This window comes from Nevskia sp. (assembly GCF_051860985.1).
Classification (GTDB): Bacteria; Pseudomonadota; Gammaproteobacteria; order Nevskiales; family Nevskiaceae; genus Nevskia.
This window is the reverse complement of record NZ_JBIMKV010000024.1, coordinates 1-50,087: the sequence shown is the minus strand read 5'-3', so window position 1 is coordinate 50,087 and position 50,087 is coordinate 1. Positions and strand designations below refer to the sequence as shown.

The window sequence follows — 50,087 nt, the reverse complement described above, 5'->3', positions numbered from 1 at the left end:
AATCGCCAGCTCGGCGGCTTCATACGAAATTCGCAACCCGTGACTCCACTGGGCGCGGGTTATTCAGAGATTCCCTAGGCCTGGTGACAGAGGTTTGGACATCGCGCGCAGTCGACCCATACGAAGTTGGCGTTCGCATCGATCTCGACGAACTGAAGGCGCAGCGCAACTTCCGCGTGGCGCGGCAGACCCGCCCCAAGGCCGACCACACCGCGCACGGCACCGAAATCGTCATCTCCAAGCTGAAGCCGGAGCAGCGCGCCTGGCTGGCGCGTGGTCAGAACACAACGGCGATGCGCAAGCATCTCGCCAAGGCCTACTCCGCCTTGCTATCGCCGGAGAGCGGTGGTGCCGTTTTCCGACTTGAACTCAATGGCACCCGAATTCAAGCGCGGCGGCATTGCACTTGGAGCGCCGAGCGTCATGTCGAAACCAGCAACGGCACGGTTCACGCCGTCGAGCGCTTCAACGTGGCGCTGCCCGCGCGCCGCTACTGCGCCGCCTGCATGCAGACATTGTCTGATGGCGAGACCGCGTGCCCCACGGGCAGCAGCTCCTGCCGGGTGGCCGCCGTCGAGCGGCGCGTGCGCGGCTGGGTAGGAATTCAGCGCTACCTGCACGACACCGATTTCGGCCTCGACATCATTCGCAACGGCCGCAAGATCGAGCTGGGCATCAAGGATCTGTTCGAGTGGCGCGAAGGCGAAAGCTCCGAGATCGAGTACCCGACCGACGATCAACGCAAACGCGGCCGGTTCGTTGGCGAGATCCATCTCGACCACTGCCGCGTGAGCTACACGAAGGATCGCTTCGAGCGCGACGATCCGGCGTGGGACGAAATGGTGCGCCTGGTACGTGGCGACGGTCCGCTGCAACCACTCAAGGCCAAGACGCTTGGTTATGGCGTCAACAACAGCCCGTTGTTCCGCCTGTTTCAGGCCTTCCGACGCACGTCACCGCAGGGGAAGAACGGCCTGTGGTCACGCATTCTCGTGGTGAAGGACAACGAGCGCGCGACCGAAATGGCGGCCTTGTTCGAGAACAACGAGCCGGACTACCTTGGCGATGACCGATGGTGGCAGCTTGTCGAGGAACAAGACGCGACGGTGCTCGGCGCTCCGTCCCCGACCACGCCGGGTGGCGCGCCCACTCCTGCGCCCGGAGACATTCCCCCTGGTTTCCTCGATGACGATGCCGGCGGCGGCACGGCGCCGCCCACTCCGCCGACCGGCGCGACCGTTTCGCCACCACCGCCCGCCCCGGCGCCCGTGCCGGAGCGCAGGCCGATCTTCGAGTTGACCCGGAAATACGTTCACCCGACCTATCGGGTCGAGTACGACGTACAGGGCTTCGCGGTCGATCCGCGCGATCCGGGTCTGGGCGCCGGCCATCCCTGGGCCTTGCCGCTTGTCGATGTCGCGACGCGCACTTATGCGTTCCTGACCAACACGGCGCATGACCTGTACCGCTCGACCACGATGACGCCCCTCGACGCGTTGCTGATCGAGTTGTCGCATCGCACGATGGACTTCCTGCGGCAGACGGCGCCGGACGTGACCTTTGCGTCGATTCTGGCGGACTTTCGCCGTGAGTATTGCGCCGACTCACGCCTTGACGCCGGCGAAATCATCGTCGAGGCGACCAACACGCTGGCGCAGATCGCGGCGTCGCTGCAAGGCAAGGTCGCGACCGGCGAGGGGACCGCGCTGCACGATGCATTGAGCGCGGCCGCCCGTGAAGCTATCGGCCGCAGGATGGTCGCGCGCGGAGTGGCCGCGCCGCGCGACGCGATCGCCTCGGGTGCGTTCCTAAACTACGCTGACCCACAAACGATCCGCGACTTCTTCCTTGCACATCCGGAACTGTTTCTCGACGGCAAGTACTGGGACGACCCATATGCTGCGCTTGACTATGGTTCGGCCGAGGTGAGCGACGAGGCGCGCCGCGCCGTGCGCGCGCGCTATGACGGCTATCTCGCGGATGCCGTATGGCTGGCGAGCCAGTCCCCGATGGACCTTGAAAGAACCGGGCGCGACGCCCTGATCAGGGCAAGCCTGTCCTTGAAGCTCCTCCGTCCCGACACAGCGGAGTGAGATGGAGACGTTCCTCGACACGCGACGGCTGCTGAACGGACCATGGCAAGCATTCGAGCGCGATGTCGCCCGGCTGCTAGTGGCGAACGGGTTCGAGGATGTGCGCGTGGTGGGCGGCAGCGGGGATAAGGGCGCCGATGTGCTGGGCGTCAAGGCTGGCGAGCTTTGGGTTGTCCAGTGCAAGTTCGTGTCGAATCAATATCCGACGCCCGACGCCGTCGATGAGGTTGTCGAGGCGGCGCGCTTCTACGAGGCGGACCGCATGGTCGTTGCGGCGTCGCGAGCCTTCGGGCCGGCGACGTTCGCCGCCGTCAAGAAGTGGGCCGCGTTGGGGATCAAGGTCGAACTACTGTCCGCGGCGACGCTCATCGAGATGGCGCGTCGATCGCCGGAATATCCACGCGCGCGGCGCGAGCTCCGGCCCTATCAGACTGAAGCGGCCGAGCAGTTCACGGGGGCGCTACGCGAAACGGGTAAGGGGCAGGTAGTCCTGGCGACTGGCCTCGGCAAGACCGTGGTCATGGCGGAGGTGGTTTCCCAGCTCTACCGCGAGGAAGCGATCCCGGAAGGCAAAGTTCTGGTGATGGCCGGCACGCGCGAGCTGGTTGATCAGCTTCAGCGGTCCTTTTGGGACCAGCTGCCGAAGTCGGTCTCGACGCATCGTCTGATGGGCGGTGAAGCGCCATCGTATTGGGATGGCATCACCTTCGCGACGGTGCAAAGCGTGATGTCCCGCCTCGATGATCTGCCGCGCTTTGGGCTGGTCCTTGTAGACGAGGCCCACCATGTTGGCTCCGAAAGCTTCCAGACCGTCGTTAAGGCTCTTAACGCGCCGATGCTTGGCGGCGTGACCGCGACCCCGTGGCGTGGCGACGGCTACGACATCGACCAAATTCTCGGCCAACCCGTCGTGCGTATGGGCATCGCCGAGGGTCTGCGTAAAGGCTTTCTGTGCGAGGCGGACTACCGCTTGCTGGCCGACAACGTGGACTGGGAGTTCGTGCGCGAGCGCTCCGTCCACAACTATTCCCTGCAGCAGCTGAACCGAAAGCTGCTCATTCCGACTCGGGACGAGGAAGCCGCCAAGATCATCCGCGAGTCATTCACGGCCGAGCGACGACGTGCTGGCGTTGTCTTCTGCTCCACGGTGGTTCACGCGCGCGCCTTTGCCGCCATGCTGCGTCTGTTCGGTTTACGCGCCGAGGCCATCACCGGCGACATGGAGCTGCGGACGCGCGATAAAACAATGGCGGCATTCCGGCGCGGCAATCTCGACATCGTGACCACGCGCGACTTGTTCAACGAGGGCGTGGACGTGCCTGACGTTGACATGATCGCGTTCATGCGCGTGACCCACAGCCGTCGCATCTTTGTCCAGCAACTTGGCCGCGGGCTTCGCTTGAGCCCGGGGAAAGACAAGGTGGTGGTGCTGGACTTCGTGAGTGATCTGAGGCGCATCGCCGAGGTCATTGAGCTGGAGCGCGCCGCCAAGGGCGAGCTCGAGACGCTGCGCATGGGCGGCCGCCTCGTGCAGTTCCGCGACATCGGCGCGAGCAGCTTCATGATGGATTGGATGAAGGATCAGGCGGACCTGTTCAATCGGGAGGGCGATCCGACGCTGGAACTGCCTGAGTTCGACTTTCCGCTGACCAGCGCACGAGGGAACGTCCAATGAAGCTGCCGGACGACGTGCGCGACCGCATCCGCGACATGCTTTGGGAGCGCGCCAACGACTTGGGCTGGTCAGGGCTGCCCGACGTCGAGCGATCGCGGTACTACGAACAATGGACCCGCGAAACGGCGATCGGTGGGATGCTTAGCCATTACATGGACCCGCGCAAGGTCCGCGTGTACATCAAGGATTCCCTGCTGAAGCCCTACGAGCGCGCCCGCGTGTCCGACACGGAGCAGGACATCCTCTCGGTCCTAGATATTGACCCCACTCGTGAAGTCGTGCATCGCTACATCAAACCGCACGGCCTCCGCTTCATCGATGGTGAGCTCATCGCCTGGGGCAAGAGCCGGGACTGGAAGCTGATCTTGATGGCGATGTACGAGCGAACCGCGCTCAATCATGGCACCTCGGCCTTTGGCACAGTGTTGCTGGAAAGCGGCAACACGGCGGACGACAGCACGCGCCTCTTGGTGCGGGGCGCGGCCGAGCGACTGGGCATAGCGCGGGTTGAATGGATCGACTGACGCGAGCTCGAGCGGATATCAATGAAAACAGCATTCGTTGGCTGGTACGCGAAGTCGCCCGAGCAACTCAGTGCCCTGTGGGACGCCGCGTTGATCGTCCCCGACACGAACATCCTTCTGCACCTGCTGCGTCACTCCGCCGAGGTGCGAGGCCAGCTCATGGACGTGTTCGAGCGCAAGAAGGCATCACTGTGGATTCCGTATCAGGTGGGGATCGAGTTTCAGCGTCGCCGACTGGACGTTCAGCAGCACGCGCTCGATGCCTACGACCGCCTCGGATCCGACCTGACCAAGTTCATTAATCAGGCGAAGGATGGCATCAATCAATATCGCGCGCACCCGGTGATCGACATCGAGCGGGAGCTTTCCGCGCTCGACGTGTTCCAGCGCGATTTCCAGCAGCGCATCGCTGCGGCCAAGGCCCGGCACTCCGCGGAAGAATTCAACGCGAGCTTCGCCAAGGTGACCGAGCTGTTCGAGGGCAAGGTGGGCGGGAAGCCCTCGGCCGAGCGCATCGCGGCGATTTTCAAGGATGGCAACGATCGGTACGCGAAGAAAGTCCCGCCCGGCTTCGAGGACACGAAGAAGGCGGCTGAGGGGGGGGATAAATTCGGCGATCTGGTGATCTGGATGGAGATGATCGAGAAGGCCAAGGTGGACAAGCGGCCGATCATCTTCGTCACCGACGACGGGAAGTCGGATTGGTGGCACATCCACCGCGGAAAGAAGATCGGTCCACACCCCGCGTTGATCGAGGAATTCCTGGCTACGACCGGGCAGGAGTTTCACATCTATGAGCTGCTCCAGTTCCTTCGCTACGCGGCCGGTACGGGATCGCAGATTAAGGAAGCATCCGTCCAGAAGATCGCCGACTCCATCTCTGCGGAGTCGGAGACCGAGTCGCCTAGCTCCGCAGCGGAGCGAGCCAAGTCACAACGCGCCCTGCGGACCGAGCTGCGCAGCAAGGAAACCGAACTTGATGGATTGATCAGATCGCTGATTGACCTTCCACCTGAGCCTCAGCAGCAGGCAACATCTGGAGACGAGACGAAGGCAGCGCTCAAGGCGCGGATCGGTGAGCTGACCCAGTTGGTGAATGCGATCCGTGAACGGCTGACCGACATCGAGGGTGACTCGTCGGCATGATTGGGCGCGTCCCGGCGCACGCAGCCAGACGCGCTGCGTCGTCGGCGCCTTGCTGGCAAACCGAGCGGCGATTTGGCGCAGTCTGGCGCAGGAGTAAGACCCCGGCCTGCAATGACACCAATATCTCGAAGTGCTACCCCAGTGGCCGGTGCCGGTGCGCCGGCGTCCCATAGTGGCGATGTCCGCCGATCCTGCCGGCGCTAGGCGTGCACTATGTTCGCCCTAAAGCCATTTACCTGGGCTACTCGGGCCTCCGACACACCAGGCTGCGGGCACTCCGCCAGAACCTGTTGCCTCAGCGCAGTTAGGGCCGCCGAACCTTCTTTAGCGTCGCGTATATTGCTGCAGATCGAAAGTTGAGCCAGCGGGGGGTGCGGACAAAACTCGGACGGGTTAAGCAGTGATTGCCAAGCTACTCCGGTAATGCACCGGACTTCGGTAGCGCAATTGCTCTCCTAGGCGAGGTTGCGTCCAACTACCCTGTTATAGAGGGCCGTCATGATGTGCCTAAGTAAACCAATTGTCCGGCGTATTTGCTGTAAACCAATTGCCTCAAAATCAATGGCTTAATTGGTGTACTGCGCACCGGCAACCGGCGACTCGACGAATGGTGGGCCCCCCCGGACTTGAACCGAGAACCAAGGGATTATGAGTCCCCTGCTCTAACCGATTGAGCTAGAGGCCCGCGTCGACGGCGGCGGCGTGCAACGTATTGTGCCAGCGTCGGACGGGCGATCAGGGAGCATTGGCGGGATCAGGCGGCACTGCGTTGATCCGGGCGTGGCGGGCGGCGCGGCGGGTCTGGCCGGGGCCGTGGCCGTGGACTTTCTTGAAGGCGCGGCGGAACGCGGCTTCGGTCTGGTAGCCGAGCTGCTCGGCGATCGTCGCGGCGCTGTGTCGGGGATCGCCGAGCAGGCGCCGGGCTTCGGTCATGCGCCACTCGGTCAGGTACTGGTACGGGCTGACGCCGAGCACCGCGTGGAAATGCTGGGCGAACGCGGTGCGCGACTGGTGCGCCAGGGCCGCCAGCGCGGCGACGGTCCAGGCGCGGCCGGGCTCGAGGTGCAGGGCTTCGAGCACACGGGCCAGGCGGGGATCGACCAGTGCGGCGATCAGGCCGCGCCGCTCCGGGCTGGCGGCAATGTGCTGGCGCAGCGCCATGACGAACAGCGCGTCGGCCAGCTTGTCGAGCACCAGCTGGCGACCGAACGAGGCGTGCCGCGCCTCGTGCGCCATCAGCCGGGCGAGATGGCGGAACTGCGGCTGGCTGTCGTCGTGGCGCACGACGATCCACGCGGGCAGCGCGTCGAGCACCGGGTTGCGGCGGCCGCTGGCGAACTCGAACTCGCCGCACAGGATCGCGGTGCGGCGCTGCGCCGCCGGGCTGTCGTCGGCCTCGCAGTCCGGCGGGCTGCGCAGCGTGTGGGCGGCGCCGTGCGGGAACATCACCAGATCGCCGGCCTGCAGTTCGATGGCGCCGCCGCCCTGCGGCAGGTCGACCACGCAGACGCCTTCGTCGATCAGGTGGAAGGTGCCGATCGGCGTCGCCGGTTCAGGCTCGATGAAGCGGCCGCAGTACTGGGGGTTGTCGCTGATGCGGGCGCGCAGCGCATGGGCGCCGAGCACGGCGGCGAACGCGGTTTCGGCGGAGCGATCGAGCATGGGCTGGGCGATCTTCGACAGCAGCGGGGCGGCACGGCGCGCCGCTGCACCGTACAGGAAATGGCGGCGCCGGCGCTTGTCGGCCCCGCAGCGACGGCCGGCGGGTAGCGCCGCGAATCCGCTGCCGCCGCCGTGCCGTAAGCGCATTTGCGGTTTGGCATCCATTACAGTTTCCGCCACGCGCCGCTGCGGCGCTGCTACCCGATCGAGGATCAAGACTGATGAGCATCAACAAGAAGCCGCTGACCGTGGTGCTGGGCACCGCGATGGCCCTGACCGGCGCCGCCGCCCATGCCGGCAGCCTGTTCCAGGTCAGCGACCTCGGCGCCGGCTACATGGTGGCGGCGGCCGGTGACGACAAGAAAGCCGAACACAAGTGCGGTGAAGGCAAGTGCGGCGGCGAGAAGAAGACCGACGACAAGAAGACCGAGCACAAGTGCGGCGAAGGCAAGTGCGGCGGCACGCCGAAGCCGAACTGAGCGCGTCGCGCTGATGGGCGCAGCGGCCGGCCCGGCAGCGGCGCTGCCCGCTGCGGTGCAGGGCGCCGGTCTGGGCCTGCGGCGCGAGCTGCTGGCGCCGCTGGCGACGGTCGAACCCGGAGCGATCGGGTTTCTCGAGGTCGCCCCGGAGAACTGGATGGCGATCGGTGGCCGGCTCGGCAAGCAGTTCCGGGCCTTCACCGAGCGCTTCCCGTTCGCCTGCCACGGCCTGAGCCTGTCGCTCGGCGGCCCGGCGCCGCTGGACGAGGGGCTGGTCCGGGCGATCGGCCATTTCCTCGATCGCCACGGCATTGCCGATTACAGCGAGCACCTGAGCTGGTGCAGCGACGACGGCCACCTGTACGACCTGGCGCCGATCCCGTTCACCGACGAAGCGGTGCGCCATGTGGCTGCCCGCATCGTGCGCGTGCAGGACATTCTCGAGCGGCGCATCGCCGTCGAGAACGTCAGCTATTACGCCGCCCCCGGCGCGCAGCTCAGCGAGCTGGCGTTCATCAACGCGGTGGTGGCGGAAGCGGGCTGCGACCTGCTGCTCGACGTCAACAACATCCACGTCAACAGCATCAACCACGGCTACGACGCCGCCGCCTTCCTCGACGGCCTGCCGCTCGATCGCGTGCGCTATCTGCACGTGGCCGGCCATTACATCGAGGCACCGGACCTGCGCATCGACAGCCACGGGGCGGATGTCATCGCGCCGGTCTGGGCGCTGCTGGCGCAGGCCTATGCCCGCTGCGGGCCGCTGCCGACGCTGCTGGAGCGCGATTTCAACATTCCGCCGCTCGCCGACCTGCTGGCGGAAATCGCGCAGATCCGCCGCCTGCAGGCAGAGGCCGCAACACCCGGTGCGATCGCCCGTGGCTGAGGCCGATCACCGGCAGGCGCTGCAGGCCGCGTTCGCCGCCCGTCTGCGCGATCCCGGTGCGCATCCGCTGCCGGCCGGCATCGACGACCGGCGCATGGCGGTCTACCGCGAGCTGTTTTTCGGCAACCTGCTGGGCCTGCTCGGCAATGCCTTCCCGGTGCTGCGGCGGCTGCACGACGACACCGCCTGGACCGCGCTGGTCGGCGATTTCTTCCGCAGCCATCGCGCCCGCACGCCGCTGTTCCACCGGCTGCCGGAAGAGTTCGTCGACTGGCTCACCGACGTGCGCCCGCCCGCCCCCGGCGATCTGCCGTTCCTCGCACAGCTGGCGCACTACGAATGGGTGGAGCTGGCCCTGTCCACCGCCGAAGATCCGCCGCCGGAAACCTTGCAGGTGCACCCGCAGGCCAGCCTGCTGGACGTGCCGCCAAGGCTTTCGCCGCTGTCGTGGACGCTGGCCTATGACTGGCCAGTGCATCGCATCGGCCCCGATTTCATCCCGACCGCGCCAAGCGGCCAGCAGACCTGTCTGGTGGTCTACCGCGATGCCCAGGACGAGGTGCGTTTCCTGGAGATCAACGCCGTGACCGCGCGCCTGCTGACCCTGGCCGACGAGCAGCCGGAAGCCACCGGCGCCGATCTGCTGGTCCAGATCGCCGAGGAGCTGGAACATCCGGACGTCGACGAAGTGCTCGCCGCCGGCGCCGAGATCCTCGACCAGCTGCGCGCGCGCGGCATCCTGCTCGGCAGCCGTCGCTGCTAGCCGATTCGCCGCCGCCGCATGCGGCACCATAGGCATCCCTCCGATTCGCGATGCCGATCCCGATGCCCCGCTACCGCAGCCTGTTCCTCAGCCACGGCGCGCCGACGCTCGCCATCAGCCAGCACCCGGCCAACGCCTTCCTGCGCGCGCTCGGCCAGACGCTGGACAAGCCGAAAGCGGTGATCGTGGTGTCGCCGCACTGGATGACGCGCGGCTTCCCGGTGAAGCAGGCCGATCGCTACCAGGCCTGGCACGACTTCAACGGCTTCCCGGCCGAGCTTTACCAGCTGCAGTACCCGGCCGGTGGCGACGCGGCGCTGGCCGACCGCGTGCAGGCCGCGATCGGCGCGGCCGGCCTGCCGACGGCCCGCGACAGCCAGCCGCAGATCGACCACGGCGTCTGGGTGCCGCTGCTGCTGATGTGGCCGGCGGCCGATGTGCCGCTGGTGCAGGTGTCGATTTCCACCGGCGACGCCGCCGCTCACTGGGCGCTGGGCGAGGCGCTGAAGCCGCTGCTCGATGCCGACGACGGCCTGCTGCTGATCGGCAGCGGCAGTCTGGTGCACAACCTGCGCGAGATCGAACCGGAATACGCGCCGGCGCCTGAGTGGTCGCGCGCCTTCGATGGCTGGATCAGCGCGCGGCTGCACGATGCCGATCGCGCAGCGCTGCTCGACTATCGCCGCCAGGCGCCGAACGCCGCCCGCGCGCATCCGACCGATGACCACCTGATGCCGCTGTTCACTGCCGCAGCCGGCGGCGGCGGCCCGGCGAACAAGCTGCACGAAAGCTTTTCCTACGGCGGGCTCAGCATGTCGGCGTACGGCTGGCCGGCCACCGCCGCCGGCTGACCGCCGATCGGCGTGCCGGGCGCCCTGAACAGCGCGCGGGCAGGCGGGTCGGGAACTTTCACCCCGCTGCCACGGGTCGCATGCCCATGCCTTGCCGCTGTCCGCCAGACCTGCGCTGCCACCACACGCCGCCGCCATCCGCCGCGCGGGCGCTGGCCGCGCTGCTGGTCGCCGCCCAGATCGGCGGCTGCGCGGCCACTGCGCCCGGCGTCGATGACCCGGCCGCCGGCACCGGCCTGCGCCTCAAGGCCGACAGCGCGCTGCAGCGCCGGGTGATCGATCGCGACCCGCTGCTCGACGGCGCCGTGCAGTACGCGGCGCCCGCGCAATGGCTGAACTACGACGCCCGCTACTCGTTGCAGCCGGTGCTGCCGGCGCAGGCCTCGGACGGCGTGCGGCGCGACATCGCCGTGGCGCCGACGCAGCTGCTGGGCAGCGAAAGCCTGCGCCAGAACCTGCGCCTGGCGCTGCCGTTCCTGCTCGACCAGCCGCTGCGGCTGGAGGCCGAAGACCAGTACCGCGGCCTGCTCGGCGCGCAGGCCCCCACCGTGAGCCGCAGCGCGCAGCTGCAATGGGCGCCGGCACCGGTGGCGCTGGGCCTGCGTTGGACAGCCGACGACGGCATCGCCGCCAGCACGCCGCTGCAATGCCAGCTCGATGGCTCGGTGGAACTGCCGGCCGCGCTGCTGACCGGCCGCGATGGCGATGCGCTGCGCTTCGCCGGCCGAGGCTGCCGGGCGCAGTCGGCCGAGCGCGGCCTGCCGGAAGCGCTGTCGGTGGCCAGCTATTCGGCCCGCTGGCAACGCCGGCAGCGCAACGCCGACAGCAGCCTGCACCTGCTGATGATCGAGCCGGCCGCGCATCCGCAGTTCGCCGACAGCCACACGGCACCCGGCTACGAACTGGGCCTCAGCCGCGCCCAGCGCTGGCAGCGCTGGACGGCGCAGTCCAGCGTGGCGCTGCGCCACACCGGCAGCAGCCTGACCAGCAGCCCCGGCAGCGGCCTTGCCGGCACAGCCGAACGCGGCGAGCCGCTGGACTGGAGCGCCAAGGCGACCCTGCGCACCGAGCTGCCGCAGGCCACGGTATCGGCCAGCTACCAGCGCGCCGCCGACCCGCTGTGGTTCCTGCCGGGCATGGCGGCGATCGGCAACAGCTTCGAATTCGGCTTAGGCCTTGATCGCTGGATCGCCCGCCAGCTGACGATGCCGAACGTCGGCCTCGGCATGGTCTGGCGGCGCAGCGACAGCACGCGCGCCGGCCTGCCGGCCGACCAGTCGCTGATCTGGACCTTCACGCTGCAGCACTGACGCGCTGCGGACCGGGGCCATCGCCCTGCCGCGCCGCGATCTCCCGGCAGACGTCGGCAGGCGCCGGCAGACCCTGCGATACAATCGCCGCCCCGCCAGTTCCCCGCGCCTTCCTCAGGCTGCCTGCTGCCATGACCGCTGTTTCCGAATCCACCGGCGCGCTTGCCGAAGCCGCCGCGCTGCGCCGTACCTTCGCGATCATTTCGCACCCCGACGCCGGCAAGACCACGCTGACCGAAAAGCTGCTGCTGTTCGGCGGCGCGATCCAGCTGGCCGGCACCGTCAAGGGCCGCAAGGCGACGCGCCACGCGACGTCCGACTGGATGGCGCTGGAACAGCAGCGCGGCATCTCGATCACCACCTCGGTGATGCAGTTCCCGTACAACGGCAAGATCGTCAACCTGCTCGACACGCCGGGTCACGAGGACTTCAGCGAAGACACCTATCGCACGCTGACGGCGGTCGACTCGGCGCTGATGGTCATCGACGCCGCCAAGGGCGTGGAGCCGCGCACCATCAAGCTGATGGAGGTCTGCCGGCTGCGCGACACGCCGATCATCACCTTCATCAACAAGTTCGACCGCTTCGGCCGGCCGCCGCTGGAACTGCTCGATGAAGTCGAGAAGGTGCTCGGCCTGGCCTGCACGCCGATCACCTGGCCGCTGGGCATGGGCACCGAGTTCAAGGGCGTCTATCACCTGCTCGAAGACCGCTTCTACCTGTACAGCGGCGACAAGCACCGGGTGTCGGACATCGAGACCGTCGACGGCCTGCACGCGCCGGGTCTGGCCGAGCGTTTCGGGCCGGTGTATCAGACCCTGCTCGACGAGATTGAACTGCTGCAGATGGCCGGCACCGCGTTCAATCTTGAGGACTACCGGGCGGCGAAGCTGACGCCGGTGTTCGTCGGCTCGGCGATCAACAACTTCGGCGTCCGCGAACTGCTCAACGGCTTCGTCGACTGGGCGCCCGGCCCGCTGCCACGCGCCGCGACCATCGGCGGCGAAACGCAGGCCATCGAACCGACCCAGCCGAAGTTCAGCGGCTTCGTGTTCAAGATCCAGGCGAACATGGACCCGAAGCATCGGGATCGCGTCGCCTTCCTGCGCGTCTGCTCCGGCGTCTACAAGAAGGGCATGAACCTGCACTCGGTGCGCCTCGGCGGCCCGGTGCGCATCAACAGCGCGCTGACCTTCATGGCCAGCGACCGCGAAGCGGTGGAGGAAGCCTATCCGGGCGACATCATCGGCCTGCACAACCACGGCACCATCGCCATCGGCGATTCGTTCACCGAAGGTCAGGCGCTCAACTTCACCGGCATCCCGAACTTCGCGCCCGACCTGTTCCGCCGCGTGATCCTCAAGGACCCGCTGAAGTCCAAGCAGCTCAACAAGGGGCTGGATCAGCTCTGCGAGGAAGGCGCGACCCAGGTCTACCGGCCGATCACCAACAACGACGTGATCCTCGGCGCGGTCGGCGTGCTGCAGTTCGAAGTGGTGCAGTACCGGCTGCGTGACGAGTACTCCGTGGAGTCGATCTTCGAAGCCGCCACGGTCTCCACGGCGCGCTGGGTGTCCTGCGACGACCCCAAGAAGCTCAAGGAATTCCGCGACAAGAACGAAGTCCGCCTGGCCATCGACCACGCTGGCTATCTGGTCTATCTGGCGTCATCGAACGTCAACCTGCAGATGACCAAGGAACGCTTCCCGGATATCCGCTTCCTCGATACCCGCGAGCAGGGCGCGGCGACCGAGCGCAGCTGAGGCTCAAGGCGCGCGTCAGCTGCCGCGCACCGCCGCCTCGATCGCGGCGACGTCGATCTTCTGCATCGTCATCATCGCGGCGAAGGCCCGTTGGGCGATCTCGCCGCCAGCGGCCATCGCCTCGGTCAGCGCACGCGGGGTGATCTGCCAGGACAGGCCCCAGCGGTCCTTGCACCAGCCGCAAGCGCTTTCCGCACCGCCGTTGCCGACGATCGCGTTCCAGTAGCGATCGGTTTCGGCCTGGTCCTCGGTGGCGATCTGGAACGAGAACGCCTCGCTCTGGCGAAAGGCGCTGCCGCCGTTCAGGCCGAGGCAGGGAATGCCGCAGACGGTGAACTCCACGGTCAGCACCTGACCGGCACGGCCGCCGGGGAAATTGCTCGGCGCACGAAAGATCGGGCCGACCACGCTGTCGGGGAAAGTGCGGGCGTAGAACTCGGCGGCGGCTTCGGCGTCCTGCTCGTACCAGAGGCAGATGGTGTTTTTCGGCATCGTCGGGTTCCTGGTCTTCCGGCCGCGTGTCGGCCCGCCTGCCGATCATGGACCGCTGCCCCGGCGCTGGCGAATGCACCCGCAAATGCGCGGGCTTGCATTCGGCAGGCGCGATCGGCAGCATATCGTTCATATATAAACGACATGCGTAACAATCATGAAAGGATCCGGAAGACTGAAGCAGATCGCCGACAGCACGCCGCGCATGCAGCGGGCGCTGCCGGAGCTGCTGATGCCCGGCACGGTGATGGTCCGCCTGCTGCGGGCCACCGGATTCGGGCTCGGCAACTACTTCGAACCGGTGTTCCGGTCGCTGGGCCTGACCGAGAACACCTTCCACGTGCTGTGCCTGTTGCTGGCCAGCGAATCTGGCACCGCCTCGCCCGGCGAGCTCAGCGAAATGGTCGGCACCAGCCGCGCCAACATGACCCGGCTGCTGGAGGAACTGGTGGAGGACGGCCACGTGGCCCGCAGCATCGATCCGCGCGACGCGCGCCGCCATGTCATCTCGATCACGCCGGACGGCCGGGCCAAGGCCCTTGAAGCCGCGCCGCAGCTGCGCGAGCCGATCGAGAACGCGTTTTCCGATCTCGATGCCGAGGAATTCGCGCTGCTCGAACGGGTGCTACGCAAGCTGATCGTGTCGCTCGACAAGCCGCCGCGGTCACTGCGCGCGGCGGCCTGAGCGCCGCCCATCTTTCTTCATCGGCGGGATCGGCCACCAGCGCCGGCTCCCGCTGCCACAGGCGCGACAGACGCCTTTTGCCGCATCACGGGAGGACGTGCGATGGACGAGCAGACCAAGATTTTCTATCAGAAGCTGTCGATCTTCATGGGGCCGATCTTCGTCACGACCTTCGTGATCTTCTGGGCCTGGCTCGGCCACAACCTGCCGCCGCCGCATCCGGACTGGCCGGCACAGGCGTTCACCGATCGCTACGTCAGCCATCTGACCGAGATCCGCGTCGGCTTCCTCGTCGCGCTGATCACCATCTGCTTCTACCTGCCGTGGACCGGCTACGTGACCGCGCGGATGAAGCGCATCGAGACCGGCCCCTATCCAGTACTGGCCTACACGCAGCTGCTCGGCGGCTGCCTGACGGTGATGGTGGTGTCGATCAGCATGTGGTGCTGGGTGGTGGCCGCGCAGCGCCCGGAGCGGGCACCGGAAATGACCCAGATGCTGACCGACGCCGGCTGGCTGATGAACGACACCGTGTACATGTGCACGACCCTGCAGATGTGGGCACTGGCGCTGTGCGTGCTGCACGACAAAAAGGCGAAGGTGCCGGTGATGCCGAACTGGGCATGCTACCTGACGATCTTCTGCGGCGCCACCTTCTTCCCGGCCAGCCTGACCGCGATCCTGCGCAACGGCCCGTTCGCCTACGACGGCCTGATCGGCTTCTGGGTGCCGTACCCGGCCTGGCTGATCTGGATGTTCGTCGCCAGCTACTACCTGTTTGGCGATCTGAAGCGCCGGGTCGAGGTCGGCGAAGGCGAGGCACTGGCCGCCGAGCCGATCACCGGCGGCCTGCGCCCGGCTGCGGGTGTCGCCCGGCAGTCGATCAGCTGAGCCGTTCGATCGCCGTGCATCCGCAATCCGCAGCGGTCGCGCCGCGCATCCGGCATCTGCCCGGCGTCGAAGGCGTATGGGTGTTCGTCTATGCCGACATGGCGGTGTTCGCGCTGATGTTCGGCTGCTTCATGTGGGATCGGCATCAGGCGCCGGCGCTGTTCGAGGCCTCGCGTCAGGCGCTGAATCTGGACTTCGGCGGGATCAACACACTGATCCTGCTGAGCAGCTCGATGCTGGTGGTGCTCGGCGTCGATGCGCTGAAGCACGGCCGCGCCGCACTGGCACCGCGCTACTTCGGCAGTACCGCGGCCTGCAGCGTCGCCTTCATCGTCTCGAAGATCCTCGAATACGGGCAGAAGTTCGACGCCGGCATCGGTCTGACCAGCAATGCCTTCTTCCAGTACTACTTCATCATGACCGGGCTGCATCTCGGCCATGTCGCGGTCGGCACCGTGATCGTCGCGGTGCTGGCCGTGAAGTCACGCGGCGTGCAGGCCGGCGACAGCATCGCGCTGTACGAAGGCGGCGCCACCTACTGGCACATGGTCGACCTGCTGTGGGTCTGCATCTTCCCGCTGCTGTACCTGGTGCGCTGACACGATGAGCCGCGCTGTCCGCTCCGTGCTGGCCGTCTGGCTGCTGCTGATGGCGAGCACCGCAGCCTCGACCTGGTGGTTTGCCCAGCCGCTGTTCTCGCCGGTAGCCGGCACGCTCGCGGTGATGCTGATCGCGACGATCAAGGTGGTGCTGGTGATGTCGCACTTCATGGAACTGCGCGGCGCACCGCGCCCGTGGCAGATCGCCGGTGCGGTCTGGGTGGTCGCCGCGGCCGGCACCGTGATCGGCATCTATCTGATGTAGCGGCCCGCCCGCACGAACCAAGGCTCAGAAGCCCGGGCCGAGGCTCTTCACGAAGCGGTGCAGCCCGCGCTTCACGCGGTTGTGGAAGCCCGGATCGACGTACGGCGCCAGGGTCAGCGCGATCTGTTCCAGACCGTGGGCGATCGCCGCCGGGCTGACCCGGGCATCGACACGGTAGTGCTCGGCATGGCGCGGCCAGCCGTTCCACAGCACCCACATGTTCTCGGCCAGGTTCTTGCAGTCGGTCGCCGTCGCGCCGATCGGGCCCGGGTGGTGCTTGACCACGTTGCGGATGATCCGGTTGATCCAGTCGATGCTGGCGATCGTGAACTTGCGGTAGTCGCTTTCCAGCTCGGCATTGCCGGTGGTCAGCTCCAGCGCCGACGCCACCATGAAGCGGTAGCGCCACAGCACCAGCGCGCCGTTCGAGTAGTAGCCGACCAGCCGCTCGACATCGACGACTTCATCGGCGTCCAGCGCCAGCGTCTGGCTCAGCTCGTCGTGCAGGCGCAGCAGGATCTCGTGAACGATCGCCTGCATGTTGCCGAAGTGGTAGTACAGGTTGCCCGGACTGATCCCCAGATGCTCGGCGATCTGGGTGGTGCCGATCACGGTGCCGCGCGTGTTCATCAGCTCGATCGCGGCCTCGACGATCCGCTCCCGATTGCCGGCCGGCCGGGTCCGCGTCGGCCGTTTCGACGGCCCGGACGATTCCTGCAGCAGCACATCCGGCGTGGTCATCCGCGTCGCTTCCTTCAGTCACTGATCGCCTGTTTTCACCCAGAGCTTGACATGGCGCCAGTAATAGACGAAAACCTCTAATAGACGAATTACTCTAAACAACGTCGAACGTTGCTCGGTACCGCGCGAGGAGAACGCATGGTGGCTGGACTGGCAGGAAAGCGCGTCATTGTCACGGGCGCGGCAACCGGCATTGGCCGCGCCTGCGCGCTGCGGCTGCTCGATGCCGGCGCCCATGTGGCGCTGTGGGATCGCAATGTCGAAGCACTCGGCGACACGCTGAACGCGGTCGCCGACCGCTCCGCGACCGCACTGGCCGTGGAGGTCGATGTCAGCCGGGCCGACTCGGTCAGCGCAGCATTCAGCCGCACCGTCGCCGCGTTCGGCGGCGTCGATGCCGCCTTCAACAACGCTGGCATCGGTGCGCCCTCGCTGCCGATCGAAGCGATCGACGAGGCCGATTACGACGCCGTACTCGGCGTCAATCTGAAAGGCGTCTGGCTGTGCATGCGCGAGCAGATCCGCCACTTCAAGGCGCATGGCGGCGGCGTGATCGTCAACAACGCCTCGGTGGCCGGCCTCGTGGCGCTGGCCACGCAGGCGGCCTACTGCGCGGCCAAGCATGGTGTCATCGGGCTGACCAAAGTGGCCGCCGTCGAAGGCGCGGCCGCCGGCATCCGGGTCAATGCGATCTGCCCGGGCGCAGTGCAGACGCCGATCCTCGCCCATCTCGAAAAGGCCGGCATCGACCAGCAGGTGCTGGCCTCGATGTCACCGCAGAACCGCATCGCCGACCCGCGCGAGATCGCCGAGGTCGTGCAGTTCCTGCTGTCCGAGGCATCGAGCTTCATCACCGGTGCCGCCGTTCCCGTGGACGGTGGCTGGAGCGCGCAATGAGCAACGAGGAAGCGACGATGAGCGAGGCGGCAGTAGCCGGGGTTCCCGGCGGAGACTGGTGCGGCGCCGATCCCTTCGAAGCCGGCTTCCGGGACGATCCCTACCCGGCGCTGCACGGCCTGCGCGACCGCGATCCGGTCAACCTGACGCCGGTCGGCACCTGGCGGATCAGCCGCTATGACGACGTGGCCAAGGTGTTCCGGCAGGCCAAGACCAGCATGACGCTGTCGAACGGCGAATCGCCGAACTTCGACCCGCTCGACAAGCGCGGCAGCTTCCTCGAATTCATGCTCAACAAGGACGATCCCGAGCACCTGCGGCTGCGCCGGCTGGCGATGCTGACCCTGAATGCGAAGACCGCGCGGCTGATGGAGGACGAGGTCCGGCTGACTGTGACCGAGGCGATGGATGCCGCACTGGCGCGCGGCGGCATGGATATCGTCCCGCACATGGCGCACAACGTGCCGTCGCGGATGGTCTGCAAGATCATGGGCATCCCCGAGTGCGACCGCGAGAAGTTCAACGAATGGACGGCCGCGCGCACCAACGCCTTCTTCGCCAAGTTCCTGCCGCCCGAGGTCCAGCAGCGCACCCGCGATGCCGGCGAGGCGATGGCCGACTACTTCGAAGCGCTGCTGCCGGAGCGGCGAAAGAATCTCGGCGATGACCTGATCAGCACCATGATCCGCGCCAACGACGACGCCGATCAGCTCAGCGACGACGCGCTGGTGATCCAGGCGATCGGCATCATCATCGCCGGCTACGAGACCACGATCGGGCTGATCGGCAACGGCATGCGCGCGCTGATCGACCATCCGGCGCAGATGCAGAAGCTGCGCGAGCGGCCGGAGCTGATCGACAACGCGGTCAACGAATGCCTGCGCTACGACACCCCGATCCTGTTCAACTGGCGGGTGCTCAGCGAGCCGTTCGAGATCGGCGGCAAGACGCTGCCGGCCGATGCGGTGATCTGGCAAATGCTGGCCGCCGCCAACCGCGATCCGGCGCGCTTCGAGGACCCAGACCGCTTCGACATCGAGCGCAAGGATGTCGCCCACCAGTCCTTCGGCGGCGGCATGCACCACTGCGTCGGCAATGCACTGGCGCGCATGGAAGCCCGCCACGCCTTCGGCGCCTTCGTCGAACGCACCCGCGGCCTGCGCATCGAGAAGGGCAGGCTTGAATGGTCGCACTCGTTCTTCCGGGTGATGGCCTCGCTGCCGATCAGCTTCCACTAGATCCACCCGGGCATGCGCCCGCTCGCACGCGGCGGACGCAGCACCACCGACACTGCGAATGGAGAGAGACGAGATGAGCCAACCGACGCTTGAAACCCGCTGGCTGATGACCCTGCGCGGCAGCATTCCGCAGCCGGTGGTGGTGTCGCCGTCGCTGATGATCTTCAACGTGCTCGATGCCCGCATCGAAAGCCCGACGCTCAATGCCAAGGTGCTGGCACCGAGCGGCGACTGGGTGCAGGTGCAGGAGAACGGCAACTGGAAGCTCGACGTGCGGCTGCTGATGGAGGCCGACGACGGCGCGCCGATCTACACGCACTACAGCGGCGTGCTGCGGATGAACGAGTCGCTGGCCCAGCGCATCGCCAGCGGCGAGGAGATTCCGGGGGACCAGCTGTACTTCCGCAGCGCGCCGTACTTCCAGACGCCGTCGAAGAAGTACGCCTGGCTGAACAGCATCCTGGCGATCGGCAAGATGCGCAGCTTCGGCGGCGGCAACGTCGTCTACGACATCTTCGAAGTGCTGTGAAAACGGCGCGCGACCCGCGGGTGCTGATCATCGGCGCCGGCATGTCCGGCCTGCTGATGGCGATCAAGCTGATCGAGGCCGGGTTCCGGAATTTCCAGATCGTCGACAAGGCGCCCGAGATCGGCGGCACCTGGCGCGAGAACACCTATCCGGGCATCGGCTGCGATGTCGCCGCCCACTACTACACCTACCAGGGCGTGCCGAATCCGGACTGGAGTACGCGGCTGCCGCAAGGCGCGGAGATCCAGCAGTACCTGCTCGGCGTGGTCGAGCAGCACGACCTGCGCCGGCACATCGCCTTCAACCGCGAAGTGGCCGGCGCCGATCACGACGGCCGCAGCTGGACAGTGCGCTTCAAGGACGGCGAGGTGCAGCGCGCCGATTTCGTCGTGGCCTGCTGCGGCCTGCTGCATCACCCACGCTATCCGGACATTCCCGGCCTGAAGGACTTCCAGGGCGCGATGTTCCACTCGGCGCGCTGGGACCATTCGGTACCGCTCGATGGGAAGCGCGTCGGCGTCATCGGCACCGGCTCGACCGGCGCACAGATCATCTCCAAGCTGGCGCAGCGGCCGCTGCAACTGAAGGTGTTCCAGCGCACGCCGCAGTGGATCTTCCCGCTGCCGGATCGCCGCTATTCCGGCCTCGAGAAATCGCTGCTGCGGCTGTTCCCGTGGATTGCCCGGATTATCCACCACAGCTACCGCGTGGCTTTCGAGAACCTGTTCGCTGCAGCGGTGATCAAGCCTTGCTGGCAGCGCCGTCTGATGAGCCGGCTGTGCAAGTGGAATCTGACGAAGGTCAAGGACCCGGTCCTGCGCCAGAAGCTGACGCCGGACTTCGAGCCGCTGTGCAAGCGCCTCGTGATGAGCACCGAGTTCTATCCGGCGATCCAGCGGCCCAACGTGCAGCTGATCGTTGACGACATCGATCACATCGCGGCGCGCGGCGTGGTGACGAAAGATGGCGTGCTGCACGAGGTCGACGTGCTGGCGCTGGCTACCGGCTTCGACGCCCATGCCTATTTCCGCCCGCTGGAACTGCGCAATGCCCAGGGCCAGACCCTGAGCGAGGCCTGGAAGGACGGCCCCTACGCGCTGCGCACGGTGGCGGTGCCGGGCTTTCCGAACTTCTTCTTCACGCTCGGCCCGCAGAGCCCGATCGGCAACTTCTCGGCGATCAGCATTTCCGAAACCCAGATCCACTACATCCTGCGCTGCATCGAACTGGTCCGCAGCGGCCGCTGCCAGACACTGAGCCCGAAGGCCGAAGCCACCGACCGCTTCAACGCCTGGATCCGTTCGGCGATGCCGGACACCATCTGGGTCACCGGCTGCCGCAACTGGTACATGAGCAAGAACGGCGTGCCCTCGGCCTGGCCATTCAGCGGCGCCCGCTTCCGCCGCGAACTGCGCGAACCGGACCTTGCCGAGTTCGAGACCGCCGCCTGACCGCAACCCGAGAACCCTGATGAACAACCAGCGTGTGGTGCTGGCGAGCCGCCCGAAAGGCGCGCCCCGCCTTGAGGATTTCCGCGTCGAAACGGTGCCGGTGCCGGAGCTTCAGGACGGCGAGGTGCTGATCCGGACGCTGTACCTGTCGCTCGATCCGTACATGCGGATGCGGATGAGCGATGCCAGTTCGTATGCCGATCCGGTGCGGATCGGTGACGTCATGCACGGCGGCACGGTGGGCCGGGTGCTGGCCTCGCGGCGCGCCGGCTTCGCGGCCGGCGATCTGGTCACCGGCTACACCGGCTGGCAGAGCCTGGCCACCAGCGACGATCCGACGCTGACCCGGCTGCCGCGCGGCATGGCCCAGCCCTCGCTGGCGCTGAGCCTGCTCGGCATGCCCGGCTTCACGGCCCATTACGGCCTGCTGCAACTTGGCCAGCCGAAGCCCGGCGATACCGTGGTCGTGGCTGCGGCCACCGGCGCGGTCGGCTCGGTGGTCGGCCAGATCGCCAAGCTCAAGGGCTGCCGCGCCGTCGGCATCGCCGGCGGTGCCGACAAGTGCGCGTATGCAGTGCGCGAACTCGGCTTCGATGCCTGTCTCGACCATCAGGCACCGGGCTTCGCGGCCGATCTCGCTGCCGCCTGCCCCGGCGGCATCGACGTCTACTTCGAGAATGTCGGCGGCGACGTGCTGCGCACCGTGCTGCCGCTGCTCAAGGACTTCGCGCGGATTCCGCTGTGCGGCCTGATCGCCTGGTACAACGGCGACCGCTCGGCCCGACCGCTGCTGGCCGCCGAAGTGCTGCCGACCCTGCTGGTCAAGCGCGTGCAGATGCAGGGTTTCGTGATCATCGACCACTACGCCACCCACCATCAGGCCTTCCTGCGCGACATGCAGGGCTGGCTGGCCGACGGAAAGATGCGCTTGCGCGAGGACGTGGTCGACGGGCTTGATCAGGCTCCGGCTGCGTTCATCGGCCTGCTCGAAGGCCGCAACTTCGGCAAGGTGGTGGTACGGGTCGCCGCCGACGAGCCGGCGCGCTGAAGGCCGACACATGGTGCGGATCACCTTCATCGATGCCGACGGGACGGCGCAGCCGGTCGAGGCCACGATCGGCCAGTCGCTGATGCAGGCGGCCATCGACCACGGCGTGCGCGGCGTGGTCGCCGAATGCGGCGGCGCCAGCGTCTGCGGCACCTGCCACTGCCATATCGACGAGGCCTGGCTCGGCGCCACCGGCCCGGCCAGCGATGACGAGCAGGCGCTGATCGCCTACTCCGAGCACCTGCGCCCGAACAGCCGGCTGGGCTGCCAGGTGTCGGTCACGGCTGCGCTCGACGGTCTGGTGGTGCGGGTGCCGCCGTCGCAGCCCTGAGCTGAGCGGGCGCGCGGCCGTTACCGCGCCTTCAGCGCCTCGCCGTCGAACACCACGCCGGCCCAGCCGCTGCGCATGAAGTTGCGGATGTTGGCGTGGTCCTGCGCTTCCGGGTGCTGCAGCACATCGTCCCGGTAGTAGCGGCCGAAGCAGGCCAGGGTTTCCGCTTCGCTCAAGCCATGCAGCTTGCCGAACGCAAGGATCTTGCAGGAGCCGGCGTTCTGGCCGGCGGCGTTGCTGACCTCGCCATTGCGGAAAGCGGTCGGCGTGTAGTCGTGGTGGGCGTCGATCGCGGCGAGGGTGTCGGCGAATTCGATCTGCTCGGGCGTGGCCCGCAAACGCTGGAGAAAGGCGGTCAGCGACATGTCGGCTGGGGTGGGGAATGGCTGCGCAGTGTAGCGGCGCGGCGGTCCGGTCCGACCCTCGCACCGGACTGCTTCCGGCACGCGGCCCTCCCTTTCGGGAGGCGCGCGCGCCCGGCCGCCACGCTCTAATCCGGCCACGACAGACCGAGGCCCCTCGCCCACGAGCGAGAGCCCGCCAGCGAGGAGCCGCCGATGAGTGCACAGACCGAAAGCCAGCCCAAGTCCGCCAGCGCGGCGACCTACCGCGACCCGAAGCGCTACGCCTACCTGCTGGTGCCGTTCTGGGTGCTGTCACCGCTGCTGAGCATCTATCTGGCGATCAGCACGGGTCACGCCGCCTGGTACTGGCTGGTGATCGTGCTGACCTACCTTGTGTTCCCGGTGCTCGATTTCGACGCGCTGATCGGCCGCGACACCCGCAACCCGCCGGAGTCGCTGGTGCCGAGGCTGGAGGAGGACCGCTGGTACCGGGTGATCACCTATGTCGCCGTGCCCTGCCACTACGTCACGCTGTTCGTCGGTGCCTGGACGGTGGCGACCCAGGAGCTGTCGATGCTGTCCTACATCGCGGTGGCCTGGTCCTGCGGCCTGATGAACGGCTTCGCCGTCGCCACTGCCCACGAGCTGGGCCACAAGAAGGGTGGGCTGGAGCGCTGGCTGTCGAAGATCTGCCTGGCCACCGGCTGCTACGGCCAGTACATGATCGACCACAACCGCGGCCATCACCGCGATGTGGCCACGCCCGAGGATTCCGGCAGCGCCCGCTTCGGCGAGAACTTCTGGGGCTACATGTTCCGCCGCCAGCTGCCGCACAGCACCCTGTTCCGGCCCTGGCAGCTGGAGAAGGAGCGGCTTGCCCGCAAGGGCATGGGGCCGTGGACACTGCAGAACGAGTTCATCCAGCCGATGCTGATCAGCGCCGTCACCTACGGCGTGATTGTCGCGCTCTGGGGCTGGCCGGTGGTGCCGTACCTGATCGCGGTGGCCTTCATCGCCTACCTGTTCCTGGCGCTGGCCGATTACATTGAGCACTACGGCCTGCTGCGCGAAAAGCTGCCGGACGGCCGCTATGCCCGGGTCCGTCCAGAGCATTCGTGGAACACCGACCACGTCGCTTCGAACGTCATCTTCTGGAACGTGCAGCGGCACTCCGATCACCACGCCTGGCCGACCCGCCGCTACCAGTCGCTGCGCAGCTTCGAGCAGGTGCCGAACATGCCGACGGGCTATCCCGGCATGTTCGGCATCGCCCTGATTCCGCCGCTGTGGCGGGCGATCATGTACCCGCGGGTGCTGGCCTTCCACGGCCATGACCTGACCCGAATGAACGTCGACCCGGCGCGGCGCGAGGCCCTGATGCGCCGCTATCACCAGCCAACGGCGGTGCCGGTGGTGGTGGCAGCCGACGGTGCGGCCAGCCGCCGCCAGGGCCACGTAATCGCGGCACGGGCTGGCACCGCACCGCGCCATCAATGTCCGGGCTGCGGCTACGTCTACGACGAGGCACGCGGTGATCCTCCGCAGGGATTCGCACCGGGCACGCCGTGGCGGGCGATCCCGGCCGCATGGCAGTGCCCGGACTGCGCGGTCCGCGATAAGGTGGACTTCCTGCGCCTCTGAACCGCCGCGATCCGAGGCCCCGGTCCGCCGACGAACGCCAGCCGGAACCGCCACCGATGTCGACGCCCTGCCCGCCTGCCTCGCGCTATCTGCCTGCGGAGCGGCGGGCGCTGCCGGCCGCCTTCTTCGGCGGGCGGCGGCCGGTGGTGTCGGTCAGCGCGCCGGCCGGCTACGGGAAATCCTCGCTGCTGGCGTTCTGGCAGCACCAGCTCGCCGCCCAGGGCTGGCGGATCGTGGCGCTGACCGTGGATGCCGACGATCGCGACGGCGACCGCCTGATCATCGACCTGCTGCACGCCTTCGCGCCGGCCGATGCCCAGCGCTCGCAGATGCTGCTCGGCGGCCTCGGCGAGCAGGGCAAGCGCGCGGTGATCCTGGCGCTGCTGGCCGAGCTGTCGATCAGCACCAACCGCACGGCCCTGTTCATCGACGACATCCACGGGCTCGGCGAGGGTGTGGCCGACGCCACGCTGCGGCTGCTGATCGCCCAGCAGCCGGACACCCTGGCCCTGGTACTCAGCGGCCGCAGCAACAGCACGATGCTGGCCGCCGAGGCGCTGCTCGACGGCCGCCTGCATGCTTACGGCCCGGCCCAGCTGGCGTTCAACGACGCCGACGTCGCCGAGCTGCTGGCCCAGTACGGCCTGCCGGCGCGCCAGCCGCTGGTGCGCAGCATCATCGACCGCACCCAGGGCTGGCCGGCCGTGGTGCGCCTGCTGGCGATGACCCTGCACGGCGACGACCAGCACCAGGACGCGTTCCTCGACAGCATGGTCGAACGCCGGCAGGCGCTGACCGACTACCTCAGCGAGGTGCTGCTGGCCCGGCTGCCGCCGCGCAGCGCGCGCTTCCTGGTCGGCATTTCGCTGTTGCGCCGCTTCAACCTGCCGCTTGCCGCCGCCGTCACCGGCATGGACGACGCGGCGCGGCTACTCGACGATCTGGAACGCCGGGCGTTGCCGCTGAACGCCAGCAGCGATCCGGCGATGCCGCATGCGCTGCACCCGCTGGTACGCGACTTCCTGCTGGCGCGGCTGCGCCGCGAAGAGCCGGACTACCTGACCGAAGTGGCCGCGCGGGCACGCGCCTGGCTGGAAAGCCAGCAGCGGATCGACAGCGCGATCGATCTCAGCCTCGACATCGGCGATGTCGACGGCGCGGTCGGCCTGATCGACCGCTACGCCCGATCGGCGGCGCGCCACTACGGTCGCCACGCCACCTTCCTGTACTGGTGCAACAAGATTCCGCCGGCGCAGCTGCGCCGCTTCCCGCGCATCCAGGTGATCCGCGTCTGGTCGCTGAACGTGATCCGCCGCTACGCCGAGGCCGAACGGCTGCTGGTCGAGCTGCAGCTGCAGGCCTCCGATCCGGCGCTGCAAGCACGGGACGGCGGCATCGACGCCGAGGAGATCGACGAAATCGTCGAGCTGGAACAGTGCGTGCAGATGGTGCTCCGCGATCGCTGGATCAACCTGGCCGCGAAGGTGCGGGTCTGGCTGACGCGCTGGCCGGCGGCCGATGCCCTGCATCGCGGCATGGCCCACACGATGATCGGCTGCGGCGATCTGGCGGCCAGCGCGTTCGCCCCGGCGATCGACAGCCTCCGTCTCGGCCGGCAGCTGATGAGCGACTGCAACGCCCACTACGTCGTGGCCTGGGCGAACATGTGGCTGATCGCCGCGCTGATCAAGCAGGGCCAGTACCGCAGCGCGCTACACGAGTGCGAGGCTGCCGCCGGCCATGTCGCCGCGCAGCTGGGCGGCCAGACGCCGGCCGGGCTGATGCTGCATTCGCTGCGCGCCCTGGTCCTCTACGAACTCAACCGCCTCGACGAAGCCGGCGCAGCGCTGGAGCACGGCCTGACGGCGCTGATCGAGCAGAGTTCGGTGGACGCCATGATCACCGGCCACGTCACGCTGGCGCGGCTGCAGAACGCCCGCGGCACGCCGCTCGATGCGCTGGAGACGCTGGCCGAAGGCGAAATCCTGGGCTGGGCGCACGGGCTGCCCCGGCTGGCCATCGCCGCAGCCGCCGAGCGCACCAGCCTGCTGCTGCGGCAGGGCGAGATCGTCCAGGCCACCGAGGTCTGGCGCGATCTGAAGGAAGCGGTGCGGCAGCGCGCGCCGGGCGAAGGCGATCTGGTGCTGCGCGACAAGGATCGCCGCATCGAAGCGCGGCTGGCGCTGGCGCGCGGCGCCTGGAACCTGGCCATCGAGCTGCTCGAACCGGCGCTGGACAAGGCCGTGGCAACCGGCCAGCGCCGCAAGCAGGTCGAGCTGCTGGTGCTGCAGGCGATCGCCGCCTACAGCCTGCCGGCGCCGGAGCGGGCCCTGGCGCTGCTGCGGCGGGCGCTCGATCTAGCGATGCCGCAGGCCTATGTCCGGGTGTTCGCCGACGAAGGCGCGCCGATGCTGGCGCTGCTCGTCCGCTTCGAAGCTGCGCTGGCTGGCCCATCCCGGGGCGCGCTGCGCGAATACATGCGGCAGCTGATCGACGCCACGCGCAGCCAGGCCTCGGAGGGCGTACCGGCGGTCGACAGCGCCGGCATGCTGCAGGCGCTGACCCGCCGCGAGATGCGGATCCTGCGGCAGCTGCCGTCGAGCCTGTCGAACCGCGAACTGGCCGACGTGCTGTTCATCACCGAAGGCACGCTGAAATGGCACCTGAAGAACATTTACAGCAAGCTCGGCGTCGCCAGCCGGGTGGCGGCGATCGCCGTGAGCCGGCAGCACGGCCTGCTGGACTAGCGGCCTGAGACCACGGCCCGGACGCGCCGTCCGAATGCCGCGACAGGCGTCTGCGCTGCCCCCGGATGACCGCCGGAAATCGCAACAATGCATTGCTTTCGGCGGTGATTCTCGATGCCGACCGCGCTTCCTACGATGTGCCCTGCCAGCCGCCCTCCCTTTCCACCGGCTGCACGGAGCCACGTCATGAAACTGTATGCCCACCCGCTGTCCGGCCATTCGCACCGCGCGGTGCTGTTCCTGTCGCTGCTCGGCGCGCCGGCGGAAATCATCGAAGTCGATCTCGCCAGCGGCGCCCACAAGCAGCCCGCGTTCCTGAAGATCAACCGCTTCGGCCAGGTGCCGGTGCTGGTCGATGGCGCGACCACCATCGCCGATTCCAACGGCATCCTCGTCTATCTCGCGAAGAAGCTCGGCCGCACCGATTGGCTGCCGGAGTCGCCCGCAGAAGCCGCCGCCGTGCAGCGCTGGCTGTCGGTGGCTGCCGGGCAGATCGCCTTCGGACCGGCCGCCGCGCGGCTGATCACCGTGTTCGGTGCCAAGTTCAACGCCGAGGAAGTGATCGCCCGCGCTCACGCGGTGCTGACGCTGATCGATGGCGAACTGGCCGGGCAGCCGTGGATCACCGGCAGCCGGCCGACCATCGCCGACGTCGCGCTGTACAGCTATATCGCCCGCGCGCCGGAAGGCAATGTCGATCTCGCCGGCTATCCGCAGCTGCGCCAGTGGCTGGCGCGGATCGAGGCGCTGCCCGGTTTCGTGCCGTTCGCACGCACGCCGGTCGGGCTGGCGGCCTGAGCCGCGTTCGCAGCGCAAGGAGATCGCCATGGAAATCCTGGAGAAACCGGCCGCCGCCTCGCCCTGGCATGCCGGCGAGCTGGCCATGCAGCACAGCGTCGGCGTCGTCGAGCGGATGGCGGAGATCGGCCCGAGGGTGATCCGCGATCACCTGATCGACCAGCACCGCGCCTTCTACCCGCTGCTGCCGTTCGTGGTGCTCGGCGCGGTCGATCCCGAAGGCCGGCCGTGGGCGACGCTGCGCGCCGGCCGGCCGGGCTTCTTGCAGTCGCCCGATCCGCAGACCTTGCAGGTGGCGACGCCGCGCGATGCCGGCGATCCGGCCGAGCGCGGCATGAACGATGGCGACGGCCTCGGCCTGCTCGGCATCGACCCGCGCAACCGCCGTCGCAATCGCATGAACGGCGTGCTGCGGCGGTCGTCCGATCAGGGCTTCGAGATCGGCGTGGTGCACAGCTACGGCAACTGCCCGCAGTACATCCAGCTGCGCGAGCCGGCATTCACTCGCGAGCCGGGCACGCCGAGCCCTCAGCCGGTCCGCGTGCTGGACCGCCTCGACGACGCGGCGCGGGCGCTGATTGCGGCTGCCGATACCTTCTTCGTCGCCTCCTACCACACGCCGGCCACCGGGCCGAAGCAGGTCGACGTATCGCATCGCGGCGGCAAGGCCGGCTTCGTGCGGGTTGGCGACGACGGCGTGCTGACCGTGCCGGACTTCCCCGGCAACCTGTTCTTCAACACGCTCGGCAACCTGCACCTGAACCCGCGCGCCGGGCTGGTGTTCGTCGATTTCGCCAGCGGCGACCTGCTGCAGCTCAGTGGCACGGTCGAGATCCTGCTCGATGCGCCGGAGCTGGCGACCTTCCAGGGTGCGGAACGGCTGTGGCGGTTCACGCCGGAGCAGGTCGTTCACCGCCCGCAGGCGCTGCCGCTGCGGCTCGAATTCCAGCCCGATGGCTGGTCGCCGAACGCGCTGATGACCGGCAGCTGGGAAGCCTCGGCGCTGGCGCTGAAGGCGTTGCAGAAGGCCGGCCAGTGGCGGCCGTTCCGGGTGGCGTCGGTGACGGATGAAAGCAGCGTGATCCGCTCGCTGACCCTGGTGCCGGACGATGGCGACGGCACCGTGCCGAACCTGCCCGGCCAGCATCTGCCGATCCGCATCCGGCCAGCCGATGGCGATGCGCCGCTGTTGCGCACCTATACCTTGTCGAGCGCGCCGTCGGATGCGGCCTACCGGATCAGCGTCAAGAAGGAAGGCCGGGTGTCGTCGCGGCTGCACCAGTTGCAGATCGGCGATGTCATCGAGGCGCGGGCGCCGGCCGGCGCGTTCACCATCGACGCCGGTGATCGCCGGCCGGTGGTGATGCTGGCGGCCGGCGTCGGCATCACGCCGATGATCGCGATGCTGCGCCATCTGGTCCACGAAGGTTTCAGGCTGCGCCGCATGCGGCCGATGTGGCTGTTCCAGTCGGCGCGCAGCAAGGCCGAGCGGGCCTTCGACCATGAGATCAATGAACTGGTCGCCCGTTCCGGTGGCGCGCTGCGCGTGGTGCGGCTGCTGTCGTCGGCCGAGGGCGCGGTGGCCGGCCGCGATCACGACATCGTCGGCCCGTTCACCGTGCAGCACCTGCGCGAGCGGCTGCCGTTCGACGACTACGACTTCTACCTCTGCGGCCCGCCCGGCTACATGCAGGCCTGCTACGACGGCCTGATCGGCTTGAACATCGCCGACGCGCGCATCCACGCTGAAGCTTTCGGACCGGCCTCGCTGCAGCGGCGGGCCGATCCTGCGCTCCCGGCCGTACCGACCATGGCGGCGGCGCGCGCGCCGGTGGCGGTCACCTTCCTGCGCTCGGGCAAGGAAGCGCGCTGGATGCCGGACGGCGGCAGCCTGCTGGAACTGGCCGAAGCGCGCGGCATCGATGCGCCGTTCTCCTGCCGCGCCGGCAGCTGCGGCAGCTGCGCCACCCGCATCGTCGGCGGCCAGGTGGCGCTGACCCGTGCACCCGGCTTCGCGGTACCGCCCGGCCAGGCGCTGATCTGCTGCTCGGTGCCGGCCGCCACGGCCGATGGCGAGGTCGGCCGGCTGCAGCTGGATCTCTGATCGGCGCACCATCACCACTACCTTTTCCCGGATCAGGATCACGCGCCATGGACCGTTGGCATGCGATGAAAGTGTTCGTGCGGGTCGCCGATAGCGGCGGCTTCGCCGAGGCCGCACGCCAGCTGGACATGGGCGCGCCGGCGGTCACCCGCGCAGTGGCCGGACTCGAAACGCAGATCGGCGCCCGGCTGCTGATCCGCACCACGCGGGCGGTGAAGCTCACCGAGGCCGGCAGCCGCTACCTGCAAGATTGCCGGCGCATCCTGGCCGACATCGAGGAAGCCGAAGCCGCTGCCGCCGGCTCGTTCGTGACGCCGACCGGCACGCTGACGGTCAGCGCCTCGGTGATGTTCGGACGGATGTTCGTGCTGCCGCTGCTCGGCGAATACCTGCAGCACAATCCGGCAGTCACCGGCCGGGCGCTGCTGCTCGACCGCATCACCCATCTGGTCGATGAAGGCATCGACGTGGCCGTTCGCATCGCGCATCTGCCCGATTCCAGCCTGCGGGCGATCGGCGTCGGCCATGTGCGGCGGGTGGTCTGCGCGGCCCCTGCCTACTTCGCGCGCCACGGCGTTCCGGAGCGGCCGGAAGCGCTGGCGCAGCACACGGTGATTGCCGCGACCAGCGCCTGGACTTCGCTGGACTGGCGCTTCGGCCGCGATTCGGAAATCGGCGTCCGCGTCCATCCGAAACTGAGCTGCAATTCCAACGAAGCGGTGATCGCGGCCGCACTCGACGGCTGGGGCCTGACCCGGCTGCTGTCCTATCAGGTGGCGCCGCTGGTCGCCGACGGCCGCCTGCAGGTGGTGCTGTCGGCGTTCGAGGAGCCGCCGCTGCCGGTCCACGTCGTGCACTCCGAAGGCCGCAACGCGGCGGCCAAGGTACGGGCATTTGTCGATTTCGCGGTGGAACGGCTGCGCGCCGATCCGCTGATCAACTGACGCCGGCCGCCTTAGGGCCTGTCCAGCGGAAACAGCGCCGGCAAGCCCTGTGAGGCCGGCAGCCGCAGGCGTTCGTCGTACAGCGCGGAGGCGTCGTTGTCTTCCGGATTGATCTCGATCATCCGCGCGCCGCGCCGCCGCGCCCGCTCGGCGAAGCCAGCGGCCGGCCAGACCGCGCCGGAGGTGCCGATGCCGACGAACAGCTCGGCGTCGTCGACGAGCATCGCGGCGTGTTCGAACAGGTCCGCATCGACGGCGTCCTCGAACCAGGTGATGTCTGGCCGCAGCCAGGGCGCCGTGGCGGGTGGGCAGTGCCGGCAGCGGCGGCAGGCGAATTCGGCCGCCGCCTCGTCGACCTGCACGCCGTGCACCGGGCAGCGCAGCCGCCACAGGCTGCCGTGCAGTTCGGCGTCGACAGCAACGCCGGCCCGCTGCAGCAGGCCGTCGATGTTCTGGGTGATGACCCGGATGCCGGCGTGGCGCGCCTGCATCTGGCGGATATGGGCATGGCCGGCATGCGGCGCACAGGCCTGCACGCTGGCCCGGCGCAGCGCGTGGAAATCGAGCACCTTGACCGGATCGCGCTCGAAAGCGCGCTGGCAGGCGTAATCCTGGTAGCGGTATTCGCGCCAGATGCCGCCGGCGCCGCGATAGGTCGGCACGCCGGATTCCGCCGACAGGCCGGCGCCCGTGAACAGGACGATGCGCTGCAGCTGCAGCCAGTCGGGCACCGAAGTCACGGCGGCAGGCGGATTCGTCGGGGGCACGGCGTGACAGTCCTGGGCGCGGCCTTGCAGTCTAGCCGGCGCATCGCGCCGTGAATCGCGATGCAGCGACGGCGGTCCCGGACCGCGTTACCGCAGGCTGCAGCCACGCCCGGCAGTGTCGGCGGAGGCTCAGTTGCCGTTCAGCTTGCGGTGCTAATCTGCGCCCACTTCGACTCTGAAGCCATGGAGATTCCCCGATGTACAAGAAACTGCTGCCTGTGTTGCTGATCGCCGCTATGACTGCCTGCGGGCCGGCACCGCAGCCGCCAGCCGACACGGCAGCGGAAGCGCCAGCCGCTGCGCCGGCCGAACCGGCAGCACCGGCCGCCGCGCCGGCGCCGGCGCCGGAACCAGTGGCTGAAGCGCCGGCACCGAAACCGAAGCCGAAACCGCGTCCGGCCGCGCCGGCCCCGCAGGCGAATCTGTCGCCGCCGCCTGCGCCGCCGGCCGTTCAGGTCTGCCAGGACTGCGGCACGATCACCGCCGTGCAGGATGAACGCGTGCAGGGCGAGGCCTCGGGCCTCGGTGCGCTGGGCGGCGCGGCGGCCGGTGGTGTTGCCGGTGCCCAGTTCGGCAAGAAGTCCGGCAAGGTGCTGGCCACCATCGGCGGCGCGGTGCTCGGCGGCCTGGCCGGCCGCGAAGTCGAGAAGCGTGCTCGCGGCGAATGGGTGCACCACGTGACGGTGTCGATGGATGCCGGCGGCACGCGCACCATCACCGTGCCGCGCATGGATGGCCTGGGCGTGGGTTCGAAGGTCCGGGTGTCGAACGGCAACCTGATTCCCAACTGATCGTCGTCGCTCGCCCCGAAGCCCGGGTCGCCGCGTTTGGACGCGGCGACCCGGGCTTTTTCGTGGCCGCAGCCGTCGCTTGCCGGCGTCCATGAACCCGACTGTTCATGTTGCAGTGCAGGTCTAGGCGTCTCAGGAAAATGACGCTAGTCTCAGCCCCATCGAACACGCCGCCCCGGTGCGCGGTTCGGGTTTTCCGGCAACCGCCACGGTCCGGACGATTTTTGGGGGGAGGGTTTGAAGCGGAGATCGCAAGATCTCCGCTTTTTTGTTGGTCGCTTGAGTGGGCTGCGCGTGCTGGCCGGCCAGCGGTGATGACCGCAATCAGCGTGTCTTTTCTTCAGCCACGTTGACCACCGCAGCCACGAACTGGAACGGCTGACCGCCCAGCAAGGCGCTCATCGCTTTCGGCAGATGACGCTTGTCGACCTGGATCAGCGACACCTGGGCAAACCCCGGCGTCGCGCCGCCGGTAGCGCCCGCCCAGGTCTGCGCCATCGGGCCTTCGGCCGGCATCGTGGTGTCGATGCCCAGCGCCTGAAGCTGGGCGCTTTCCGGCAGCAACGCGCGGGCGCCGTCGACCAGGTCGGCGGTCGAGGCCCGGATGTCGATCCAGGTGTTGATGTCGTGGCGGATGAACGGCGTCGCGGCACGGCGGATCGCCGGCATCTTCAGCCCCAGCCGCAGCAGGCGGCCGACGCTGGCAGCCGGCTGGGCAAGGGTGTCCGGTCCGCTGATGGCGTCCTGCGCCTTGCGCGGTGCCGGCAGCGGCGTCAGCGCCGTCGCCAGATTGGCCTGCACGTGGGCGCGCAGGCGGAAGCGTCCGCCTTCGCCCAGCTCTTCGCTGAGCATTTCCAGCTTCAGTTTCAGCAGCGGCGCATCGGCCGTGAGGCCAGGCAGTTCGGCGCTCAGCGAAAATGAGTCCTGGCCGGCCAGATCCAGCGCCCGGCCGGCGAGGGTGTCGAGACGCTGGCCAAGCGTGCGGCGCAAGCGGTCGCGCAGGCGATTTATGATGGCAGGTGCCACGAACCGTGCTCTCTCAAGGGCTTGCTGAAGCGACATGTCGACATGCAGGAATCTTACCGCTTCGTCGTGACCGGCCGCGTCCAGGGCGTCGGCTTCCGGGTCGCCACCCGACGCAAGGCGCAGGCGCTGGGCCTGTCGGGCTGGGTGCGCAACTGCACCGACGGTTCGGTGGAAGGGCTGGTGGCCGGGCCGAGCCATGCCGCCGTCGTGAACCTGCGTGACTGGCTGCGGCGCGGCCCGCCCGGAGCCAAGGTCGAGACGCTGGAATGGCAGGCGGTCGACGTGCCGGTGGACGCCGGCGGCTTCATTGTCCGGCGCTGATCAGCGGCAGCGCCGGGCACTGGGCACGATCAGATGGTGATCGTGCGGCCGTAGATGAAGTCGAAGCTGAAGTCGCGGGTACCGACGGCCTTGCCGTCGAGATAGTCCGCCATGCGGGCAAGGCGGGCCGGGATCTTCATCAGCTTGTCCTGGCATTCGCGGCCGGCTGCGGTCAGGCCGGTCAGCGTGCCGATCTCCCAGTGCGCCAGCAGTTCCTCGACGATCGCCTGGTAGTTGCGTGGGCCGTAGATCTCGGCACGGCGCACGACGTCCGACATGTGGTCGTAGCCCGGCATGTTGTGGCCGGGCATGGCCAGCGCCGGCATCACCTTGAGCAGCGAGTACAGCGCGTTGTCGGGATCGCGGGCGAGGATGCCGCCGAAGCAGGCGCGATAGAACGCGTAATGGCGCGATTCATCGCCGGCGACGTGGGCGAGGATGCGCTGGATGCGCGGCTCGTACTTCGCGCAGATGCGGCCGGTGTTGGCGTGCGCGACCTGGGTCGCCTTCTCCTGCAGCGAGGTGTAGGCCAGCAGGCGGTACGGGTCCTGCTGCCAGTCCGGATTGAAGCCGGCCTCGATGTAGTGGTACTGCATCTTTTCCAGCGCGCCCATGTTGAAGATGCGGGCGTCACGGACGTAGTCGCGCATCGCGCAGCCGTGGCGGTCTTCCTCGGCCGTCCACAGATTGTTCCAGGTGCTCCACGGCGATTCGTTGCCGAGGTGGGTGGCGATCAGACGGTGGAAATGCGGCAGCCCTTCCTCGGTCAGCAGGTTCAGCGCCAGCGCCACGCGGATGGTGTCCGGCAGGCCACGGGCCGCTTCGCGCACCTGGGCGAGATCGGCCTCCGAAGCTTCCAGGTCATGCGCGTCGGCCGACAGCAGTTCGTTCGGAAACCACAGCTTGCGGCGCGCGAGGTGATCTTCGGTCTGCTGGCGGACGAATCCCTGCAGATCGACCATGACGGCGATCTGGTCCGGCGTGCCGAAGGTGTGACGAGGCGCTGCGCTGCCCATGATGACGGACTCCAGTGAGGCGGGTCGCGGCGCCTGCGGCACCGCAACGGGTGGAACTTCGCCCGATTATACGAACGAAGCGAAAAGCCGGATCAACGCGATCCGGCCGTCGCGCTCAACCCCGGATCAGGGTCAGGAATTCCTGGCGGGTGCGCGGATCGTCCCGGAAGCGGCCGAGCATCATCGACGTGGTCATCGACGAGTTCTGCTTTTCGACGCCGCGCATCATCGCGCACAGATGTTTCGCCTCGACGACAACCGCGACGCCCTTGGCGTCGGTCACTTCCTGCACGCAGTTGCCGATCTGCTGGGTCAGCTTTTCCTGGATCTGCAGGCGGCGGGCAAACATGTCGACGATCCGAGGGATCTTCGAAAGCCCGATCACCTTGCCATTCGGCAGGTAGGCGACGTGGGCGCGGCCGAGAAACGGCAGCAGATGGTGTTCGCACATCGAATACAGCTCGATGTCGCGGACGATGACCATCTCGTTGTTGGTAGTGGTGAAGACGGCGTCGTTGACCAGTTCGGCGAGATCCTGCCGATAGCCCTGGGTCAGGAAGTCGAACGCCTTGGCGGCGCGGTGCGGGGTGCGCAGCAAGCCTTCGCGGTTCGGGTCTTCGCCGATGGCTTCGATGATGGCCTTGAAATGCTGTTCCACGGTTGCGATTTCTCGTTTTGAAAGGAACTGTGGAACGGGCTCGGCGCGCGCGGGGCATGCGTCTCGAAAGGCCGGGTCCGGTGCAGCGGTGCGCGTTGTGGCCGGGATGGCCGTCGCGCTTTGGTGGTTCAATATCGGGATTATCCCACAGCCCTCAAGCCCCCACGGCGCATGGCTTCCGGCGACACCGTCCGACAGATTCCACTCGACCTGATCCGCCCTGGCTCGACCCAGGCGCGGCGGCGCTTTGCCGCCGATGCGCTGCGCGAGCTGTCGGAGTCGATCCGCGAGAGCGGCATCATCCAGCCGCTGGTGCTGCGTTCGATCGGCAGCGGCCCGCGCCGCGAGTACGAGCTGCTGGCGGGCGAACGCCGCTGGCGCGCCGCGCAGCTGGCCGGGCTGCACGAGGTGCCGGCGCTGATCCGCGACGATCTCGACGAGGCCGAAGCCCGCGTGCTGGGGCTGATCGAGAACCTGCAGCGCGAGTCGCTGTCACCGATCGAGACCGCCGAGGGCCTGCGCAAGCTTGGCGACGCCCATGCACTGACCCATGAAGCGATCGGCCTGCGGATCGGCAAGTCGCGCGCCTACGTGACCAACTTCCTGCGCCTGCTGGCGCTGTGCCCGCAGGTGCAGACGCTGCTGGACGACGGCGCGATCAGCCTCGGGCACGCCAAGGTGCTGGCCGGTCTGGCGGTCAGCCAGCAGCTGCGCTGGGCCGATGTCTGCGTGCGCGAGCGGCTCAGCGTGCGGGCGCTCGAACGACGGCTGGCCGGCAATGGCCATCTGGCTGCGGCGCCAGCCAAGCCGGACGACTGGCAGAAGCTGGCCGGCCGGCTGTCCGACCACCTCGGCTATCCGACCGTGTTCAAGCCCGGCAGCGGCGGTGCCGGCGAACTGCGCGTGAAGTTCCACGATCTCGACGAGCTCGACGGCCTGCTGGCGCGCATCGGCTATCGCGAAAGCTGATCCGTCTGCCCGCCAGGCCGGCCCAGCGGCGGCGAGCGCGGCGCAGACTGCGGCGCATACAATCCGGCCGCACGCCCGTACCTGCCGACATGACCGCGATCCGACACTTCCATGGCTGACCTGCTCGGGCCCTTTGCGCCGCTGCAGCTGACCGAGCGGATCAGCGTGCGGGCCAGCAATATCCGCATCGAAGTGCGCCCGGACGGCAACGTGCTGCTGGTGATCCCGAAGCGGGTGCCGCGCGCCACCGCGCACGCGTTCCTGAAAAGCCGCGAGGACTGGATCCGGCAGAAGCTGGTGGAGCTGAAATCGCGCGCAGCGAAGGTGCCGGCTCGGCGGCCGCTCCGCTGGGATGGCAGCGACACCATCCCGCTGCGTGGCCGCGAGCTGCAGCTTCGCATGGTGCTGGCCCGGATCGCGCGACCGACGCTGCGCGTCGGCGACGAACTCCAGCTGTACTGCACGACACAGGACCTGGCACGCCCCGAACTGCTGGCCAGCACGCTGCGCTCCGGCATCGCCAAGCTGGCGCGCCATGACGCCAAGCTGCTGCTGGATGTCGAAAGCGTGCGGCTCGGCGTCAGCTACCAGGGCCCGCGCATCGCCGATCAGAAATCGCTGTGGGGCAGTTGCACGCCGGACGGTCTGATCAGTCTCAACTGGCGGCTGGTGATGGCCCCGCCTGAGGCGCTGCGCTACGTGGTGGTTCACGAGCTGTGCCACCGCCGGCACCTGGATCACTCGCCGCGCTTCTGGCGGCTGGTCGAAAGACAGATGGCTGATCACGCGCACTGGCGCGGCTGGCTCCGCGAGCACGGCGCGGCACTGCACGCGGTGCTGCCGAAAGCCGGCGCCGAACCGCCGCCGGCCGGCCTGTTCGACGGCGCCCTGTAGGGTCGTTGCTGCTGCGGTTGTTTCCGCTTTCCCTGCGCGCTACTGTCGGTTCAGGCGAGGGGGAGAACACAAGAATGGCAACACTGGATTCCGTCAAGGTCCGCGATTACATGACGACCAAGCTCGTCACCTTCCATCCGGACATGGAAGTGATGCACGCCGTGCACACGCTGGTCGAGAAGGGCATTTCCGGCGCGCCGGTGGTCGATGCCAAGGGCAACCTGGTTGGCATCCTGTCGCAGCGTGATTGTCTGGAAGTAGCGCTGACCGCCGCCCAGGACAGTTGCATCGCTGGCCCGGTCGCGCAGTACATGAGCGAAAAGCCGAAGACCGTCGACCCCGACACCAACCTCACGCAGCTGGCGACGATGTTCACCACCGCGCCGTTCCGGCGTTATCCGGTGATCGAGAACGGCCAGCTGGTCGGCCAGATCTCGCGTTCCGACGTACTGCGCGCGATCAGCCAGATGTGCTGAACCCCGCTCCGGCTGCAGCGCTCCGGCGCAGCAGCCCCTGGCGCTTCAGGTGCACCAGCAGCAGGGACACCGCCGCTGGCGTGACGCCGGAAATGCGACCGGCTTGGGCGACGGTCTGCGGGCGGTGGGCGGCCAGCTTCTGGCGCACTTCGTTCGACAGCCCGAGCACGGCCGCGTAATCGAGATCGACCGGCACCGGTGCATCTTCGTAGCGCGCCGCGCGCTCGATCTCCACCTGCTGACGTTCGATATAGCCGGCGTACTTGACGCGGATCTCCACCTGCTCGGCCACCGCGTCGTCGAGTCCGGCGTCCATCAGCCCGAGCCGCTTCAGCGCGGCGACGCTGCCTTCCGGGCGGCGCAGCAGTTCGAGCGCCGACGCGCCGTTGTCGGTCGGCGCCGGACCGAACACCTCGACCATCTCGCGTGCCGCCAGCTGCGCAGGCTTCAGCCAGGTGGCCGACAATCGCGCGCTTTCGCCGTCGATGGCGTCGCGCTTCTTCTGGAACGCCTGCCAGCGCTGATCGTCGACCAGGTTCATCGCGCGGCCGACCGGTGTCAGCCGCAGGTCGGCGTTGTCTTCCCGAAGCAGCAGGCGATGCTCGGCCCGCGAGGTGAACATGCGGTAGGGCTCGGCCGTGCCGCGGGTGATCAGGTCATCGACCAGCACGCCGATGTAGGCCTCGTGTCGGGCCGGGCACCACGGTGCTTCGTCACGCGCCTTGCGGGCGGCGTTGAGGCCGGCCAGCAGGCCTTGGGCGGCGGCTTCCTCGTAGCCCGTCGTGCCGTTGATCTGGCCGGCGAAGAACAGGCCGTCGATGACCTTGGTCTCCAGGCTCGACTGCAGGTCGCGCGGATCGAAGTAGTCGTATTCGATCGCGTAGCCGGGGCGCGTGATGTGGGCACGCTCGAAACCCTTGATCGAATGCACCAGCGCTTCCTGGATGTCATAGGGCAGCGAGGTGGAAATGCCGTTCGGGTAGATCTCGTGGGTGTTCAGGCCTTCCGGTTCGATGAACACCTGGTGCGAGGTCTTGGCGGCGAAGCGGTTGACCTTGTCCTCGACGCTCGGGCAATAGCGCGGGCCGGTGCCTTCGATGACGCCGGTGAACATCGGGCTGCGATCGAAGCCGCTGCGGATGATCTCGTGGGTGCGCTCGTTGGTGTGCGTGATCCAGCACGACACCTGCGGCGGGTGTTCTTCGACCGTGCCGAGGAACGAGAACACCGGTGTCGGCGTGTCGCCCGGCTGCTCGGTGAGTCCTGCGTAGTCGATCGTGCGGCCATCGATGCGCGGCGGTGTGCCGGTCTTCAGCCGTCCGACCCGCAGCGGCAGTTCGCGCAGCCGCGCCGCCAGCGCATTGCTCGGGGCATCGCCGGCGCGGCCGCCCTGATGATGGGCAAGGCCGACGTGGATCTTGCCAGCCAGGAAGGTGCCGGCAGTCAGCACCACGGCGCGTGCGGTGAAACGCAGACCGGCGCGCGTGACCACGCCACGCACGGCGCTGCCTTCGAGGATCAGGTCATCGACTTCCTGCTGGAACAGTTTCAGGTTCTGCTGGTTTTCCAGCAGCGTGCGGACCGCAGCGCGGTACAGCATGCGATCGGCTTGGGCGCGGGTGGCACGCACGGCCGGGCCCTTCGAGGCATTGAGAATGCGGAACTGGATGCCGGCGCGATCGGCAGCCCGTGCCATCGCGCCGCCGAGCGCATCGATCTCGCGCACCAGATGGCCCTTGCCGATGCCGCCGATTGCCGGGTTGCAGGACATCGCGCCGAGCGTCTCGATGTTCTGGCTGACCAGCAAGGTGCGGGCACCGCTGCGGGCCGACGCCAGCGCGGCTTCGGTACCGGCATGACCGCCGCCGATGACGATGACATCAAACTGATTCTGGGACATGACGGCGACCACTCGACGAACTGCGCCCCTCGCGCGGGGCGAATTCTACGCCCCGCGCTCGCGCCGGCTCAGAACGGGATGCGGCCGGTCAGCATGTCCCTGAACATCACGAAGTCGCCGGCCAGGCTGTAGAACGGCGCCTTGAAGGTCGCCGGGCGATTCTTCTCGATGAAGAAATGCGCGACCCAGGCGAAGCCGTAGCCGAACAGCGGCATGAACCAGAGCGCCGCATAGCGGCCGGTGACCAGCGCGTAGATCGCGGTCAGGATCACCAGGCTGGTGCCGACGAAATGCAGGCGCCGACAGGTCCGGTTGGCGTGCTCGCCGAGGTAGTACGGATAGAACTCGCGAAAGCTCGCCGTGGGCGGCGCACCGATATCGACCTTGTTCATCCCATTGCGCTCCTTGAACGGCTCAGGCCGCTTTCGCGGCGGCGCGCCGGGCGCGGTGCATGCGCCAGGCCTTCTTGTACTCGTCGGTCAGATAGCCGACGAAGGCCCCGAACACGCCAAGCTTGAAGTTCGGCTTCAGGCCATCGGCCAGCCGCAGCAGCTGCAGGTAATACCAGCCCTGCTGGCCGAAGACGTTGATCAGGCGGAACAGGTGCACCTTGGTGGTCGGCGCGAAGATGCCCGGGCCGAGCTGCATGTTCTTCTCGTAGCGCGGCAGTTCGCGGATCGCGCCATCGAGCAGACGCTTGGCCAGATCGGTTTCGCCGCACAGCGGCCGGCCAAGGCCGACGACATCGCAGTCGCCGCTTCTAAGCGCTTCGTCCATGCCCTCGCGGGTGCGAAACCCCCCGGTGACCAGCATCGGCATCTTCGCGACCCGGCGGATCGCGGTCGCGTATTCGAGGAAGTAGGCCTCGCGCTTCCGGGTGCTTTCCAGCTGCTTCTGCGGTTCGGCCTGATCCGGGCCGCGATAGCCGGCGACATCCTTGGCCTTGCCCTCGTAGCCGAGCAGGCGTGGCTGCTCGTAGCTGCCGCCGGAGACCTCGAGCAAATCGATGCCGGCCTCGTTCAGCCATTCGACGACCTGCAGGCATTCCTCGTTGGTGAAGCCACCTTTCTGGAAATCGGCCGAGTTCAGCTTCACCGAGATCGGGAAGTCGGGCCCGACCGCCTTTCGTGTCGCCTTGATCGTTTCCAGCAGCATCCGCGCGCGATTCTGCAGGCTGCCGCCCCAGGCATCGGTGCGCAGGTTGGTGACACCGGACAGGAATGACGACAGCAGATAGCCGTGGGCGCCATGGATCTGCACGCCGGTGAAGCCGGCCTCGCGGGCGGTGGCGGCGACGCGGGCGTAGCGCTGGATGAAGTCGAGGATCTCGTCCTCTCTGAGCGCCCGCGGCTTCGCGTAGTTGGCGAGCAGCTTGAGCTGCACGGCACTCGGCGCCAGCGGCTCCATCGTCACGTACATCGGCGACTGCCGGCCGGCGTGGCTGATCTGCATCCACAGGTGATTGCCGCCGACCGTGCCGGCCTTCGCCCAGGCCTTGAGCCGCCGCATCATCTCGGCATCGGTCGGTGCCGGGTCGATGGCGACATTGCCCGGGCGTTCGAGCACCCGGCGGTCGATCTGCACGTTGCCGGTGATCAGCAGGCCGCAGCCGCCTTCCGACCACTGCCGGTACAGCACCTCGTGGCGCGAGGTCGGCCGCAGATGCTCGTCCGCCACACCTTCGGTCATCGCGCTCTTGCAGAGCCGATTCGGCAGCACCGCGCCGCAGGGAAGGACGAGAGCATCGGAAAGTTGCGGCATCTGCTGCACGGTCAATCTCCTGGCGATTCAACGCGGGTGAGCGGTCGTTCGAAATTTCTGGGCCGGTACGAAGCGCATCGGCGGCCGTGAGACTAGACGGGAGCATCGCGCTGACGCCACGGCCAACGTTCGTCAGCGGCATCGACCCGGCGAACCGAAATGGGGCGCAGCTGCTGTCGGTCCCCAATCCTGAGAATCGCGATCATCCTGGAATCGGGCAGCGCGCGGCGTGCCGCAGGCCGATTTCAGCGCCGCCGAGGCCGCCCGACGGCCTGCGGAATCGTGGCAAACGACAGATTTCGCTTGTTCTGCCGCTGCTTTCACGCCGTCGCAACGCGGCGGATATATCTTAAAGATCAATTTCTTGTGAACGACCTGAGCCGCGCGTCAAACGGCTCGATCGCCGGTGTGGTAAAAAAAATCACTTGTCAGGTACGTTTTTTGCGTAGTCGCTAACTGACTGTCGCGGAAAAGTAGATAAAAGCTGCTGTTGAATTTGAGGCATTTTTGACACGCTGCTATGTCGAAAACCGACAAGACCAAGTTTTCGGAGTTTCCGAGGGCTGATTCTCTATCAAGTGGTTTGTTTTTACTTCTGGCCGCTTTCGTATATCGTCGCGACCGGTGCTACATGAAAAGTGACGCCTAAAAGGTTGTAGGGCTTGAGATTTACAGGGCAAACGCGGTCATCGGTACAAAAGAAGGCCGAGACACGCGGGAGAAAACCCTTGCCGCACGGGTGAGTTGCACGGCTGAGCAAGGGTTACGGGGTTTATTCCAAAGCTGTCCTCCGGGGAACAACATGTTGGGTTTCAAAGCGATTCATTTCGCGACTATCGCCGCGCTCTTCGTTTTTGGCGCTGCGGAAGCAGCCACACCAAACTGCAGCAGTTCCGATATCCAGTGCATTTCCGGCGTCGATCCCGGCAGCCTGCAGACCAGCGGCACACGAGCCGCTGCTGCCGGGACGGGGCCGGGTCGCGTGATCCCGTCGAGGATTTCCGTTGATGTCGGCAGCTACCGGATCAACAACGGGGCCTTCACCTCGGCACCGGGCACCATCGCCAATGGCGACAAGGTCACGCTGCAGCTCACTGCTGCCAACGCGTATGACACCGACGTCGCCCAGACGCTGAGCATCGAAGGGCAGCCGAACCGAGTGTTCCGGGTCATCACGCGCGCGGACACCGCCGTCGTGGCGCCGCCGGAGGAGCCGACCCCCGAAACGCCCGAACCCGAGGTGGTACCCGCCCCATCGCCGGATCCGGTCACGCCGTCGCAGCCGGGCGCGACAGTGGAAGCTCCGGGCATCCGCTGGTCGCAGTACGGCAAGCTGACGCTTCCCGTGGATGAGGACGGCAAGCCGGGTGCCGATGAAATCGAGGCGGCCGATCTCGACAACTATTCATCGAAGTACTGGTACCAGCCGGCGCCCGGCCAGCTGACGCGTTCGGGTTACAACGCGACCGGTAACGAGACCGTGTTCTGGACGCCGGTCAACGGCAACGGGATCACGAAAACGGCTTCGACACCACGAACGGAGATGCGCGAGCAGAAGAATCTCGGGAAAAGTCGGGGTAACTGGGGCCTGAGCGGGACCCATATCCAGACGGGCACGGTGGCCATCACCGCCATCCCGACGCCCATCAAGTCCAGCACCAAGACCTTCATCGTCTTCGCACAGATACACAGCGTCGACAACGCGCCACCGATCAAGCTTTTCTTCCAGCGCTTGTCGAACGGCTCGACCGAAATCCTCTCCAACTACAACACCAAGCCGGCATCGGGCTCGTCAGTCAATTCGCCGGTGCGGGTACCGATGCACCTTGGCGACAAGTTCAACTACGAAATCCGGATGGTCAACGGCATCGTCACGACGTTGATCAACGGCAAAGTGCTCGACACCCAGAACCTGAACAAGGCCTGGAAAGGCGCCGAGTTCTTCTTCAAGGCCGGGAGCTACCTCGGCAACAACGACCAGACTGCGCGCGGCTACGGCGAAGTGGCGTATTCGAGCATCGAGGTCACGCACCAGTAAGTGCGCGCTTGCCTGCGGGTTCCGCGATGCGCGGCCCCCGCAGGCGGGCCTTGATGCTTCATCGCTGGCAGCCCGGACACCAGCAACTGGCCCGATTGCCGAGACGCAGGCCCTTGATCGTGCCGCCGCAGATGCGGCATGGCTGGCCCTCGCGGCCGTAGACGTAAAGGTCCTGCTGGAAGTAGCCCGATGCGCCATCGGCGCCGGCGAAATCGCGCAAGGTCGTGCCGCCCTGGGTGATCGCTTCGTTCAGCACGGCGCGGATGGCGTCGGCCAGTCGCGCGTATTCGTCCCGGCTGACCCGGCCAGCCGCGCGCGTCGGGCGGATACCGGCCCGGAACAGCGATTCAGCGGCGTAGATGTTGCCCGCGCCGACCACCACCTGGCCGTCCATCACAAAGTTCTTGACCGCGACCTTCTTGCCGCGTGAGCGGGCGTACAGATAGGCGCCGCTGAACGCGTCCGACAGCGGCTCCGGCCCCAGCGCATCGATCAGCAGGTGACCGGGTTCGTGGCGGGGCCAGGGCAGCACGGCCCCGAAGCGGCGGGGGTCGTGATAACGCAGCAGGCGGCCGTCATCGAGCAGCAGGTCAACGTGATCGTGCTTGATCACCGGATGCCCGGCATCCAGCACCAGCACCCGGCCGGTCATGCCGAGATGAACGATCAGCCGGTCACCGCCGGCCAGACTGAAGATCAGGTACTTGCCGCGACGATGCACCGCTTCTATGGTCTGGCCGCGCGCGAAATCGGCGAAGTCGGCCGGCACCGGCCAGCGCAAGCGGGCGTCACGAACGGTCACCTCGGTGATGCGCCGGCCGAGCACGTGCGGCTCGACACCGCGGCGGACGGTTTCGACTTCCGGCAGTTCAGGCATTGCGGGTGGCCTGTCGATGCGGCGGTGCCGCGGCGGCTCGCCTGCGCATCATCGCGCAGCACCGGCGGGAGCGCGCGCGGCCGACGCCGCCGGCCACGTCAGCAGCCGGTCGGCGTCGGAGGGTGACAGCTGATAGCTGATCGGCACATCGAGCCGCTGCAGGAAACGGGCGCCGGCCTTGTCGACAATCCGGAAAGCCAGCCGCTCGCCCTGGCCAAGGGTTACCGTGATGTCGGCCGCCACGTCGCCGGCGGCAGCCGTGTCGATCATCGGCGGCAGGGTCGCGACCGCGCGGACCTCATGCCAGGCGCGGACTCGCTGTTGCAGCTCCGCCTGACGGTCTGTAGACGAGGCGGGAATCGCCGTCCACGCATCCGCGGCCGCCAGGTCGCGCGACACGATCAGCCCGGGCAGCGCCAGTCGGGTGATGACGGCGTCGAACGGCAGCAGGGCCTTGTTGACCAGATCGGTGAAATCGTCATCGAAAGGCTCTGCGGGAAAGTCGTCAACCAGCTGGATGCGGGCCGCACCGGAGGCGCCGATGCGCTCGACATAGCGGCTGTGCTTCAGCGGCTCGGTCGCGCCGATGGCGATCACGGTGTCGTCGAACTGGATCGTGGCCAGCGGCGGGTCGAGGCCGAGTTCGGCGCGCTTGATGGCGGCGGGATCGAGACTGCCGCGAGTTTCGCGGGTGGCAAGCGCCAGCAGGTCGGCAATCGGCAGCAGGTCCGCAGCCAGCGCCACCGGCGCCTTCATCTGCCAGCCACTCGCGGCTTTCTCCAGCACGATGTCGGCGCCGTCCGGGTGATGCAGACGAATGCGGTGGATGGCATTCGGATCAAGCGTCGTCAGCGGCGGCTGGCGTTCGATGGCCTTGGCGATGCTGAGCTGCTCGGCGTGCTCGTCCATCGCCAGCCAGCCGAACAGGCCGGCGGCGATCAGCAGCAGCACCAGATTCAGTGTCGACAGTCTCATGGCCAGGCCTCAGCGACGGCGGCGGATCAGCCAGCGGCCGAGCCCGATGCCGAACAGCAGCAACGGAAGCCCGGCCGTGAAACCCGCGCCGTACAGCCACAGCGCCCACGGTGGCAGGTTCAGTGTCACGTCGGGCGCCCTGGGAATCTCGATGTCGATCTGTGCGTCCCGGGACGACAGCCACTGGATCAGCGTGGTGGCGAACGGGCGGTTGCCGTAGCGCGACAGCATCAGATCGGACAGGAAATCGCCATCACCGAACAGCGCCACGCGCTGCACTCGCTTCGGCTGCCCTGCGCTGGCTGGCAGCTCGCGGGTCATCGCGAGGCCGATGGTCAGCGGGCCCGGCAGATCGCCGGCGTCGGGGTCGAAGCGGACGGTGCCGTCGAGCCGGCCAGTCTCCAGCCAGGCGTTGTCGTCGGTTTCAACGATCGGCGTATAGGTCCAGCCAGCCGCCGGGATCGCCGGATCGGGGCGCAGGGCCCGCGCCAGCGGATACGACGTGATGCTCCGGAAGCTCGGGACAACGGGATTCGGCGGGTAATGGGTTGCGAAGAATTCAACCGGACTACCGGCGCCGAGCTTGGCGTAGTCGGGCAGGATCACCGTGCCGTCAAGCCACTGCACGCCCAGCAGGCGGGCAATCTCCTCGAGGCCGGGCGGGTGGTCCGGATCGGCCAGCCACAGCAGGTTTCCACCGGCTTCCAGGTATTCACGTATGCGGACGATCTCGGCATCGAGCAACGTCTGCGTCGGCGTCGCGATCACCAGCGCCGAGGCATTGTCCGGAATCTTCTGGCTGGCCACGAGATTCAGTGGCAGCACCTTCAGGCCTTTGTCGGTCAGTGCTTCCCGAAGCCGGGACAGGTCGTACTGGGTTTCCTCGATCAGCACGTCGAGGCTGCGCTCGCCATGGCCCTGGAGAAACAGCACGTAGCGCTGCTCGGCGTCGGCGAGCCGCTGCAGCGCGGCACTGATCACCGGCTCGGACATCTGGGCAATCGATTCGTGGCGGCCCTGGTATTCGAGCACCACTTCGCCGGGACGCTGCACGTTGTAGTGGCGGGTGCGGACCGGATCGCTCCCCGGATCGACGAATTCGAGGCGGACGCCCGCCTTCACGCGTTGATAGCGGGCGACGAAGGCTTCGATCTCCGGGCGCGTCTCGGCACCCGGATAGTCGAACACCAGAAAACGGATCTCGTCCGGCATCTGCGCCAATTGCTGCTGGCTGCCGGCGCTGAGGGTGTTGCGGTTGCCGGCGGTCCAGTCGAAATCGCGCTTGTGCAGGGTGGAGACGCGCGCCGCCATCAGCACGACGGCCACGATCAGCACGCCGTTGATCGCGCGCTGCAGGCGACGGCGGGTAGCGGGCTTGGGCATCGGTTCGGCCATCCGGGTTCAGCCGCGCTCGCTGTCGAGCCGCAGCACGGCCAGCCACAGGAACAACGTGGTGAACAGCAGGTAGTAGATGACATCGGCCGAACTGAAAATGCCGCGCCGCAGGTTCTCGAAATGACTGGTCAGCGCCAGATAGCCCAGAACGTCACCCGTGATGCCAGGCCGGGCGCCCAGCACCTGCATCAGCCAGAAACCGAGCAGCAGGCCGAAGCTGCCGACTGCGGCGAGGACAGGTTCGCGGGTCAGCGTCGAGACGAACAGGCCGGCAGCGGCGAAGGCCAGGGTCAGCAGCAGGAGACCCAGCAACCCGGCCGCGATCCGACCGAGATCGAGATCGCTGCCGACCAGCAGCATCAACGGCATCGCGGCAATCAGCGCCACCGTAACCAGCACGAACGAGGCAAGGCCCAGAAACTTGCCGAGCACGATGTCGACCAGCGACGCTGGCGATGCCAGCAACAGGCTCAGGCTGCCGGACCGACGTTCTTCGGCGAATACCCGCATGGTGAGCAGCGGCATCACCATCAGCAGCAGCAAGGTGGCGAAACCGTAAAGTCCGTTGCCGATGTAGTCGGCAAGCCCGGTGTAGTGCTCCTGTCGGTCAGGAGACTGGGCGTATTCCAGCAGCAGCAGCAGGAACACGACGCCGAGAATGGCCTGGACGATCGCCAGCACCGACCAGGCCAGCGGCGTTGCGAAGATGCGGCGCGTTTCGTTACGGGCGATGGCGAGGGTCACGGACATCAGGTTCGGGTGCTCTCGGCAGATGTCGACGGGGCGATGCTGTCGCCGGCGGTCAATGCCACGAAAGTGTCCTCGAGCGTGCGCCGCTCGGCATGCAGTTCGATCAGTCCCCAACCACCGAGCACGGCGGCCCGCACGACGGCGGGGCGCGGGTCCTGACCCGCAGCGACGTGAAGGCGGAACTGGTGCGTGCCGAGGACGTCGACTTCGGATACGCCATCGATGACGGCGAGTTTTTCGGGTGGGGCGTGACCGGTGAATCCGACGCGAAGGGTGGCGAAGGCGGGGCGCGACGCGCTGTCGAGATGTTCGCGGTGAACGATGCGCCCCCGGTGCATGATCACCACGCGATCACAGACCGCCTGGATTTCCGGAAGGATGTGACTCGACAGGATCACGCTGTGCTGGCTGGCGAGGTTTCGGATCAGCTTGCGGATCGCCATGATCTGAATCGGATCGAGGCCGACGGTGGGCTCGTCGAGGATCACGACGGCGGGCCTGTGAATGATGGCCTGGGCGATGCCGCAGCGCTGCTGGAAACCCTTGGACAGGTTGCCGATCAGTCGCCTCGCGCAATCGTGGAGCTCGCAAGCCGTCATCGCATCGTCGATCGCCTGTTTGCGGTGAGCACCCGGGATGCCGTGCAACTGCGCGCAGAAACGCAGGTACTCGACGATGGTCAGTTCCGGATAGATCGGCGGCAGCTCGGGCAGGTAGCCCAGGTGCCGTTTGGCCGTCGTCGGCGCGTCGGCACGGCCGACGCCGCGGATCGTGACGGAGCCCGTTGTCGGCGCGAGCAGGCCAGCGAACATCTTCAGCGTCGTCGATTTCCCCGCACCGTTCGGGCCTAGCAAGCCGAGGACCTCGCCCTGTCGAAGCTGCAGGTTCACGTCGTGAACGGCATGGCGCGCGCCGTACTGCAGACTCAATCCTTGGGCTTCGAGAAGGACGGCGGGGTCGGTCATTTACGGGTATCGGTCATGCCGTTCGAAGCGGTCTGCAATTTTTTGCGGCAAGGGAGACACGTGCTGTCGGGTTGCTTCGGTCCCGTGATTGCCGTGTAGCCGTCTCAATTGTAGAAGGCTGGTGTGCCAGACGGACGGCGCCGGAATCGGCGGTAGCTCCACCAGTACTGACCCGGCAGCATTCGGACACAGCGTTCGATGCCGGCATTCAGCGCCGTTGGCCCTTGGACCGGGTCAGCGATGGTCGGTGGTGCCTTGAGAACATGAAACCGATAACCCCGAGTCCACGGTAAGCGTTCGGCCACTACATACAGCACCGGCGCGCCGGTGCGGGCCGCAAGCTTGGTGACCAGATCCATCGTGTTGGCTGGAATGCCGAAAAGGGGCGCGAAGACCGTTCCGGTTGCTTCCGGCGGGTCATGATCGGGCAGGATGCCGACCATCTCTCCGCCCTTCAATGCGGACAGCAGGGCCTTCACGCCTCGGCTCGTGGTCGGCACCGGCGTGATGGGTGCGCCGCGGGCACGCCCCTCAAGGATCAGCCGATCTGCCAGACCTTTCTGCGGTTTGTAGAGCACGGTCAACGGAGCGACTTGCGCGCAGTAGAAGCTGGCGAGCTCCCATGCGCCCTGATGCGGCGTCAAGAGAATCACGCCTTTTCCGGCTGCCTGGGCCTGGCGGATGGTGTTCAGCTGGTCAGCGCTGGCGGCTATCCACCGCCGACGGCGAGCAATCGGCCCAAACCAGATGGCGGGCGCTTCGACGATCGCATGCGCACTGGCAACGAGACTGTCCTTCGCAATCTGCGCGCGATCCTCGGCGGACATTTCTGGCAAGCAGCGCGCCAGATGAAGCTCGGTCGTCTGCTTGAGACGTGTAGGAAGCTTCGCCAGCACAAACCCGAGAAGCGATCCCAACATTCGAATCATCGCCAACGGCAGGCAGCCGATCATGCGGATGAAGATGTTTGGGAGTGTCGTCATCGTGGGATTATGACGGCCTGATTGGGATGACGACGGAACTCAGACAACGATGATCGGCTTACTGCAGCGTGTAAAGGAAGCACGCGTCGATGTTGGGGGCGTCTGCGCTGCACAGATTGGCGTCGGATTGCTGGTGCTGGTCGGCATTCAACGCGGCGACGACGCCATCAAACGAAAGCGGTTGCTGGAGCGCTTGCTCAACTATCGCGTCTTTGAAGATGCAACCGGCCGCATGAATACCAGCCTTCGCGATATGGGGGAAGGCAGCGGTGGGCTTTTGCTCGTTCCACAATTTACACTTGCTGCCGACACACGTCAGGGAACGCGCGCCAGTTTTGCAGCTGCGGCCCCTCCCGAAGAAGCTCGCCATCATTTCGAATCCTTGCTTGCCGAAGCCTGTTTGCAATGGAAAGGAACACGGGGAGGGGTATTTGGATCGAATATGTCGGTGAGTCTGGTAAACGAAGGACCTGTGACGTTCTGGCTTGAAAGCTAAGTATTGAGTTGATCGATGTGTTTTGCTGATGTTTGAAGCGAAGTGCGGGGCAAATAAAAAACCCCGGATCGTGTTACCGATCCGGGGTTCTTCATTTGGAGCCTGGCAGTGTCCTACTCTCGCATGGTCTTG

General features: G+C 67.2%; 49 protein-coding genes and 1 tRNA gene. 32 read left to right on the top strand and 18 right to left on the bottom strand.

The window, feature by feature from the left end; all coding sequences use genetic code 11:
• The first annotated feature begins 83 nt into the window (after positions 1–83).
• The 4 genes from ACTIGJ_RS18045 to ACTIGJ_RS18030 are packed head-to-tail and all read left to right on the top strand — an operon-like array spanning position 84 to position 5,438.
• The gene (locus ACTIGJ_RS18045) at positions 84–2,093 is read left to right on the top strand and encodes an ATP-binding protein (protein ID WP_439641717.1); all 2,010 of its coding nucleotides are present in this window, start codon (positions 84–86) and stop codon (positions 2,091–2,093) included.
• Position 2,094: 1 nt separating this feature from the next.
• A complete protein-coding gene (locus ACTIGJ_RS18040) occupies positions 2,095–3,768 on the top strand; it encodes a DEAD/DEAH box helicase family protein (protein WP_439641716.1) in 1,674 nt (557 codons plus the stop codon).
• Positions 3,765–4,292, top strand: coding sequence for a hypothetical protein (locus tag ACTIGJ_RS18035; RefSeq protein WP_439641715.1), 528 nt, complete (start codon positions 3,765–3,767; stop codon positions 4,290–4,292). Before ACTIGJ_RS18040 ends, ACTIGJ_RS18035 begins: the two co-directional genes overlap by 4 nt.
• Positions 4,293–4,313: 21 nt before the next feature.
• Entirely contained in the window at positions 4,314–5,438 is a 1,125-nt protein-coding gene (locus ACTIGJ_RS18030) for a PIN-like domain-containing protein (RefSeq protein ID WP_439641714.1), read from the top strand.
• Positions 5,439–6,046: 608 nt separating this feature from the next.
• On the opposite strand, the gene ACTIGJ_RS18025 is transcribed toward ACTIGJ_RS18030, so the two are convergent.
• Both ACTIGJ_RS18025 and ACTIGJ_RS18020 read right to left on the bottom strand, forming a co-directional pair.
• Positions 6,047–6,123 (bottom strand) — tRNA-Ile (locus ACTIGJ_RS18025).
• Positions 6,124–6,173: 50 nt separating this feature from the next.
• A complete protein-coding gene (locus ACTIGJ_RS18020) occupies positions 6,174–7,247 on the bottom strand; it encodes an AraC family transcriptional regulator (RefSeq protein ID WP_439641713.1) in 1,074 nt (357 codons plus the stop codon).
• Between the two features lie 74 nt (positions 7,248–7,321).
• On the opposite strand from ACTIGJ_RS18020, the gene ACTIGJ_RS18015 reads away from it, so the two are divergent.
• The 6 genes from ACTIGJ_RS18015 (at position 7,322) to ACTIGJ_RS17990 (ending at position 13,152) form a co-directional block, all read left to right on the top strand.
• The gene (locus ACTIGJ_RS18015; RefSeq protein WP_439641712.1) at positions 7,322–7,579 is read left to right on the top strand and encodes an HvfA family oxazolone/thioamide-modified RiPP metallophore; all 258 of its coding nucleotides are present in this window, start codon (positions 7,322–7,324) and stop codon (positions 7,577–7,579) included.
• A gap of 13 nt (positions 7,580–7,592) precedes the next feature.
• A complete protein-coding gene (locus ACTIGJ_RS18010; RefSeq protein ID WP_439641711.1) occupies positions 7,593–8,465 on the top strand; it encodes an HvfB family MNIO-type RiPP peptide maturase in 873 nt (290 codons plus the stop codon).
• A complete protein-coding gene (locus tag ACTIGJ_RS18005) occupies positions 8,458–9,228 on the top strand; it encodes an HvfC family RiPP maturation protein (protein ID WP_439641710.1) in 771 nt (256 codons plus the stop codon). The genes ACTIGJ_RS18010 and ACTIGJ_RS18005 overlap by 8 nt, the downstream gene beginning before the upstream one ends.
• 50 nt (positions 9,229–9,278) lie before the next feature.
• Positions 9,279–10,079, top strand: coding sequence for a DODA-type extradiol aromatic ring-opening family dioxygenase (locus ACTIGJ_RS18000; protein WP_439641709.1), 801 nt, complete (start codon positions 9,279–9,281; stop codon positions 10,077–10,079).
• 80 nt (positions 10,080–10,159) lie between these two features.
• Positions 10,160–11,389, top strand: a complete 1,230-nt coding sequence (locus tag ACTIGJ_RS17995) for a hypothetical protein (protein ID WP_439641708.1) — start codon at positions 10,160–10,162, stop codon at positions 11,387–11,389.
• Positions 11,390–11,520: 131 nt separating this feature from the next.
• Positions 11,521–13,152: a peptide chain release factor 3 gene (locus tag ACTIGJ_RS17990; RefSeq protein WP_439641707.1), complete on the top strand. Its 1,632-nt coding sequence runs from the start codon at positions 11,521–11,523 to the stop codon at positions 13,150–13,152.
• Between the two features lie 15 nt (positions 13,153–13,167).
• Here the strand turns inward: ACTIGJ_RS17990 and ACTIGJ_RS17985 are convergent, their stop codons facing one another.
• Positions 13,168–13,644 (bottom strand): VOC family protein, encoded by a 477-nt coding sequence (locus tag ACTIGJ_RS17985; protein WP_439641706.1) that lies wholly within the window; start codon positions 13,642–13,644, stop codon positions 13,168–13,170.
• Positions 13,645–13,801: 157 nt separating this feature from the next.
• Between ACTIGJ_RS17985 and ACTIGJ_RS17980 the strand changes: the two genes are divergently transcribed.
• The 4 genes from ACTIGJ_RS17980 (at position 13,802) to ACTIGJ_RS17965 (ending at position 16,084) form a co-directional block, all read left to right on the top strand.
• Positions 13,802–14,329 carry a MarR family winged helix-turn-helix transcriptional regulator gene (locus ACTIGJ_RS17980; protein WP_439641705.1) on the top strand — a complete coding sequence of 176 codons (528 nt, stop codon included), beginning with the start codon at positions 13,802–13,804 and terminating at the stop codon, positions 14,327–14,329.
• A 102-nt stretch (positions 14,330–14,431) separates the two neighbouring features.
• Positions 14,432–15,220 (top strand): hypothetical protein, encoded by a 789-nt coding sequence (locus ACTIGJ_RS17975; RefSeq protein WP_439641704.1) that lies wholly within the window; start codon positions 14,432–14,434, stop codon positions 15,218–15,220.
• A 14-nt stretch (positions 15,221–15,234) separates the two neighbouring features.
• Positions 15,235–15,819, top strand: a complete 585-nt coding sequence (locus tag ACTIGJ_RS17970) for a cytochrome c oxidase subunit 3 (protein ID WP_439641703.1) — start codon at positions 15,235–15,237, stop codon at positions 15,817–15,819.
• 4 nt (positions 15,820–15,823) lie between these two features.
• Entirely contained in the window at positions 15,824–16,084 is a 261-nt protein-coding gene (locus ACTIGJ_RS17965; RefSeq protein ID WP_439641702.1) for a cytochrome C oxidase subunit IV family protein, read from the top strand.
• Between the two features lie 24 nt (positions 16,085–16,108).
• Here ACTIGJ_RS17965 and ACTIGJ_RS17960 read toward each other — a convergent pair whose 3' ends face one another.
• Positions 16,109–16,825 (bottom strand): TetR/AcrR family transcriptional regulator, encoded by a 717-nt coding sequence (locus ACTIGJ_RS17960; RefSeq protein WP_439641701.1) that lies wholly within the window; start codon positions 16,823–16,825, stop codon positions 16,109–16,111.
• Positions 16,826–16,963: 138 nt separating this feature from the next.
• On the opposite strand from ACTIGJ_RS17960, the gene ACTIGJ_RS17955 reads away from it, so the two are divergent.
• From ACTIGJ_RS17955 to ACTIGJ_RS17930, 6 genes are all read left to right on the top strand, one after another.
• Positions 16,964–17,722, top strand: a complete 759-nt coding sequence (locus ACTIGJ_RS17955; RefSeq protein ID WP_439641700.1) for an SDR family NAD(P)-dependent oxidoreductase — start codon at positions 16,964–16,966, stop codon at positions 17,720–17,722.
• A complete protein-coding gene (locus ACTIGJ_RS17950) occupies positions 17,719–18,960 on the top strand; it encodes a cytochrome P450 (RefSeq protein WP_439641699.1) in 1,242 nt (413 codons plus the stop codon). Before ACTIGJ_RS17955 ends, ACTIGJ_RS17950 begins: the two co-directional genes overlap by 4 nt.
• A gap of 73 nt (positions 18,961–19,033) precedes the next feature.
• Entirely contained in the window at positions 19,034–19,489 is a 456-nt protein-coding gene (locus tag ACTIGJ_RS17945; protein ID WP_439641698.1) for a DUF3237 domain-containing protein, read from the top strand.
• Positions 19,486–20,940 carry a flavin-containing monooxygenase gene (locus ACTIGJ_RS17940; RefSeq protein ID WP_439641697.1) on the top strand — a complete coding sequence of 485 codons (1,455 nt, stop codon included), beginning with the start codon at positions 19,486–19,488 and terminating at the stop codon, positions 20,938–20,940. Before ACTIGJ_RS17945 ends, ACTIGJ_RS17940 begins: the two co-directional genes overlap by 4 nt.
• Positions 20,941–20,959: 19 nt before the next feature.
• Entirely contained in the window at positions 20,960–21,988 is a 1,029-nt protein-coding gene (locus ACTIGJ_RS17935; protein WP_439641696.1) for an NADP-dependent oxidoreductase, read from the top strand.
• A 10-nt stretch (positions 21,989–21,998) separates the two neighbouring features.
• Positions 21,999–22,319 carry a 2Fe-2S iron-sulfur cluster-binding protein gene (locus tag ACTIGJ_RS17930; RefSeq protein WP_439641695.1) on the top strand — a complete coding sequence of 107 codons (321 nt, stop codon included), beginning with the start codon at positions 21,999–22,001 and terminating at the stop codon, positions 22,317–22,319.
• A gap of 20 nt (positions 22,320–22,339) precedes the next feature.
• Here the strand turns inward: ACTIGJ_RS17930 and ACTIGJ_RS17925 are convergent, their stop codons facing one another.
• On the bottom strand, positions 22,340–22,684 hold the full coding sequence (locus tag ACTIGJ_RS17925) for a HopJ type III effector protein (RefSeq protein ID WP_439641694.1): 345 nt from the start codon (positions 22,682–22,684) through the stop codon (positions 22,340–22,342).
• A 192-nt stretch (positions 22,685–22,876) separates the two neighbouring features.
• Between ACTIGJ_RS17925 and ACTIGJ_RS17920 the strand changes: the two genes are divergently transcribed.
• The 5 genes from ACTIGJ_RS17920 to ACTIGJ_RS17900 all read left to right on the top strand — a co-directional run bounded on the left by ACTIGJ_RS17920 (position 22,877) and on the right by ACTIGJ_RS17900 (position 30,897).
• Positions 22,877–24,304: a fatty acid desaturase gene (locus tag ACTIGJ_RS17920; protein ID WP_439641693.1), complete on the top strand. Its 1,428-nt coding sequence runs from the start codon at positions 22,877–22,879 to the stop codon at positions 24,302–24,304.
• 56 nt (positions 24,305–24,360) lie between these two features.
• Positions 24,361–27,051 (top strand): LuxR C-terminal-related transcriptional regulator, encoded by a 2,691-nt coding sequence (locus tag ACTIGJ_RS17915; protein WP_439641692.1) that lies wholly within the window; start codon positions 24,361–24,363, stop codon positions 27,049–27,051.
• Between the two features lie 186 nt (positions 27,052–27,237).
• Complete coding sequence (locus ACTIGJ_RS17910) at positions 27,238–27,849, top strand: glutathione S-transferase family protein (protein ID WP_439641691.1); 612 nt, start codon at positions 27,238–27,240, stop codon at positions 27,847–27,849.
• Positions 27,850–27,877: 28 nt separating this feature from the next.
• Positions 27,878–29,953, top strand: a complete 2,076-nt coding sequence (locus ACTIGJ_RS17905; protein WP_439641690.1) for a 2Fe-2S iron-sulfur cluster-binding protein — start codon at positions 27,878–27,880, stop codon at positions 29,951–29,953.
• Between the two features lie 47 nt (positions 29,954–30,000).
• On the top strand, positions 30,001–30,897 hold the full coding sequence (locus tag ACTIGJ_RS17900; RefSeq protein ID WP_439641689.1) for a LysR family transcriptional regulator: 897 nt from the start codon (positions 30,001–30,003) through the stop codon (positions 30,895–30,897).
• Positions 30,898–30,908: 11 nt separating this feature from the next.
• On the opposite strand, the gene ACTIGJ_RS17895 is transcribed toward ACTIGJ_RS17900, so the two are convergent.
• Positions 30,909–31,637, bottom strand: coding sequence for an SIR2 family NAD-dependent protein deacylase (locus ACTIGJ_RS17895; protein WP_439641688.1), 729 nt, complete (start codon positions 31,635–31,637; stop codon positions 30,909–30,911).
• Positions 31,638–31,861: 224 nt separating this feature from the next.
• On the opposite strand from ACTIGJ_RS17895, the gene ACTIGJ_RS17890 reads away from it, so the two are divergent.
• Entirely contained in the window at positions 31,862–32,455 is a 594-nt protein-coding gene (locus ACTIGJ_RS17890) for a glycine zipper 2TM domain-containing protein (protein WP_439641687.1), read from the top strand.
• 324 nt (positions 32,456–32,779) lie between these two features.
• On the opposite strand, the gene ACTIGJ_RS17885 is transcribed toward ACTIGJ_RS17890, so the two are convergent.
• On the bottom strand, positions 32,780–33,481 hold the full coding sequence (locus ACTIGJ_RS17885) for a hypothetical protein (protein WP_439641686.1): 702 nt from the start codon (positions 33,479–33,481) through the stop codon (positions 32,780–32,782).
• A 42-nt stretch (positions 33,482–33,523) separates the two neighbouring features.
• Here ACTIGJ_RS17885 and ACTIGJ_RS17880 point away from each other — a divergent pair, with 42 nt between their 5' ends.
• Positions 33,524–33,802: an acylphosphatase gene (locus ACTIGJ_RS17880; RefSeq protein WP_439641685.1), complete on the top strand. Its 279-nt coding sequence runs from the start codon at positions 33,524–33,526 to the stop codon at positions 33,800–33,802.
• 29 nt (positions 33,803–33,831) lie between these two features.
• Here the strand turns inward: ACTIGJ_RS17880 and ACTIGJ_RS17875 are convergent, their stop codons facing one another.
• Complete coding sequence (locus ACTIGJ_RS17875) at positions 33,832–34,818, bottom strand: acyl-ACP desaturase (RefSeq protein WP_439641684.1); 987 nt, start codon at positions 34,816–34,818, stop codon at positions 33,832–33,834.
• 115 nt (positions 34,819–34,933) lie between these two features.
• A complete protein-coding gene (gene folE / locus ACTIGJ_RS17870) occupies positions 34,934–35,476 on the bottom strand; it encodes a GTP cyclohydrolase I FolE (protein WP_439641683.1) in 543 nt (180 codons plus the stop codon).
• A gap of 171 nt (positions 35,477–35,647) precedes the next feature.
• On the opposite strand from folE, the gene ACTIGJ_RS17865 reads away from it, so the two are divergent.
• From ACTIGJ_RS17865 to ACTIGJ_RS17855, 3 genes are all read left to right on the top strand, one after another.
• Positions 35,648–36,445 (top strand): ParB/RepB/Spo0J family partition protein, encoded by a 798-nt coding sequence (locus ACTIGJ_RS17865; RefSeq protein WP_439641682.1) that lies wholly within the window; start codon positions 35,648–35,650, stop codon positions 36,443–36,445.
• A 111-nt stretch (positions 36,446–36,556) separates the two neighbouring features.
• On the top strand, positions 36,557–37,339 hold the full coding sequence (locus ACTIGJ_RS17860; RefSeq protein WP_439641681.1) for a M48 family metallopeptidase: 783 nt from the start codon (positions 36,557–36,559) through the stop codon (positions 37,337–37,339).
• Between the two features lie 110 nt (positions 37,340–37,449).
• Positions 37,450–37,815: a CBS domain-containing protein gene (locus ACTIGJ_RS17855; RefSeq protein ID WP_439641680.1), complete on the top strand. Its 366-nt coding sequence runs from the start codon at positions 37,450–37,452 to the stop codon at positions 37,813–37,815.
• Here ACTIGJ_RS17855 and mnmG read toward each other — a convergent pair.
• The 3 genes from mnmG to ACTIGJ_RS17840 all read right to left on the bottom strand — a co-directional run bounded on the left by mnmG (position 37,799) and on the right by ACTIGJ_RS17840 (position 41,476).
• The gene (gene mnmG, locus ACTIGJ_RS17850; RefSeq protein WP_439641679.1) at positions 37,799–39,715 is read right to left on the bottom strand and encodes a tRNA uridine-5-carboxymethylaminomethyl(34) synthesis enzyme MnmG; all 1,917 of its coding nucleotides are present in this window, start codon (positions 39,713–39,715) and stop codon (positions 37,799–37,801) included. The genes ACTIGJ_RS17855 and mnmG overlap by 17 nt on opposite strands.
• A 68-nt stretch (positions 39,716–39,783) precedes the next feature.
• Positions 39,784–40,107, bottom strand: a complete 324-nt coding sequence (locus ACTIGJ_RS17845) for an Mpo1-like protein (RefSeq protein WP_439641678.1) — start codon at positions 40,105–40,107, stop codon at positions 39,784–39,786.
• Positions 40,108–40,129: 22 nt separating this feature from the next.
• Positions 40,130–41,476 (bottom strand): NADH:flavin oxidoreductase/NADH oxidase family protein, encoded by a 1,347-nt coding sequence (locus tag ACTIGJ_RS17840; protein WP_439641718.1) that lies wholly within the window; start codon positions 41,474–41,476, stop codon positions 40,130–40,132.
• Between the two features lie 802 nt (positions 41,477–42,278).
• Here ACTIGJ_RS17840 and ACTIGJ_RS17835 point away from each other — a divergent pair.
• Positions 42,279–43,514 carry a polysaccharide lyase family 7 protein gene (locus tag ACTIGJ_RS17835; protein WP_439641677.1) on the top strand — a complete coding sequence of 412 codons (1,236 nt, stop codon included), beginning with the start codon at positions 42,279–42,281 and terminating at the stop codon, positions 43,512–43,514.
• A gap of 58 nt (positions 43,515–43,572) precedes the next feature.
• Here ACTIGJ_RS17835 and mutM read toward each other — a convergent pair whose 3' ends face one another.
• The 6 genes from mutM to ACTIGJ_RS17805 form a co-directional block, all read right to left on the bottom strand.
• A complete protein-coding gene (gene mutM, locus ACTIGJ_RS17830) occupies positions 43,573–44,391 on the bottom strand; it encodes a bifunctional DNA-formamidopyrimidine glycosylase/DNA-(apurinic or apyrimidinic site) lyase (protein ID WP_439641676.1) in 819 nt (272 codons plus the stop codon).
• Between the two features lie 48 nt (positions 44,392–44,439).
• Positions 44,440–45,366: a DUF4340 domain-containing protein gene (locus ACTIGJ_RS17825; RefSeq protein WP_439641675.1), complete on the bottom strand. Its 927-nt coding sequence runs from the start codon at positions 45,364–45,366 to the stop codon at positions 44,440–44,442.
• Between the two features lie 9 nt (positions 45,367–45,375).
• On the bottom strand, positions 45,376–46,749 hold the full coding sequence (locus ACTIGJ_RS17820) for a GldG family protein (RefSeq protein ID WP_439641674.1): 1,374 nt from the start codon (positions 46,747–46,749) through the stop codon (positions 45,376–45,378).
• 18 nt (positions 46,750–46,767) lie between these two features.
• Entirely contained in the window at positions 46,768–47,511 is a 744-nt protein-coding gene (locus ACTIGJ_RS17815; protein ID WP_439641673.1) for an ABC transporter permease subunit, read from the bottom strand.
• Positions 47,511–48,476: an ABC transporter ATP-binding protein gene (locus tag ACTIGJ_RS17810; RefSeq protein ID WP_439641672.1), complete on the bottom strand. Its 966-nt coding sequence runs from the start codon at positions 48,474–48,476 to the stop codon at positions 47,511–47,513. The genes ACTIGJ_RS17815 and ACTIGJ_RS17810 overlap by 1 nt, the downstream gene beginning before the upstream one ends.
• A 104-nt stretch (positions 48,477–48,580) precedes the next feature.
• Positions 48,581–49,459, bottom strand: a complete 879-nt coding sequence (locus ACTIGJ_RS17805) for a lysophospholipid acyltransferase family protein (protein WP_439641671.1) — start codon at positions 49,457–49,459, stop codon at positions 48,581–48,583.
• Between the two features lie 49 nt (positions 49,460–49,508).
• On the opposite strand from ACTIGJ_RS17805, the gene dtd reads away from it, so the two are divergent.
• Positions 49,509–49,955 carry a D-aminoacyl-tRNA deacylase gene (gene dtd, locus ACTIGJ_RS17800; RefSeq protein ID WP_439641670.1) on the top strand — a complete coding sequence of 149 codons (447 nt, stop codon included), beginning with the start codon at positions 49,509–49,511 and terminating at the stop codon, positions 49,953–49,955.
• The last annotated feature ends 132 nt before the right edge of the window (positions 49,956–50,087 follow it).

What these genes read in the sequence shown, in the direction of transcription:
- ACTIGJ_RS18040 (WP_439641716.1), top strand. Translation starts at nt 2,095, where the DNA reads ATGGAGACGTTCCTCGACACGCGACGGCTGCTGAACGGACCATGGCAA.
- ACTIGJ_RS18035 (WP_439641715.1), top strand. Translation starts at nt 3,765, where the DNA reads ATGAAGCTGCCGGACGACGTGCGCGACCGCATCCGCGACATGCTTTGG.
- ACTIGJ_RS18030 (WP_439641714.1), top strand. Translation starts at nt 4,314, where the DNA reads ATGAAAACAGCATTCGTTGGCTGGTACGCGAAGTCGCCCGAGCAACTC.
- ACTIGJ_RS18020 (WP_439641713.1), bottom strand. Translation starts at nt 7,247, where the DNA reads ATGCGCTTACGGCACGGCGGCGGCAGCGGATTCGCGGCGCTACCCGCC.
- ACTIGJ_RS18015 (WP_439641712.1), top strand. Translation starts at nt 7,322, where the DNA reads ATGAGCATCAACAAGAAGCCGCTGACCGTGGTGCTGGGCACCGCGATG.
- ACTIGJ_RS18010 (WP_439641711.1), top strand. Translation starts at nt 7,593, where the DNA reads ATGGGCGCAGCGGCCGGCCCGGCAGCGGCGCTGCCCGCTGCGGTGCAG.
- ACTIGJ_RS18000 (WP_439641709.1), top strand. Translation starts at nt 9,279, where the DNA reads ATGCCGATCCCGATGCCCCGCTACCGCAGCCTGTTCCTCAGCCACGGC.
- ACTIGJ_RS17995 (WP_439641708.1), top strand. Translation starts at nt 10,160, where the DNA reads ATGCCCATGCCTTGCCGCTGTCCGCCAGACCTGCGCTGCCACCACACG.
- ACTIGJ_RS17990 (WP_439641707.1), top strand. Translation starts at nt 11,521, where the DNA reads ATGACCGCTGTTTCCGAATCCACCGGCGCGCTTGCCGAAGCCGCCGCG.
- ACTIGJ_RS17985 (WP_439641706.1), bottom strand. Translation starts at nt 13,644, where the DNA reads ATGCCGAAAAACACCATCTGCCTCTGGTACGAGCAGGACGCCGAAGCC.
- ACTIGJ_RS17980 (WP_439641705.1), top strand. Translation starts at nt 13,802, where the DNA reads ATGAAAGGATCCGGAAGACTGAAGCAGATCGCCGACAGCACGCCGCGC.
- ACTIGJ_RS17975 (WP_439641704.1), top strand. Translation starts at nt 14,432, where the DNA reads ATGGACGAGCAGACCAAGATTTTCTATCAGAAGCTGTCGATCTTCATG.
- ACTIGJ_RS17965 (WP_439641702.1), top strand. Translation starts at nt 15,824, where the DNA reads ATGAGCCGCGCTGTCCGCTCCGTGCTGGCCGTCTGGCTGCTGCTGATG.
- ACTIGJ_RS17960 (WP_439641701.1), bottom strand. Translation starts at nt 16,825, where the DNA reads ATGACCACGCCGGATGTGCTGCTGCAGGAATCGTCCGGGCCGTCGAAA.
- ACTIGJ_RS17955 (WP_439641700.1), top strand. Translation starts at nt 16,964, where the DNA reads ATGGTGGCTGGACTGGCAGGAAAGCGCGTCATTGTCACGGGCGCGGCA.
- ACTIGJ_RS17950 (WP_439641699.1), top strand. Translation starts at nt 17,719, where the DNA reads ATGAGCAACGAGGAAGCGACGATGAGCGAGGCGGCAGTAGCCGGGGTT.
- ACTIGJ_RS17945 (WP_439641698.1), top strand. Translation starts at nt 19,034, where the DNA reads ATGAGCCAACCGACGCTTGAAACCCGCTGGCTGATGACCCTGCGCGGC.
- ACTIGJ_RS17935 (WP_439641696.1), top strand. Translation starts at nt 20,960, where the DNA reads ATGAACAACCAGCGTGTGGTGCTGGCGAGCCGCCCGAAAGGCGCGCCC.
- ACTIGJ_RS17930 (WP_439641695.1), top strand. Translation starts at nt 21,999, where the DNA reads ATGGTGCGGATCACCTTCATCGATGCCGACGGGACGGCGCAGCCGGTC.
- ACTIGJ_RS17925 (WP_439641694.1), bottom strand. Translation starts at nt 22,684, where the DNA reads ATGTCGCTGACCGCCTTTCTCCAGCGTTTGCGGGCCACGCCCGAGCAG.
- ACTIGJ_RS17920 (WP_439641693.1), top strand. Translation starts at nt 22,877, where the DNA reads ATGAGTGCACAGACCGAAAGCCAGCCCAAGTCCGCCAGCGCGGCGACC.
- ACTIGJ_RS17915 (WP_439641692.1), top strand. Translation starts at nt 24,361, where the DNA reads ATGTCGACGCCCTGCCCGCCTGCCTCGCGCTATCTGCCTGCGGAGCGG.
- ACTIGJ_RS17910 (WP_439641691.1), top strand. Translation starts at nt 27,238, where the DNA reads ATGAAACTGTATGCCCACCCGCTGTCCGGCCATTCGCACCGCGCGGTG.
- ACTIGJ_RS17905 (WP_439641690.1), top strand. Translation starts at nt 27,878, where the DNA reads ATGGAAATCCTGGAGAAACCGGCCGCCGCCTCGCCCTGGCATGCCGGC.
- ACTIGJ_RS17900 (WP_439641689.1), top strand. Translation starts at nt 30,001, where the DNA reads ATGGACCGTTGGCATGCGATGAAAGTGTTCGTGCGGGTCGCCGATAGC.
- ACTIGJ_RS17890 (WP_439641687.1), top strand. Translation starts at nt 31,862, where the DNA reads ATGTACAAGAAACTGCTGCCTGTGTTGCTGATCGCCGCTATGACTGCC.
- ACTIGJ_RS17880 (WP_439641685.1), top strand. Translation starts at nt 33,524, where the DNA reads ATGCAGGAATCTTACCGCTTCGTCGTGACCGGCCGCGTCCAGGGCGTC.
- ACTIGJ_RS17875 (WP_439641684.1), bottom strand. Translation starts at nt 34,818, where the DNA reads ATGGGCAGCGCAGCGCCTCGTCACACCTTCGGCACGCCGGACCAGATC.
- ACTIGJ_RS17865 (WP_439641682.1), top strand. Translation starts at nt 35,648, where the DNA reads ATGGCTTCCGGCGACACCGTCCGACAGATTCCACTCGACCTGATCCGC.
- ACTIGJ_RS17860 (WP_439641681.1), top strand. Translation starts at nt 36,557, where the DNA reads ATGGCTGACCTGCTCGGGCCCTTTGCGCCGCTGCAGCTGACCGAGCGG.
- ACTIGJ_RS17855 (WP_439641680.1), top strand. Translation starts at nt 37,450, where the DNA reads ATGACGACCAAGCTCGTCACCTTCCATCCGGACATGGAAGTGATGCAC.
- mnmG (WP_439641679.1), bottom strand. Translation starts at nt 39,715, where the DNA reads ATGTCCCAGAATCAGTTTGATGTCATCGTCATCGGCGGCGGTCATGCC.
- ACTIGJ_RS17845 (WP_439641678.1), bottom strand. Translation starts at nt 40,107, where the DNA reads ATGAACAAGGTCGATATCGGTGCGCCGCCCACGGCGAGCTTTCGCGAG.
- ACTIGJ_RS17840 (WP_439641718.1), bottom strand. Translation starts at nt 41,476, where the DNA reads ATGCCGCAACTTTCCGATGCTCTCGTCCTTCCCTGCGGCGCGGTGCTG.
- ACTIGJ_RS17835 (WP_439641677.1), top strand. Translation starts at nt 42,279, where the DNA reads ATGTTGGGTTTCAAAGCGATTCATTTCGCGACTATCGCCGCGCTCTTC.
- mutM (WP_439641676.1), bottom strand. Translation starts at nt 44,391, where the DNA reads ATGCCTGAACTGCCGGAAGTCGAAACCGTCCGCCGCGGTGTCGAGCCG.
- ACTIGJ_RS17825 (WP_439641675.1), bottom strand. Translation starts at nt 45,366, where the DNA reads ATGAGACTGTCGACACTGAATCTGGTGCTGCTGCTGATCGCCGCCGGC.
- ACTIGJ_RS17820 (WP_439641674.1), bottom strand. Translation starts at nt 46,749, where the DNA reads ATGCCCAAGCCCGCTACCCGCCGTCGCCTGCAGCGCGCGATCAACGGC.
- ACTIGJ_RS17815 (WP_439641673.1), bottom strand. Translation starts at nt 47,511, where the DNA reads ATGTCCGTGACCCTCGCCATCGCCCGTAACGAAACGCGCCGCATCTTC.
- ACTIGJ_RS17810 (WP_439641672.1), bottom strand. Translation starts at nt 48,476, where the DNA reads ATGACCGACCCCGCCGTCCTTCTCGAAGCCCAAGGATTGAGTCTGCAG.
- ACTIGJ_RS17805 (WP_439641671.1), bottom strand. Translation starts at nt 49,459, where the DNA reads ATGACGACACTCCCAAACATCTTCATCCGCATGATCGGCTGCCTGCCG.
- dtd (WP_439641670.1), top strand. Translation starts at nt 49,509, where the DNA reads ATGATCGGCTTACTGCAGCGTGTAAAGGAAGCACGCGTCGATGTTGGG.